Genomic DNA, 57,303 nt, shown 5'->3' with positions numbered 1-57,303 from the left:
GTGGCAAATCCGGCATTGGCCATACCCGCTGGGCTACCCATGGTGCGCCCTCGGTCAAGAATGCGCATCCGCACAAGGCCGGCCCCGTCGCCGTGGTGCACAACGGCATCGTCGAAAACTATCGTGAACTGCGTGCAGAACTGGCCGATCATGGTGTCGGATTCGTCACGGACACCGATACCGAAACAGTTGCCCTGCTGACCGAGCAGTACATGAACGAAGGTCTGTCACCGGTTGAAGCGGCTTTCAAAACCATTGATCAGTTGCAAGGTGCATTCGCACTCGCCTTCCTGTTCGACGGGCAGGACGACCTGATCGTCGCGGCGCGCAAGGGCTCGCCACTCGCAATAGGTCACGGCGACGGCGAGATGTATGTCGGTTCGGACGCGATTGCACTGGCCCCGCTGACCGACCGCATCACCTATCTTGAAGAAGGTGATCGCGCAGTACTGACCCGCACCACACTTGAAATCCGCACCGAGGCCGGTGAGCTTGCCAACCGTGAAATCCGGCAGATTCAACTGGACCGGACCCGCGTCGACAAAGGCAACCACAAGCATTACATGGCCAAGGAAATCGCCGAGCAACCCATCGTGGTTGCCGAGGCGATCCGATCCTATCTTCCAACTGGCGGTGATCAGGTGGTGTTGCCTGGTGACGATCTGGATTTCGCAAAGCTGGATCGATTGACCATGGTCGCCTGCGGCACTGCGTTTTACGCCTGCCTGACGGCCAAATACTGGTTCGAACAGCTTGCCAAGATGCCGGTTGAGGTCGATATCGCCAGCGAGTTCCGCTACCGCGAACCCCCGATCTCGGACCGCACGCTGGCGCTGTTTGTCAGCCAGTCAGGCGAAACCGCTGACACGCTGGCAGCCTTGCGCTATTGCGAAGGCAAGGCGGACAAGATCGTCTCGGTCGTCAATGTACCGGAAAGCTCGATTGCGCGCGAAAGCGATCTGGCGCTGCCAATCCATGCGGGCGTTGAGATCGGCGTTGCGTCGACCAAGGCGTTCACCTGCCAACTTAGCGTTCTGCTGATGCTGGCGCTCAAGGCCGCCGCAGATCGCGGCACGCTGACTGATGAAGAACTGGCCGATCACGCGGCCGCTTTGCGCGGGTTGCCGACAGTTCTGAACGCTGCGCTGGATCAGAATGAGTCTATTCGCCAGTCCGCCCAGCGCCTGTCCGAGGCCCGCGACGTGCTGTTCCTGGGGCGTGGGTTGATGTACCCGCTGGCCATGGAAGGTGCGCTGAAGCTAAAGGAAATCAGCTATATCCACGCCGAAGGATATGCGTCGGGCGAGCTGAAACACGGCCCCATCGCCCTGATCGACAAGCATATGCCGGTTGTCGTGATGGCGCCGCGCGATGCGGTGTTCGACAAGACGGTCTCGAACATGCAGGAAGTGATGGCGCGCAAGGGCAAGGTCATCCTTGTCTCGGATGACGATGGAATCGCCGATGCCGAGGATGGTGTTTGGAGCACGATCCGGATGCCACATGTACATACCAGCCTCGCGCCGATCCTTTACTCGGTGCCTGCGCAATTGCTGGCGTATCACACGGCTGTCGCCAAAGGCACAGATGTCGACCAGCCGCGCAATCTGGCCAAATCCGTAACGGTCGAGTGACCGCCGATGCAGGCCTATCTGGATCAAATCAAGGCTCATGCCGATCCCGAACGCGCAGAACAGGTGGCGGCGTATCACAAGGCAGACCGCCCCTATCTGGGTGTTCCCAACCCGATTCTGAACGATCTGACCAAGGCCTGGCGGCGCGAGCTTGAGGTCGCTGACCGTGTGGCCGTTGCGGATGAGTTATGGCAGACCAATATCCACGAGGCCCGCGTCGCAGCAGCGAAGTTGCTGACACAAGCGCGTATCCGGCCAGATGACGCCGTGTGGGATCTGTTGCAAAGCTGGCTGCCCGATTTCGACGCCTGGGCGATCGCCGATCATGCCTGTATGGCGATGCAAAAACGCCTGACTGCCGATCCTTCACGGCTGGATCAGGTCGAACGCTGGACCGTATCACAGCATATGTGGACCAAACGCGCTGCTCTGGTGGCCACTTTGCCGTGGACCAAACAAAATCATCCAAAACCAGAAGATTTGATGCACCGTGACCGCATTCTCGGATGGGCCGCAGGCTACGTCCCTGATCGGCAATGGTTCATCCAGAAGGCCATCGCATGGTGGCTGCGCGACCTATCAAAGCACGATCCGGAACGCGTGGTGGCGTTTCTTTCGGCTCATGGCGCCGCATTGAAACCCTTCGCCCGAAAAGAAGCCGGAAAATACCTGCGCTCAGTCTGAGTAAACTTCCAATTCGACCAGCTCGTCATACGGCACCAGTAGCGCGCGCATCGCCTCAATCGACAAGCGGCTGCCGCCCCCTTCTGGCCCCGGCGCAGGAACAAGTGCTACATAGGCCTGCGCACCGGTGCGCGGCACCACCACCCGACCATTGATTTCAGTTTCGACCAGCGGTGTCTGCAGCCAACGCCCCGGCGTATTGGGGTCGCCCAACCCGGCAATTGTCGTTTTGGCACCGGCCCATCCGTCAGCGGCGGCGGGTTCGGGGTCTTTGTCAGGGGCTTTGGCCGCAACAGGTACGGCCTCAGGCTCGGCGGATGTACCCCCGAACACACGGTCCGTCGTGGACCGAACAGCATCGCATCCAGCGACCAGAGCAAAGGCCAAAATCAACACGTATTTCATACCACAAACCCTAGTGCCCTGCGCCTTTCTGTACCAGCCCAAAACGCAGTTGGCTCTTGCCGTGAACCGGCCTCCGCTTTACCTATGAGCCATGACAGCTCCGCTTATCGACCCGTTTGCCCGCGCCATCACCTATCTCCGCGTCTCCGTAACGGATCGCTGCGATTTCCGCTGCGTGTATTGCATGTCCGAAAACATGACCTTTCTGCCAAAGAAAGACCTGCTGACACTGGAAGAGCTAGACCGCATGTGCACAACTTTCGTGAACATGGGTGTTGAGAAACTGCGCATCACTGGCGGGGAACCTCTGGTTCGTCGCAATATCATGAGCTTTTTCAACAGCATGACCCGACATCTGAACAGTGGCGCGCTGAAAGAGCTGACGCTGACCACCAACGGATCTCAGCTGCATCGCTTCGCGGATGATCTCTATGCGGCTGGCGTACGCCGCGTGAATATCTCGCTGGATACTCTGGACGACGAAAAATTCGCCAAAGTCACACGTTGGGGCCGCCTGAAACAGGTACTGAACGGCATTGACGCGGCGCAGAAAGCCGGTCTGCGGATCAAGATCAACGCGGTTGCTCTAAAAGGATTCAACGAACCTGAACTGCCAAAGATCACAGAATGGTGCGCCGAGCGTGATATGGACCTGACCTGGATCGAGGTCATGCCCATGGGCGATATCGGCAACGAGGACCGGCTTGATCAGTATTGGTCACTCAAGGACGTGCGGGCGGAATACGAGAACCACTACAGCGTCACCGATCTGGCCGAGCGCACCGGCGGCCCGGCCCGTTACGTACGGCTCGAGGAAACCAGCCAGAAAGTCGGCTTTATCACACCCCTGTCACACAATTTCTGCGAAAGCTGCAATCGCGTGCGTCTGACCTGCACCGGTGAGCTTTACATGTGCCTGGGTCAGGAAGACATGGCCGACTTACGCGGAGCACTTCGTGATCACCCTGACACGGAACAGCCGCTTGAGAACGCGATCCGCACCGCGATCACCCTCAAGCCCAAAGGTCACGATTTCGATTATTCCCGGCAGGCCGTCGACGGCCGGATGAGCCGCCACATGAGCCATACGGGCGGCTGAAATGCCCGTCTCACACGCGCAGCCGACGCTGCTGTACAAACTGTACTGCGGTCTCACCACAATTGCAGGGCCGCTGGTCTGGCATGAAGTGCGCAGCAAGCTGCAAAGCGCAGGTGTGCCCGAAAATCGTCAGCAAGAACGGCTGGGCTATGCCAGTTTGCCGCGCCCCACAGGGCAACTGATCTGGTTTCACGCAGCCAGCGTGGGCGAAAGCCTCTCGGTCCTTAGCCTGATCAGCCGTTTGGGTGAACGCTTGCCGGATACAGAGTTCCTGATCACCTCTGGCACTCCAACTTCGGCGGCACTGATCGCCAAGCGCCTGCCCCAACGTACCCGCCATCAGTACCCACCATTAGATAGCGCGGCTCCGGTACGTCGATTTCTGGATCACTGGAATCCTGATGCCGGGATATTTGTCGAAAGCGAAATCTGGCCGCGCCTTATCGTGGAAACCGCCAAACGCGGTACGCCACTTGCGCTTCTGAATGCGCGCCTATCTGATAAATCGGTCGCCGGTTGGAAAAAACGTCCTGACACCGCACGCTTCGTTCTGGACCATTTCAAGCTGTTTCTGACCCAAAACCAAAAAACCGCACATAATCTGATCGCAATGGGCGCAGATGCTGGGCGGGTCGAACCCGGCACCAATCTCAAGGCAATGTCCGATCCGCTGCCGGTTGATCAATTAACTTTAGCCAAAACTCAATTACAGATAGCCGGTCGACCGGTCTGGGTGGCCAGTTCAACCCATGTCGGAGAAGAAGAAACCGTTCTGTCTGCCCACAAGGCGTTGCTGCACCTTTGGCCTGATCTGCTGCTGCTCCTGATCCCGCGCCACCCTGAACGCGGAAGCGAGGTTGTAAAACTGGTCAGTGACGCAGGCTTGTCTTGCGCGCAGCGCAGCGCAAATCAGCCGATAGCGCCAGCCACACAGGTCTATGTCGCTGACACATTGGGGGAAACCGGAACCTGGTACGCCTTGTGCCCTATCGTTTTTCTGGGTGGATCCCTGAGGGAAATCGGCGGTCACAACCCCTTTGAGCCCGCGCAGGCCGGGGCGGCGGTAATCACCGGGTCGGGATATTTCAACTTCGCCGAAACCTTCGCGCCGCTGATCGAAACCGGAGGCGCTGTCTTGATCAACTCGGCTAACGATCTCTCTGATACAGTCGCACTGTGGTTGTCGAAAGAGGCGGAACTGACCGCCGCGCGAACCGCTGCCCGCGCCTGTGTGAATACGCAGAAATCCGCGTTGCACACGGTGATCGACACGCTATGCACCCGCCTGTCACTCGGCTGAAATAGCGCACCGATCCCCCTTCATCTGGCTAAAAATACCTCGGGGAGCGCGAGGGGCTGGCCCCTCGCTCCACCTCTTCAGGCCGCGGGCATCCGTTGCTCGACAATCTCGGCCCACCAGCTGCATCCGGCCGGAATAGCTTCATCGTTAAAGTTGTATTCCGGGTGATGCACTGCAGCCGTATCGCCATTGCCCACCAGAATATAAGCCCCTGGGCGCTCTTCCAGCATAAAGGCAAAATCTTCCCCCCCCATCACAAGCGGGGCCTCGTCGCAGCTACCGGACACCGATTTCGCCACCTCAGCGGCAAAGTCGGTCTGAACGTCACTGTTCACCATGACCGGGTAACCTCGGATGTAGGTTACATCCACTGTACCACCGAAAGTCGCCGCGACGCCGTTGCAAATCTCATTTATCCGCTGCTCGGCCAGGCCCCGCATCTCTTTGCTCATTGTGCGCACCGTGCCCTTGATCTGCACTGTCTGAGGGATAACGTTAAACGCTTTGGATGAGGTTTCAAACGAGGTCACCGACACCACCACCTGATCAATCGGATCGGCATTGCGCGCGGCGATGGTCTGTAGCGCCAACACAGCCTGCGCCGCCATCACCGTGGTATCCACCGTCTCCTGAGGTTTTGCCGCGTGCCCCCCACGCCCCTCAAACGTGACATCGAACTGATCGGTTGCCGCAAAGAATGAGCCAGGTCGAATAGAAAAACTGCCGACCGGGTGGCCTGGCCAATTGTGCATTCCGTAAACTTCCTGAATGTTCCAGCGTTCCATCATGCCGTCTTCACACATTTCGCGACCACCACTGCCGCCTTCCTCGGCGGGCTGAAATATCACCACAACCGTGCCGTCAAAATTCCGCGTCTCAGACAGGTACTTCGCCGCACCCAACAACATCGCAGTATGTCCGTCATGGCCACAAGCGTGCATTGCACCATCGGTTTTCGACGCATATTCCAACCCCGTTGCCTCATGGATCGGCAGCGCGTCCATGTCGGCACGCAGACCGATGACCTTGCCCTTGGTATCGGACTTGCCCTTGATCACACCGACAACTCCGGTGCGACCGATCCCGGTAACAACCTCGTCACAGCCAAACTCTTTCAGCTTGTCCGCGACCAAGGCGCTGGTGCGGTGGGTTTCAAACAGAATCTCAGGGTTCTCGTGCATATCTCGTCGCCACGCGGTGATCTCATCCTGCAGCTCGGCAAAGCGGTTTTTAACTGGCATCTCTTTTCTCTCCTAACTCAAGCCGCCGGCATCCGGCGCTCGACCATTTCGGCAAACCATGAGCACCCAATGGGGATGATCTCATCGTTGAAATTGTATTCAGGGTGGTGCAATCCGGCGCTGTCGCCATTTCCCAGTATGATGAAAGCCCCTGGGCGCTCTTCCAGCATGAACGAGAAATCCTCGCCTCCCATCACCATCGGCGCTTCGCCACAGCTACCACCGACGGAAACTGCGGCTTCGGCAGCGTACTCTGTCTGTTCCTCGGCATTGATCGTCACCGGCACACCGCGCGTATACGAGACATTGACCGTGCCACCAAAGGTCTCGGCGATCCCCTTGCAGACCTCAGTCAAACGCTGCTCAATCAGATCACGCATGTCGTTCGAATGGGTCCGCACAGTGCCCTTCACCTGCGCTGATTGAGGGATCACATTGAACGCTTTCGAGGACGTCTCAACAGATGTCACCGACACCACCGCCTGCAAAATAGGGTCAGCATTACGCGAGACGATGGTTTGCAACGCCACAATCAGTTGCGACAACATCACTGTGGTATCAATGGTTTCGTGCGGCTTTGCAGCATGACCGCCCCGGCCCTCCAGATGTATGTTAAACTCATCCGCCGCTGCCAGTAGCGGTCCAGAACGAATGGCGAACTGGCCAGTCGGTACGCCCGGCACGTTGTGCATGGCATAGACTTCCTGAATACCAAATTGATCCATCAGGCCGTCTTTGCACATCGCTTCGGCGCCGTTCCCCCCTTCCTCGGCAGGTTGGAAGATAACGATGGCCGTCCCGTCGAAATTGCGCGTCTCCGACAGGTATTTCGCGGCGCCCAGAACCATCGCTGTGTGTCCGTCATGCCCACAGGCGTGCATGGCGTCGTCGGTTTTCGAGGCATAGTCCAGACCGGTCTGCTCCTGCATCGGCAGGGCGTCCATATCGGCCCGCAGACCGATCACGCGGCCCTGCGTGTCCGTCTTGCCTTTGATCACACCAACAACGCCTGTGCGACCAATACCGGTCACGACTTCATCGCAGCCGAACTCCCTAAGCTTTTCGGCCACCAAGGCGCTGGTGCGGAGTGTGTCATACAGGATTTCAGGGTGTTGATGGATGTCTCGCCGCCAACCTGTGATCTCTTCGTGCATTTCGGCAAGTCGGTTCTTGATTGGCATCTGATCCTCCCAAATCAGGTAACGGGCAATCGTCGTTCCACCAGTTCAGCAAACCAGCTGCATCCGGCGGGGATTGCTTCATCGTCAAAGTTGTATTCCGGGTGATGGCACATGGCCGTGTCCCCGTTCCCAACAAAGATGTAGGCTCCGGGCCGTTCTTCAAGCATGTAGGCAAAATCTTCCGACGGCATGATCGGATCGGTGCTGTCATTGACCTTGCCTGCGACTGCCTCTGCGGCGTCGGCGGCATAGGCGGTTTCGGCCTCGGAATTCACGGTCACAGGATAGCCCGGCGTCCATGTCATATCCGCCCGCGCACCAAAGGCCGAGGCTGTGTCTTCCGCAATCCGGCGCACGCGCTCTTCCGCGATCGTGCGATACTCGGGGTCCAGCGTGCGGACCGTACCCTGCAGACGTACGGAGTGGGCGATCACATTTGACGCGGCGCTATCAGTTTCAAACGTTCCAACGGTCAGCACAACGCGTTTGACCGGATCGACTGTCCGCGACACAACCGATTGCAAGGCCACAACAATATGCGAGGCGACCAGAGTTGTATCAACCGCGTCATGAGGTGCGGCCGCGTGGCCACCTTTGCCTGTCACTACGATCTCGAACTCATCGGACGACGCCAGCAAAGCACCGGGCCGGATGGCAAATTCCCCGACCGGCATCCCGGGCATGTTGTGCATGCCATAGACTTCCTGAATGCCCCAGCGGTCCATCAACCCGTCTTGACACATGGCCAGACCACCTGCCCCGCCTTCCTCAGCCGGTTGGAAAATCAGGACCACGGTCCCGTCGAAATTCCGCGTTTCAGCCAGATATTGCGCTGCCCCCAGCAGCATCGAAGTATGCCCGTCATGCCCGCAGGCATGCATTTTTCCCGAAACGGTAGAGGCATAGTCCAGCCCCGTCGCCTCTTCGATCGGCAGAGCATCCATATCAGCACGCAACCCGATGACCCGGCCCGTGGTGTCTTCGCGCCCCTTGATCACGGCGACAACACCTGTCTTGCCGATGCCGGGTGTGATGTCATCGACGCCAAACTCTTTCAGGCGATCAACGACAAAACCTGCCGTTTCTTCGACGTCGTACATCAACTCGGGGTGCATATGCAGATGGCGGCGCCATTTGGTGATCTCGCCATGCATTTCGGCAAGCCGGTTCTTGACGGGCATCTTCAATCTCCCTTCGGGTATTACTCGCAGAGGCGCTGGACCAGACGCTGCATGAACTGGTGGCCAGCGTTGAACTGTGAAACTTCTATGAATTCATTTGGTTGATGCGCTTGCGCAATATCGCCGGGGCCACAGATTACCGCCGAATACCCAGCTTCCTGAAACTGTCCGGCCTCGGTGCCGTAGCTAACGACATGAGAAGCATTGTCCCCTGTCAGGGAACGCACCAGCATCTCAGCCTCACCTTCGGTTTCAGGCACCAAGGCAGGTACTGCGAAATGATCGGACACATCAATGCGCGCTTCTGGATTTACGGCCTGCATCCGCGCCTCTGCCTGTCGGACCAGATCAAGATAAGCATCGCGCCATTGGGCAGCACTTTCGCCCGGAACGACCCGGAAATCCATCATGAACCGGCAATCCTTGGCGGTGATGTTATGCGCCGTACCACCCTCGATCATGCCCACATGGCAGGTGGTCCAAGGGGGATCGAACACGGCGGCCATGTCCGATGGTCGTGCAGCCATGTTTTCGGCGTTTCGCTGACTGGCCCAGTCGATCAAAGGCGCTGCCTCCATGATCGCGTTGACACCTGTGTGCATGATCGAACTATGAACTTCGAACCCCACCACATGCGTGTCATAGCCAAAACCGCCCTTGTGTCCGGTAACGGCCTGCATCATCGACGGTTCACCCACGATCACCGCCGAGCCTTTGGGCAAGACCTTCTGCATCGCTTGGATCATCGGCGGTGCACCGGTGCAGCCGACTTCTTCATCAAAACTCAGCGCCAGTTGCAGGGGGCGTTTGACGCCTGCGTGGTGCGCCTCGATCAAAGCCCAGATCGCCAGCGCGTCAAATCCCTTCATATCACAGGTGCCGCGCCCGAAATACTTGCCATCCTTTTCGGTCACGACAAAAGGATCAGTATCCCAGGGCTGGCCATCGATGGGCACAACATCCGTATGGCCTGACAGGACGATCGCGCCCTCCTGCAGGGGCCCAACATGCGCGAAAATTGCCGCCTTATGCGGCTGATCCGGATCGGGCCAGCAATGGGATTCGATTCCATGGCTTTGCAGATACCCCTCAACCCAATCCACCAGCGGCAGATTCGTGTCACGGCTGACGGTCGGGAACGAGATCAGCTTGGTCATGATCTCCAGCGGAGACAGGCGCTCAGCCATGAGGGTCAATATCCACTGTCAGTGGTCAGAACAAAATGACCCGGCTCAACCTCGTTGTACTGCGAGGGTTCGGGCGCATAACCGATCGGATGAATGGGGGACGGGATCGGTTTGAAATTCAGATCCTTCTCTGATTTTCGCTTGTTCGGATCAGCAATCGGAACCGCTTTCATCAAGGCTTGTGTATAAGCGTGTTGCGGGTTTTCGAACACTCGGGCGCGCGGTCCGAGTTCAACGATACGTCCCAGATACATCACGCCGACATGATGACTGACGCGTTCGACCACGGCCATATCGTGACTGATAAACAGGTAACTGAGGCCAAGCTCGGACTGCAGTTCCATCATCAGATTCAGCACTTGTGCCTGCACCGAAACGTCCAGAGCCGAAACCGCCTCATCCGCGATGATGAGCTTGGGATTCAGCGCCAAGGCACGCGCGATTGCGATCCGTTGACGCTGCCCCCCTGACATCTCATGCGGGAAACGGCGCATGAAGCTGCGCGGCAGTTGTACCTTGTCGAACAGCTGCGCTACGCGATCCTGCAATTCGGAGCCAGACGCAACACCATAGTTGCGCATCGGTTCAGCGACCTGATCGACCAGCTGCATCTGCGGGTTGAGCGAGGCGAACGGGTCCTGAAAAATCATCTGCATGTCCAGCCGGGCCTTGCGCAGGCCTGACGGATCCAGCTTCATGATGTCAACGCCGTCCAGATCGACCTCACCCGCCATAGGCTCGACCAGCCGCAGAATCGAGCGTCCTGCCGAAGACTTACCGCACCCGGATTCGCCCACGAGGCTGAGCGTTTGCCCCCTGTTCAGCGTAAACGAAACATCCTCGACCGCATGAACATTCGAGATGGTCCGGCGCAGCAATCCACCTTTGACCGCAAAGCGCGTGGTCAGGTTCTTTACGGTCAACAGGACTTCGTTCGTGCCGGGGATCGGTGCGATATTCTGGCCTTCCTCACCCAATAACTTCATTGGTTCAGGCGCAGCTTTGCCCTGCATTTCACCCAGTTTCGGAACCGCCGCCAAAAGTGACTTGGTGTAGTCATGCTGCGGGTTCTCGAATATCTCGTTGACCGTTCCTTCCTCAACCTTGTTACCGCGGAACATGACCACCACGCGGTCCGCCATTTGTGCTACCACGGCCATGTCGTGGGTGATGAACATCACCGCCGTCCCGGTTTCGCGTTTGAGACGGTCCATCAGTGCCAAAATCTCTGCCTGAATGGTCACGTCCAGCGCGGTGGTCGGTTCGTCCGCGATCAGCAGGCGCGGCTCACACGCCATGGCCATGGCGATCACCACTCGCTGACGCATACCGCCTGACAGTTCATGCGGATATTGTTTCAGGCGCCGTTCCGGTTCAGGGATTCGCACCTGACGCAGCAGCTCCAGCGCGCGCGCCTCGGCTTGCGCTTTCGTCATGTCCTTGTGGATTCGCAAACCTTCGGTCAGTTGCCGCTCGACCGTGAACACCGGATTCAGAGCTGTCATCGGCTCCTGAAAAATCATTCCGATCTCGTTTCCGCGAATCTGTTTCATCAGATCCTGATCGGCATTTGACAGGTCCATTTCGTCGCCATTGCGGCGATCGAACAGCAATTGCCCCCCGGCAATCTCGCCACCGCCGAACTCGACCAATCGCATCAGCGACAGGGACGAGACCGACTTTCCCGACCCTGATTCTCCAACGATACAGACGGTTTCGCCTGGGTTAACCTCGAATGAGACATCCTCGACCCCGACCACCGGGCCATCCTTAGTTTGAAATTCGACCCGTAGTTTTTTGATCTGGGCAATTGGCTGATCCAGCACGCGCGCTCTCCCCTTGGCGGCTTTTCGGATTAAGTGCCAAACGCTAAGGCCGGGGGGTGGGAAAAGTCAAACCCATTGCAGAATTTCGCAGCGGCAAGGCTTGCAATTTTCAAAAACTCTGTTTCGATACGCCGCGTAACCGTTTTTGGGAGAGGGCGGTATCTACGAAACGTGAATGGCATTTACGTTTTTTTACAGCGCCTTGCACCCAAGCCCGGCAACGCTGAATCCGCGGGCCTCGCGGAGATAATCGAGACACGGAAGTGTCCAACATGGAGTGTATGATGAAAATCAAGACCCTTTTGCTTGGTGCGATTGCGAGCACGGCGATGGCCCCGATGGCCATGGCCGAGCGCGGGTCGGACGGCAATGTCAGCATCATTTACTGGCAAGCCCCTTCGATCTTGAACCCGTTCCTTTCGGGCGGCACCAAGGATGTGGAATCGGCTTCGCTGGTGATTGAACCGCTGGCTCGCTATGACCAAGACGGCAACATGGTTCCTTTCCTCGCGTCCGAAATCCCAACCGTTGAAAATGGCGGCGTCAGCGAAGACCTGACCTCGATCACCTGGAAAATTGCGCCGGGAATCACCTGGTCAGACGGCACACCGTTCACCTCGGCTGACGTGAAATTCACGGCCGATTACTGCATGCACCCCGAAGGCGGATGTGCGCAGGTCACTAAATTTGAAGGTGTGACCGCGGTCGAGGCCGTGGATGACCTGACCGTCAAGGTCACCTTCGACGCGCCAACCCCGTTCCCATACGGACCCTTTGTCGGCGGCGAAAGCCCGATCATTCAAGCCGCTCAGTTTGCCGATTGTGTGGGCGCAAAAGCACCCGAATGCACGGATCAGAACTTTAACCCGATCGGCACCGGCCCGTTTGTCGTCACCGAGTTCAAGCCGAATGACGTGATCACCTTCAAGGCAAACGACAACTACCGTGACCCGGCGAAGCCTGCTTTTGCAACCGTGACCTTTAAGGGCGGCGGTGATGCAACTGCGGCTGGTCGTGCGGTCATGGAAACTGGCGAGTTCGACTATGCCTGGAACCTGCAGCTGGCGCCCGAAGTTATCGCGCAGATGCAGGAAGGCGGTAAAGGTACCCCGGTCGCTGGCTTCGGTCCGCTGGTCGAGCGTATCATGTTGAACCAAACCAACCCATCGCCTGATCTGCCGGAAGGTGAGCGCGCGACCGCTGCGCATCCGCACCCGTTCCTGCAGGACCCTGCCGTTTACAAGGCACTGTCCATGGCTATCGACCGCCCGCTACTGGTTGAGATTGGTTATGGTCAGGCAGGCAAAGTGACCTGTAACTGGGTACCGGCCCCTGCTGCGTTCAACTCGACCTCGATGACCTGCGACACGCAGGATATCGAAGGCGCGAAGAAGCTGCTGGATGATGCTGGCATCGTTGACACTGATGGCGACGGTATCCGTGAAAAAGACGGTGTTCCGCTGAAGATCGTTTACCAGACTTCAACCAACGCCGTCCGCCAGGATTTCCAGGCACTGGTCAAGGAATGGTGGAGCCAGATCGGTGTTGAAACCGAACTGCGTAACATCAACGCGTCGGTCTTCTTCGGCGGTGACCCGGGCTCGCCCGATACCTTCCAGAAGTTCTATGCCGATGTTGAAATGTACGCCAACACCTTCAACGGCACGGACCCGCAGTCCTATCTGGGCAACGGCCTGTGCGACAAGGCACCGCGTCCGGATTCGCAGTGGCAGGGCGAAAACATCAGCCGCTTCTGCAACGAAGAGTTCGACAAGCTGCATGGTCAACTGGCCGAAACCGCCGGTCTGGAGCAGCGCGCCGAGATCGCGAAAAAGCTGAATGATATCATGGTTGAAAACGGCGGTATGATCCCGCTGGTCCACCGTGGTCGTCTGTCGGCGCACGCAAACACCTTGGGTGGTGTAGTCCTGAACGTATGGGACAGCGAGCTGTGGAACGCAGCCGACTGGTACCGTAAAACCGGTTCCTAAACGTTAATCTTGCAAACCCGCGCCCCGACCTTCGGGGCGCGGTCATTTGCACACCATCCCAACAAGAAGACGCATATAAAGGCGCCTCTTAATGCTCAATTTTACCATAAGACGGCTGGTGCTGGCGGTTCCGACGCTTTTGTTCATCAGTCTTGTCATCTTCCTGCTTCTCGAACTCGCACCTGGCGATCCGATGGCGCAGGTCCCGCTCACTGTTCCCCCCGAAGTCAAAGAGAAGATGCGCGAGGCCCTCGGCCTCGGTCAGCCGATGCATATCCGGTTCTGGAAATGGATCGTGCAATTCTTCTGGATCGAACCACAGGTTCTGGTCGACGCAATGTTCGGCACAACCTTCTCCGAAGGTGACCTGCGTGTGATTTCGTGGCAGACCCGCTCGCCCGTCATGGATATCGTCGTTCAGCGTATCCCACAGACCCTGTGGGTTGTTGGCACCGCTTATGTAGTCGCCATCCTGATCGCCCTGCCCATCGGCATCTATTCCGCCTACCGCCAATATTCCTGGTTTGACCAGATGGGAACATTCGTTTCCATGATCGGCTTCTCAGTCCCGCCGTTCTTCTCGGGAGTTCTGGTGATCGTAATCTTCTCGGTGCAGTTGGGTTGGTTCCCGTCGATCTATGACACCACGCTTGTTGTGAACAGTTGGGACAGTTTCATGCTGCAGCTGAAACAGATGATCATGCCGGTTATGGTTCTGGCCCTGCAGATCACTGCACAGCTTAGCCGGTTCATGCGCGCCTCGATGCTGGACAATCTCAATCAGGATTACGTCCGCACCGCCCGCGCCAAGGGCCTGAGTGAATACACAGTCGTTATGGTTCACGTCCTGCGAAACTCGATGATCCCTGTGGTCACCGTGATTGCGCTGGGTATCCCGGCCATCTTCGGCGGCGCGATCATCACTGAACAGGTGTTCAAGGTGAACGGCATCGGCCAGTTGCTGATCGGGGCCATTCAGGCCAATGACCTACCGATGGTGCAGACCCTGACCTTCATCTTTGCCGTGTTGATCGTAGTGTTCAACCTGATCGCAGACGTTTTGTACGGCATTCTGGACCCGAGGATTCGCTATGACTGATCACGATCGTACCGACACTCTGGTCCCCGACGAAGGACTTGCACCCGCCTCGACCGCGCTGCCAACCGCCGACGTCATGGAAGAACTGGCCACCCCACCCCGCAGCCAATGGCGTGATGTGTGGGACCAGTTCAAGACCCACAAAGGCGCAATGATCGGAGCGATCCTGTTCATCATCATCGTAGCTGGCGTCTATCTTGGGCCATATCTCTGGAGCATTGATCCCACGCAGATCGACATCCGTTCCCGCAACCAGGGCCCCAGCTGGGCGCATCCATTCGGGACCGACCAGCTCGGGCGCGATATTTTAGCGCGGATGATGTCGGGTGGGCAGACCTCGGTCTCTGTGGGCATCACTGCGATGCTGCTGGCACTGTTCCTTGGGTCACTTGTCGGGGTCGTTGCAGGGTTCTTCAGACGTCTTGATGGACCATTGATGCGCCTGACGGACCTGTTCCTGGCCCTGCCCCTGCTGCCATTGCTGCTTGTCATGATGCTGCTGTTTCGCGAACCTTTGTCCGCAACCTTCGGACTGGAACGCGGGATCTTTATCCTGATCGTCTGTGCTATCGGGATTACCTCATGGATGCCCACGGCGCGGATTGTGCGTGGCGATGTGCTGGCGATCAAGGAGCGTGAGTTCGTTCTGGCCGCCCGGTCCATCGGCACCAGCAATACACAGATCATCACGCGGCATATCCTGCCGAATGTGCTGTCCCCGATCATGGTATCAGCCACATTGGGTATCGCAACGGCGATCATCACGGAAAGCGCGTTGTCCTTCCTCGGCCTCGGCTTCCCGCCGGACTTCCCGACATGGGGCCGCCTGCTGTTTGATGGTGTCGATTATCTGCAGCAATACCCTGAACGCGTGTTCTGGCCCGGCCTGGCAATCTCGTTGACTGTTCTCAGCGTAAACTATCTGGGTGACGGCCTGCGCGACGCGCTCGACCCCCGCATTCGGGGCCGCTAAGAAATCTCAGCCGGCGCGTTTCAGCGCGCCGGCCAACACGATGATCAGGACAGCCAGCGGCAACAGAACCGCAAAGGCCAGCCTCAAGGTCATCAACTCGGCCAAAAAACCGATCAAGGGCGGCCCGATCAGCAACCCACCGTATCCTAAAGTCGCAACACTTGCGATCGCCTGACCCGGTGGGATATCAGGATCATTCGCGGCACGGCTGAACGCCAGGGGCATGATCACTGCATAGCCGATCCCCATCAAAGCGAACCCGGTCAGAGCCAATCCTGCTTCTCCTGCCGACACCACGGCAAAAATACCCAGTGCAGCACAGAACCCGCCAAAGCGCGCGGTTGCAACAGGTCCAACGCGGGAAATCACAAAACCACCGGCCAAGCGGAATAGCACCATTGTCACCGAAAAAACCGCATACCCCAGCGCGGCAATACTTTCGGTGGCACCGGTCACATCACGCAGGTAAATCGCGCTCCAATCGGCAACGGCACCCTCACCCAAAGCACCGCATAGCGCGGTAAACCCAACCAGCACCAAAGCACCCGAGGGCAATGCAAAGACCGATCCTGTCTTGGCCTCTGACTGGCGAGATGTCCACCGCACCCAGGACAGAGCCAAAGCCAGCCCCACAACGACGCCCCCTGCCAGCAGGAAATGCTGCACCACGCTCAACCCCAGTTGAACCGCTGCATAGCCGCTGAGGGCCCCTAGACCGGCCCCAAGGCTCCACATCGCATGGAACGACGACATGACCGGCTTGTCATAGGCTTGCTCGACCTCGGCCGCCCACGCGTTCATGGCCACGTCCATCGAGCCGTGAAAGGCCCCGAATATGAACAGAAACGCTGCCAGCGCCCAGAACTGATCCGCAAACGCAAGCAAGATCAGCGAACCCGTATAAAGAACTGCGATGACCCGCGTTATCGCCACCGCCCCGAACCGATCGGTCAACCGTCCGGTAATCGGAAAGGAACACACCGCCCCCGCCGCCATGAACAGCAGGCCATATCCTAACGCCTCATGGCTCAGCTCCAGCCGGTCGCGTATCGCCGGTATGCGCGAGGCCCATATGCCAAACAGGGCACCATTCAGGATAAACATGGCGGCGACTGCACGCCATGCGGATAGAATACCGATCACGGATTACCCTCGAGAGAAAGCTGCCAAATCACTCCCGTTCTACAGCTCTTGCGATTTTTGGCAAATGCCGACTATTCCAACCGTTTACGGATTTGCCGGACCGCGAACCAAACGCCAAGCACAACTGGGATCGTAATTGCCGCCGTCAGCATCCCCTTGCTGATCCCGGCGTTCGTCAACGGAAATAGCAAGTAGCTGACCAGCGAGACCGCATAATAGCTGATCGCCACCACAGAGAGCCCTTCGACAGTGTGCTGCAGCCTTAATGCCATATCAGCACGGCGGTCCATACTCTCCAGCAACGCCTGATTCTGCGCGCTGCGTTCAACATCAACCCTGGTCCGCAACAACTCGCCTGCCCGGATAGCCCGATCAGAAAGGGCCTGCAGACGGCGCTCGGTTGATTTCACGGTGCGGATCGCAGGATCATATCGGCGCATCATGAAATCAGCAAAGCTCTGGCGGCCCTGAAATCGCTCTTCACGCAATACCGCGATCCTTTGGTTCACGATCGCTTCGTAAGCTCCGGTCGCCCCGAAACGAAACGAACTACGTGCGGAAATGGTTTCCAGCTCGATCGAGGTCGACAGCAATTGCGGCAACAAATCGTCAGGTGCTGCGGAATCATCTGTCATCTCAACCATCAGATCGGACAATTTCTTATCGAGTTCACCGATGCGCGGCGTAAGATCTTTGACACGGGCGAAACCAAGCATAGACATCGCTTTGTAGGTCTCGATTTCACAAAGACGTTGGATTATTCGTCCGGTTCTGCGCTGCCCGGCGTCTTTCGAAACAAACATTGCGAAGCGCATGTGCCCGGCCGGATCAATGCGGAAATCACTGGCGCAAATGGCCGAGTCATCCAGAACACTCGCCACCGCCAAACTCTCAGGCTCAAACCAATCTGACAGTGCCTGTGTGACTTCGGCATCCTCAGGGCGTTCAACCGCACGCATCATGATCGAGGTGATCCGACGACCGGGGCTGGCCACCAGCCAATCTGACGGAAACACTTCGAAATCCGCAGGATTGAAAACTCGCTCACTGATATTTTGAGCGATGGCTGTATAGGTCACAAACTCTGTGTGCTGTTCCCATTTCAGCCAATATCGCCCGATCTGCCCGGCATAGTGCGTCGCGCCAGGCTGCGGGTGCTGTGCACCGTGGCGATCCAACAAGTCGATCAGATGCGCCATATCCTGATTGCGATCCCGCGCTGCTGCGGCGTCAGTTTTCTTGATCGCTACAAACACGACTGTACAAGGCGCGGACGCCACCGGAAATGGCCGCGCGTGCAATTCGTTAGCCAGCGCATAGCGCAGCGGATGGTCATCAATAGGCGTCATGGATCATTCCCCAAGGCTTTCGGCACTATACGCAGCCTGGGGAATACATCAATTATCTTTTTATTTCATGCAGTTACGAGGATACAATGGTATACAACCCGCTATGTCATTGATTTGGCTCCCAGAGCTCGACGGGGTTCCCTTCGGGGTCATGAATACGGGCGAATTTACCAACTTCGCTATCCCAATCAGGGTGCGTTTCCACCGTGATTCCCGCAGCTTCCAGCTGCGCAATCATGGCAGCCAGATCATCGACACGAAAATTGATCATCCATTGTTGATCAGAACTGCCAAAGTAATCCGTATCCTTCGCAAACGGGGCGAACACCGTATACCCTTCACGCTGCTTCCACGGAACGGGGTTATAGTGGGAGACGCCCAAATGCTTTTCATACCAGGCACTCAATGCTTCGGGGTTTTCAGCCCGAAAAAACACCCCACCAATGCCGTTTACCGTCTGCATTGCACCTCTCTCAACTGCATCCCTGTCATGCCAATATAGCACAATCCACTTGCTTCATCTGGCTCCAAATACCTTGGGGGTTCAGGGGGCAAAGCCCCCTCTACCCATAAAGAAAAGGGCGCCCGCAGGCGCCCTTTGCAATTTGGTTGTTTCCTGTGATCAGTCGATCATCGGCAAGAGTTTGTCGAGGCTTGCTTTTGCATCGCCGTAGAACATGCGCGTGTTCTCTTTGAAGAACAGCGGGTTTTCGATACCCGAGTATCCCGTGCCCTGACCGCGTTTCGACACAAACACCTGTTTGGCTTTCCAGCATTCCAGAACCGGCATCCCGGCAATGGGGCTGTTAGGATCTTCCTGCGCCGCTGGGTTCACAATGTCGTTCGAACCGATCACGATGGCCACATCTGTGTCCGGGAAGTCATCGTTGATCTCATCCATCTCCAGAACGATGTCATACGGCACCTTCGCCTCGGCCAGCAGAACGTTCATGTGGCCCGGCAGGCGACCCGCGACGGGGTGGATGGCAAAGCGCACATTCTTACCCTGCGCGCGCAGCTTGCGGACCAGTTCAGACACCGATTGCTGCGCCTGCGCCACCGCCATCCCGTAACCGGGGATGATGATCACGCTATCGGCGTCGTTCAGGGCTGCGGCAACACCGTCGGCTTCAATCGCAATCTGCTCGCCCTCAACCGCCATCTGCTCGCCCTGCGGGCCGCCAAAGCCGCCCAGGATCACGCTGACAAAGTGACGGTTCATCGCCTTGCACATGATGTAGGACAGGATCGCACCCGACGAGCCCACCAGCGCACCAACCACGATCAGCAGGTCGTTGCCCAGCGAGAAACCAATAGCTGCAGCCGCCCAACCCGAATAGCTGTTCAGCATCGAAACAACCACCGGCATGTCAGCACCACCGATACCCATGATCAGGTGGTAACCGATGAACAGCGCCGCAAGCGTCATCAGGAACAACGGAAGCAGGCTGCCTGACGATGTGTACCAGAACAGGCAGATCAGCGAGAGACCCGCAGCCGCCGCATTCAGCGCGTGCCCACCGGGCAGCTTGGTCGCAACGCTCGTCACCTTACCGGCCAGCTTACCATAGGCGACGACCGAACCGGTAAAGGTGATCGCACCGATGAAGATGCCCAAGTACAGTTCCACATGCAGGATTGCCAGCTCAGCCGCCGTTTTCTTGGCAATCAGCTTGGCAAAGGCGCCCAGATTCGACAGGTCCGCCTCTTTCGCGCTGTCGGCAATCGCCATGACCTGCGCCACGTTACCGATTTCGAAATGCGCATTGAAGCCAACGAACACAGCAGCCAGACCAACCAGCGAATGCATCGCGGCCACCAGTTGCGGCATCTCGGTCATCTGTACGCGCTGCGCCACATATTGACCGATCAGACCGCCGCCTGCGATCAACAGCAGTGACAGCAACCACAGGCCTGAACCCGGGCCAACCAGCGTGGCAAAGACCGCAAGCGCCATACCTACGATACCGTACCATACGGCACGTTTGGCGCTTTCCTGGTTCGACAACCCGCCGAGGGACAGGATGAAAAGGACAGCCGCAACAACATAAGCGGCAGAAGTGAAGCCAATCATATGCCCGACCTCCTTAAGATTTCTGGAACATGGCGAGCATGCGCCGGGTTACGAGGAAGCCGCCAACGATGTTGATACCAGCCATAAAGACCGATAGCGCCGCCAGCAGAATGACGAGGAATGATCCCGATCCGATCTGCATCAGCGCCCCAACGATAATGATCGATGAGATCGCGTTGGTGATTGCCATCAGCGGTGTGTGCAAGCTGTGCGCAACGCCCCAGATCACCTGGAAGCCCACGAATATGGCCAGCACAAACACGATGAAGTGCTGCATGAAGCTGGCCGGAGCGATCAGCCCCACCAGCAGCATAAGCGCACCACCCACACCAAGCAGGGTGAACTGCTGTTTGGTCTGCACCTTGAAGGCTGCAATCTCCTGCGCCCTTTTCTCTTCCGGGGTCAGTTCCTTGACCTCGGTCTTTTTCTGCGCCGCGATCGCCTGAACCTTGGGTGGTGGCGGCGGAAAGGTGATCTCGCCCTCATGCGTCACCGTCGCGCCACGGATCACGTCATCTTCCATATCATGATTGACCTTGCCGTCCTTCTCGGGCGTCAGGTCGGTCATCATGTGACGGATGTTGGTCGCGTACAGAGACGACGATTGCGCCGCCATCCGGCTGGGGAAGTCGGTATAGCCGATGATGGTCACGCCATTGTCGGTCACGATCTTCTCATCCGCCACGGTCAGCTTGCAGTTGCCGCCCTTTTCCGCCGCAAGGTCAACGATGACCGAGCCCGGCTTCATCGCTTCTACCATGTCCTTGGTCCAAAGCTCGGGCGCTTCGCGATTCGGGATCAGTGCCGTGGTAATGACGATATCTATTTCCGGAGCAAGCTCGCGGAACTTGGCCAGTTGCGCCTCGCGAAATTCATCGGACTGGACCGAGGCATAGCCGCCTGTGGACGCGCCATCCTGCTGGTCTTCTTCAAAATCCAGATAGACGAACTCGGCCCCCATGGATTCGACCTGTTCGGCCACTTCCGGGCGCACGTCGAACGCATAGGTAATCGCACCCAGCGAGGTCGAGGTCCCGATCGCCGCCAGACCGGCCACGCCAGCCCCGACAATCAGCACCTTGGCGGGCGGCACCTTACCGGCCGCCGTCACCTGACCGGTAAAGAACCGGCCAAAGTTGTTCCCCGCTTCGATCACCGCACGGTAGCCTGCGATATTGGCCATCGACGACAGAGCGTCCATCTTCTGCGCCCGCGAAATACGCGGGACCATCTCCATCGCGATAACGGTTGCACCCTTGGACTTCGCAGCCTCCATCCCTTCTTCATTCCCTGCGGGATTAAAGAAGGATATCAGGGTCTTATCCTTGGTCAGACGCTTCAGCTCGGTTGCGTCGGGCTGACGAACTTTGGCGATGATATCTGCGGCCTTCCAAAGCGAAGCGGCGGTCTTGGCGACTTCGACGCCTGCTGCCTCATAGGCAGCATCCGAGAACCCCGCAGCCGCGCCAGCGCCCTTCTCGATCAGGCACTCAAATCCCAGTTTCTGCAACTGCACTGCCGAGTCTGGGGTCATCGCGACCCGGTTCTCGCCCTTGTATGTTTCCTTTGGCGTCCCAATTTTCACCAGTCGGTTCCCCCTAATTTTTGCTTCAGTCCAGGTGGGTATTCAGCAAAGAATGACAAGCTGATATCTATCCCGCGCAAGATTGTTTCGCAAGCGCAGCATTTGTGACGCTGTGTCATGATGACAACACACTCAGATCCAACGCCGGGTTTTACGTTCGTACCGGGCGAAGTCGGCGCGGAATGTGCGGCGCAACCGGTCTTCCTCGGGAACGATAAAACGGCGCTCGAGCACCCAGACAAAAACTGGGATCAGCACCAGCGACAACACTGCGTCAAAGCGTAAGATCAGCCCGGTCAGGATCAGAACATCGCCAAGGTAAATTGGATTGCGGCTGCGCTTGTAGATGCCCGATTGCACCATCGCCGAGGGCGTTTCATGTGGCATAACGGTCGTCTGGAAGCGGCGGAATTCGACAATTGCCATGATCATCAGAATGACACCGCCACCGATCAACATACCGCTGAGCAGTCCAGTTAGGACGCCCTCCAACGACAATCCGAATGGCAGCAAACGCGCCTGCCCCCATGCCAACGCAGCGAAAACCACAAGCCAGACAGGTGGAAGGTCGATCCGACGCATGGCCATCCCTTATTCGGCGACATACACCCGCGCATGTCGTTTCTGGGCGACGTGTTATCGCTTTCCGACCTCGAACGCAAAAGCTCAGGTTGTCGCATCAGGAAAAATTGGCACCCTCCGAAGCATAACAGCATCAGGTTTGCGGGAATGGACAGGATTGTTTGGATCAGATAGGCCAGTTTTGACTGAATAATCCGCAGCAATTGAACGAGGAACCATGACCGATTTTGCCGCTACCAAGTCCATGTTCTACCTGCCCGAAGGAGTATTGTATCTGGATGGCAATTCGCTGGGTCCGTTGCCGAAATCAGCCGCAACCCATGTAGGCAACATGATGCAGCACGAGTGGGGTCAGATGCTGATCACCGGATGGAACAAGGCAGGGTGGATGGCTATGCCGACCGGCTTGGGCGATCGGATCGGGCGATTGATCGGGGCCGAACCCGGAAGCGTTGTCGTGGGCGATACTTTGTCGATCAAGGTCTATCAAGCCGTCGCCTCGGCGCTAGAGTTGAACCCGACCCGTAAGGTGGTTTTGTCTGACAACGGTAACTTCCCTTCGGATCTCTATATGGCCGACGGGTTGCTGCGATCGCTGGGGCCGGACTATGAGCTACGCGTGGTCGATCCCAAGGACGTCGCCGCGCATATCACCGAAGAGGTTGCGGTGCTGATGCTGACCGAGGTCGATTACCGCACGGGTCAGATGCACGACATGAATGCTTTGACCGAACTGGCCCATGCCAATGGCGTCGTCACTGTTTGGGATCTGGCACACTCGGCCGGGGCAATCCCAGTGGACCTGTCAGGCTGCAACGCAGATTTCGCCGTTGGCTGTTCATATAAGTATCTCAATGGCGGCCCGGGCGCGCCCGCATTCATCTACGTAGCCCCGCGTCTGAACGACAAAGTGCGCCCGGCGCTCTCGGGCTGGTTGGGGCATGAAACACCGTTTGCCTTCGATCTCGATTATCGCCCCGGTGCAGGGATCGAGCGGATGCGGGTCGGCACCCCTCCGGTCATCCAGATGGCGGCCTTGTCAGCGGCGATGGATATCTGGGACATGGCCGAAATGGCCGATGTGCGCGCCAAATCAATCGAACTCACCGAGTTGTTCATCGCCCGCGTTGAGGCCACCTGCCCCGAGCTGACCTTGGCCAGCCCCCGCGATCCTGCGCAACGCGGCAGTCAGGTCTCGTTCCATTTCGAGGAAGGCTATGCCGCAATGCAGGCACTGATTGCGCGCGGCGTGATCGGAGATTTCCGGGCACCCGATATCATACGCTTTGGCTTCACGCCGCTTTATGTCGATGAAGGGGATGTGGAACAGGCTGCCGAGATCTTGGCTGATATTATTACCAGTAAATTATGGGACAAGCCGGAATACAAAATCCGGCAGCGTGTTACCTGACCTCAAGCGCCGCGCCCAACAGCGTGGCAAGCTGAGAAATGCTCTGCTCAAACTCATCAGCGCTGGAGGCCGTCATTTTGATGCCCTTCAGCGATGCGGTGATCGTCTTAGCCGCCTCATCCGGTCCGACAGGCAGGTGCGCGCGTCCCGCAGCATCCTCGCGGCGCAGCCAATCCGCATAAAGACGGGTCAGTTCGGCCTCTCCCTCCTGAATGATATCCGTCGACATGGACTTTGTGGCATCCAGCATCTCAAGCCCGTGAGGAGACGCCAGAATGTCCGCCATCCCCTGGGATTGCACCTGAATCGCCCGTTCCAGAAGTTGCGGCAGGGTTCCTGAACCAGACAAAGCCTCTGCCACCAAGGTGGTTTTTTCACCGTAGTAGAATTGGGTCAGCTCGCGAACGATGGCCTCTTTGTTCTTGTAATGCAGATACACTGCGGGCCGGGACATCCCCGCCCCTTTTGCGATGTCATCCATCGAGGTCTTTCGAAACCCATAGGTCGCGAATGCCTGAAAAGCCGAATTCAGAATCGCGGCCGTCTTGGAATATTCACTTGCACTCGTCATGAGAGAACCACTGACATTTATTGTCTATTTTGTCAATTGACACACTGACACTTTTCATTAATTATGTCAGGAACCAGCCACAGCCAAGAGAGGTGCGCCATGGCGACGGCCCTTAAGATCAACGGAAAGACCCATCAGGTTGATCTGCCTGATGATGTACCCCTGCTGTGGGTGTTGCGTGATGAGGTCGGCCTGACCGGTACCAAGTTCGGCTGCGGCGTGGCCGCCTGCGGGGCTTGCACCGTGCATATCGACGGTGAAGCCGTTCGATCCTGTCAGGTCGCTCTTTCGGACGTCTGGGGTGACGTGACCACGATCGAAGGTCTGGGAACGCCCGATGCAATGGCCGCAATCCAGAAGGCTTGGGTTGATCATCAGGTGGCACAATGTGGGTACTGCCAGTCTGGCCAGATCATGCAGGCTGCGGCTTTGCTGGCCGAAAACTCAGCGCCCTCCGACGAAGACATTGATGACGCGATGCAGGGTAACCTGTGCCGCTGCGGAACTTACCCCCGCATCCGCGCCGCGATCCATGATGCGGCATCCAAGCTGAAGGAGGCCTGATCCATGGCAAGCATCGGAAAAATTCTGCGCCGAACCTTCCTGATCGGATCAGCCGCCATTGTCGGTGGTGTTGCCTTCGGCGCGTATTACGTCACCCGCCCTGCTGCGAACCCTCTGAAACCGGGCAAAGGCGAAACCGCGCTCAGCCCCTTTGTCCTGATCGACCAGCAAGGTGTGACGCTATTCGCGCCGCGTGCTGAGATGGGTCAGGGCGTGATGACTACTTGGGCCGCGCTGATCGCCGAAGAACTGGACGTCGAGCTGGACGACATTCGCGTTCTGCACGGGCCGGCGGCAGCGGCCTACTACAATCATGCACTCGTTGGGGAAGGCCTGCCGAACAAGGGTTATGACGTCTCGGATTTTCAGCACAATCTGGGCGAGGCATTAGGCGTCCTTGGCAGAACTCTCAGCCTTCAGGTAACCGGCGGCTCAACCTCGATGAAAGACGGGTTTGAGCGGATGCGCATGGCGGGCGCCACCGCGCGCGAGACCTTGAAGCAGGCTGCGGCAGAACGGCTGGGTGTGGATCGCGCACAGCTTACGACAGAAAATGGCGTAGTGATCGCCCCCGATGGGACCCGCATCCCCTATACCGAACTGGCCGAGGCTGCAGGCCAGATCGAGCCGCCCGAGGTCGCCCTGCGCGATCCTTCCGAGTGGCGCTTGCTGGGCAAATCCCTGCCCCGCGTAGATGTTCTGGCCAAGTCCACAGGCACCGCCGAGTTTGGTATCGACGTGCGTCCCCAAGGTCTGAAATTCGCTTCGGTCCGCATGAACCCCAAGCTGGGCGGTGTGATGAACAGCTTTGACGCCAGCGCTGCCGAAACCATGCCCGGCGTCGAAAAGATCGTTGATCTGGGCACCGGTGTTGCGGTGATTGCCAACAACACATGGCTTGCCATTCAGGCGGTTGAGGCGATCGATGTGGATTGGGGCGATGCCCCCTACCCGCCCGACACCGACGCGCTGTCCGAACATATCTCCAAGGCGTTTGACGACGCTCCGAATTCGACCATGCGCGATGATGGCGATGTAGATGTCATGCCCGAAGGGGCAACCGAAATCACAGCGGACTACACCGTACCCTATCTAGCCCACGCCACAATGGAACCGATGAACGCCACGGCGTTATACACCGGCGACAAGCTGGACCTGTGGTGTGGCAATCAGGCTCCGACCTTGATCCAAATGCGGGTGGCCAATACCGCTGGTCTTGAGACCGAGGCGGTCGACATCCACACCACCTATCTGGGCGGCGGTTTCGGTCGTCGGGGTGAACTGGATTTCGGTGAGATCGCCACAAAGGTTGCCATGGCCATGCCCGGCACTCCGGTTCAGACAACCTGGAGCCGTGAAGAGGATATGCGCCACGACTATTACCGCCCCGGCGCGATGGCCCGGATGCGGGGTGCGATCAAGGATGGCAAAGCTATATTGATCGATGGCAAGGTCGCGTCGCAATCCCCGACCCAGCAGGCCGTAAAGCGCTATACCGGCCTATCCGGAGGCGGCCCCGACAAAGTCCTTGTCGAAGGATTCTTCAACCAACCCTATGCCGTGCCGAACTACCGAATGAGCGGCCATATCGCCGATCTGGCCGTGCCGGTGGGCTTCTGGCGCTCGGTCGGCAACAGCCACAACGGATTCTTCCACGAGACCTTCTTGGATGAAATGGCCCATGCTGCCGGGCGTGATCCCCTGGAATTCCGACTGGAACTAGCCAAGCCTGAATTTGCTCCGGCTGCGGGCTGTCTGGAAGCCGTCAAGGAGATGTCCGGCTGGACCGGCGAAACCCCCAATGCTGTCGGACGCGGCGTGGCGATGACCTACAGCTTTGGAACACCCGTCGCGCAAGTGATCGAGGTGGTAGACGAAGACGGCACCATCCGCATCAACAAGGCATGGATCGCCTGTGATGTCGGTCTTGCGCTGGATCCGTCGACGGTTGAGGCCCAGATGATCGGCGGCATGATCTATGGCCTGTCTGCCGCAACTACGGGCGAAATCACCTTCTCGGACGGCGAAGTCGAACAGTACAACTTCCCGGACTATGACGCGTTAAGGATGCACAATACGCCGATCACCGAGGTGCGCGTGCTGGAAACCAACAAGCATCTGGGCGGGGTCGGTGAACCCGGAACACCTCCGTCGATGCCCGCTTTGGGGAACGCGTTGTTTGATCTGACCGGCGAACGCGCGCGCAGCTTGCCGCTGAACAAACAGTTCAATCTGTTGGTTTGATTTGCCACTGGTCCGGCGCGGTGCCGGGCCAGACCTCAGGCCATGCGCTGCAAACGGGCCGCCTCATTCCTTTCGGCCCAAGCGTATACAGCTCGTCCAAATGCCTGAAACAGCGGGCGCGAGACCGGATCGTTTGCCGCATCCCATTCAGGATGCCACTGGACCGAAAGCGTAAAGCCGGGCGCATCCTTGACATAGATCGCCTCGGGCGTGCCATCGGGTGCGTGACCGTCGATCACGACATTCTCGCCCAGCGTTTTGATCCCTTGTCCGTGCAAAGTGTTGGTCATCACCTCAGCTGCGCCCAACACGCGATGGAATACACCGCCTTCAGTCAGCGTCACAACATGGCGCAGGGCGAACTTCTCTTCCAATGAGCCGTCTGGGGGCATCCGGTGGTTCTGACGCCCCGGCAGATCGCGAATTTCGGGATATAGCGTACCGCCCAAGGCGACGTTTACTTCCTGAAACCCCCGGCATATGCCAAAGAACGGCTGCCCCCGATCGGCACAAGCCCGAACCAGCGGCAGCGTAATCGCATCGCGCGCACGGTCAAACTCTCCATGCGCCTCGGTTGCGGGTTCGCCGTATTCCTCAGGGTGGACGTTGGGCCGGCCACCGGTCAGAAGGAACCCGTCGCAGACCTCAAGCAGCTCCTCGACTGCAACATAGCGCGGGTCGGCGGGGATCAGCAGCGGCAGACAATCAGAGACGTTGGATACCGCGTCTGAATTCATCGTCCCACCTGCATGGGTTGGGTACTGATCATTCATCAAGTAAGAGTTGCCGATAATTCCAACGACGGGGCGCGCCATTCCAAGTCCTTTGTTTCGCTCGTATTCCGCAAAACCTATCGACAGCCTGCGCCGCGCGCAACGGCACAGACCCTGCATGGCAGCGCAAGCGCGTGTTCAGCCGCGCACACCACCCGCGAATTTCAACCAGAGAGTTAGATCTCGCCTATCAGCCCGGCGGTCTCGATACCTTTCAGCGCGGCCTGGGCGTCATTGTCGGAAGTATCGCCGGTGACACCCACGGCACCGATCACCGCACCCTTGCGATCACGCAGTAACACACCTCCCGGGACCGGAATGACCTGACCGCCGTAAACTCCGTTCACCGCCGCCATGAAATAGGCCTGCCCTTCCGCCCGCTGCATCTGGGCAGTACCCGCCATCCCCAACATCACCGACCCGTAAGCTTTGCCATGTGCAATTGCAAACCGCCCCGGCGCAGCCCCATCTTCGCGCTCAAAAGCGATCACATGGCCGCCTGCATCCAGAACCACGACCGAAAGAGGCTTCAACTCCATCTCACGCCCTTTTTCCAGCGTTTTACGAATAATGGTACGCGCCTTGCGCAATGAAATTGCCATGCCGGATTCCTTTCATCTGGCCAAAAATACCTTCGGGGGAGCGCGAGGGGGCAGACAGCCCCCTCGTTCCCGTCGTTGCCGCTAGCTCAGGCTCGCCTTCATTTCCAAACGGCGGGCGTGCAGCACCGGTTCAGTATAACCCGAAGGCTGCATACGTCCCCGGAACACCAGATCGCAAGCCGCTTGAAAAGCAAAACCGTCAAAACCCGGAGCCATCGGCTGATAGGCCGGGTCACCTTCGTTTTGACGATCCACCACCGCAGCCATTTTCTGAAGCGCCGCCATCACCTGCTCCTGACTGATCAGGTCATGATGCAGCCAGTTGGCCAGCGCCTGTGACGAAATCCGACACGTCGCGCGGTCCTCCATCAGGCCAATATCATTGATATCCAGCACTTTCGAACAGCCAACCCCCTGATCAATCCAGCGCACCACATAGCCCAGAATGCCTTGGGCGTTGTTGTCAATTTCACGAGCGATCTCTTCGGCGCTAAGGTTACGCCCCGCCAACAACGGCGGGGTCAACAGATCATCCAGCGTACCCCGAGCACCGCCTGCGGCCAATTCGGCCTGTCGCGCCAGCACGTCGACCTTGTGATAATGCGTCGCGTGCAGTGTTGCGGCGGTGGGCGACGGCACCCAGGCGCAGGTCGCACCTGATTGCGGGTGGCCGATCTTGATCGCCAGCATATCCTGCATCCGATCCGGCATCGCCCACATCCCTTTACCGATCTGCGCCTTACCTTTAAGGCCACAGGCCAGACCGATATCGACATTCCTGTCCTCATAGGAGGCAATCCATGGCGTGTCCTTGATATCGCCCTTGGGCAGCATCGGCCCCGCCTCCATTGAGGTATGGATCTCATCCCCTGTCCGGTCCAGAAAGCCAGTATTGATGAAAGCCACGCGCGATTTCGCAGCGCGGATACATTCCTTGAGGTTGGCCGATGTGCGCCTCTCTTCGTCCATGATCCCCAGCTTCACGGTGTTGCGCGGCAGGCCCAGAATATCCTCGACCATATCAAAAATCTCGACCGCGAATGCAACCTCTTCGGGCCCGTGCATCTTGGGTTTGACCACATAGACAGATCCTTTGATCGAGTTCCCGCCCTCGCACTGCAGATCATGTATGGCGATCAGTGTAGTGCAGAGCGCATCCATCAGCCCCTCACCAATCTCACGCCCCTCGGAATCCAACACGGCCGGGTTGGTCATCAGGTGACCCACATTGCGCACCAGCATCAGCGACCGGCCCTTGATCGTCGCCTGTGCGCCATCGGGTGCTGTATAAGCCAGATCCGGTGCAAGCTTTCGGGTGAATGTGGTGCCGCCCTTCGTAACCTCTTCGGTCAGGTCACCAGCCATCAGACCCAGCCAGTTTCCATAGGCCAACACCTTGTCAGAAGCATCGACACAGGCGACAGAATCTTCACAATCCATGATGGTCGAGAGGGCGGATTCCAGACGTACATCGGCGATGCCCGCAGGATCAGTCGCGCCAATCACGCTATGCTCATCAACCCTGATCTGGATGTGTAAACCATTGTTGCGCAGCATCACGAATTCCGGCTTCTCAGGCGCACCGCCATACCCTGCGAATTGAGACGCATCAGCCAAGGTCGGCATCAGCGCGCCGTCCTGAACGCCCAACCCGGACACATCCGCCCACGACCCGAAGGCCAGCGGTACGGCCTGATCCAGAAAGGCCTTGGCCCATGCAACAACCCGAGCGCCGCGTTCCGTGTCATAGGCTTTGCCCGTCGGCAAATCGCCCAGCGCATCCGTTCCATAAAGCGCATCATACATACTGCCCCAACGTGCATTCGCCGCGTTCAGCGCAAAGCGTGCGTTGGTGATCGGCACAACAAGCTGCGGGCCTGGGGTTTGTGCGATTTCAGGGTCAACATTTGTGGTCTCGATTTCGAAATCACTGCCAGCATCCACCAAATAACCGATCTCGCGCAGGAACGATTGGTATTCACCTGCATCAATGGCAAGGCCCCGCCGCGCCGCGTGCCAGCCATCGATTCGGCCCTGAATATCAGCACGTTTTTCCAGCAGTGCGCGGTTCTTCGGCCCCAGCTCGTTCACCAAACGCTCCAGACCCGACCAGAACAGGTTTGCCGTAATCTCTGTGCCCGGCAGTGCCTTCCGTTCGATGAAGTCCACCAGAACCGGGTCGATTTGCAGCCCGCTTCGGGTCTCTCTGCTGCTCATATTCCGAATCCCCTACGATTGTGTGCCATTGTATGCGCCCATCAATTAGGGCGTTCGTTTCCGATAGGCAACTTATGTCCCTGCGTTCGGAGTTTTCGAACCAACGCGAAACTGTTTCGAATCGGGGAAGTCGACGGCGCGTCGGTTGCGGCGCCAGCGCGAAGCCCCTAACGTCGCGCCAGATTCCCAGATAATGAGGCCCCCGATGCGCGACGCCGCCCCCACCACGATCTATCTGAAAGACTACACCCCGTTCGGCTACTTGGTGGACAGCGTGCATCTGACCTTTGATCTGGCCCCGAATGCCACACGCGTGACCTCTCGTATCAAATTCCGTCCGAACCCCGACGCCACGGATCGCACATTCTTTTTGCACGGCGAACAGCTGAACCTGATCCGCGCGGCGATTGATGGCGTCGTGATCACGCCCGACGTCACCGCCGAAGGACTCACTGCTGCCGCTCCTGACGCTCCCTTCGTTTGGGAGGCCGTGGTCGAGATTGATCCCGGCAACAACACCGCGCTTGAAGGGCTTTATATGTCGAACGGCATGTACTGCACCCAATGCGAGGCCGAAGGCTTTCGCAAGATCACTTACTACCCCGACCGCCCCGATGTGATGTCGACGTTCACCGTGCGTATCAACGGTGACCTTCCAGTGCTTCTATCCAACGGCAACCCATCGGGTCAGGGCGATGGCTGGGCCGAATGGATCGATCCCTGGCCCAAACCCGCCTATCTGTTCGCACTGGTCGCCGGAGAGCTGATCGCCCATCCCGGCCAGTTCACCACCAAATCCGGCCGTGACGTCGAACTGAACCTCTGGGTCCGTCCGGGTGATGAGGGCAAGTGCGCTTTCGGCATGGAGGCGTTGAAGAAATCAATGAAATGGGACGAGGACGTTTATGGCCGCGAATACGATCTGGACGTGTTCAACATCGTGGCCGTTGACGATTTCAACATGGGCGCGATGGAGAACAAGGGGCTGAACATTTTCAACTCTTCTGCTGTTCTCGCCAGCCCCGAAACCTCGACCGATATGAACTTCGAACGGATCGAGGCGATCATCGCGCACGAATATTTCCACAACTGGACCGGCAACCGGATCACCTGCCGCGACTGGTTCCAGCTGTGTCTGAAAGAGGGCCTGACCGTGTTCCGCGATGCGCAGTTCACCTCGGACATGCGCTCGGCCCCGGTGAAGCGTATCCACGATGCCATCGACCTGCGCGCGCGGCAGTTCCCCGAGGACAATGGACCCTTGTCGCACCCGGTACGGCCCGAGAGTTTTCAGGAAATCAACAACTTCTACACCTCAACCGTCTATGAGAAAGGCGCTGAGGTGATCGGGATGCTGAAACGGCTGGTCGGGGATGAGGCCTATGCGAAAGCACTGGACCTCTATTTCGAACGCCATGATGGGCAGGCCTGCACGATTGAAGACTGGCTCAAGGTGTTCGAAGACACCACGGGCCGCGATCTGAGCCAGTTCAAACGCTGGTACAGCCAGTCGGGCACTCCGCGCGTCTCGGTTGCCGAAAAGTGGAACGATGGCACGTATACCCTGACGCTCAGCCAACGCACCGAGCCGACGCCGGGACAGGAGGACAAGCGATCTCAGGTCATTCCTGTCGCAGTGGGCCTGCTTGGCCCAAACGGCGATGAGGTACGCGCCACCGAGGTGTTCGAACTGACCGAAGCCGAGCAGAGCTTTACCTTCACTGGCCTTGCGGCCAAACCCGTGCCCTCGATCCTGCGGGATTTTTCGGCCCCCGTGATCCTTGAACACGAACCCACAAATGCCGAGCGCGCCTTCCTGTTGGCCCATGACACCGATGCGTTCAATCGCTGGCAAGCGGGGCGCTCACTGGCCGAAGATACCCTGCTACGTATGATTACCGATGAGGCAACGCCGGACGCCGACTATCTTGACGGCTTGCAGGCGGTGTTGCGGGACAAGGCTTTGGATCCAGCCTATCGCGCGCTGATGCTGGGCCTGCCGACGCAATCGGAACTGGCGACTGCGCTGCATGACAAAGGCATCACCCCCGACCCGATGGCGATATGGAGGGCGGTTGAAACCCTGCGGCAAGCTACGGCCCAGCATGTTCAAGACCTGCTGCCCCGGCTCCACAGTGAAACGCTGGTGGATGCACCTTACCAACCGGACGCCGAGCAATCGGGCAAACGGGCCTTGGGTGGCGCGGCACTGGCCCTGACCTCGCGGCTGGACGGCGGTCTCATGGCGGCCGAAGGCTATACACGCGCTGATAATATGACCCTGCAACTGACTGCCCTGTCTTGCCTGCTGCGCGCTGGCAAAGGTGAAGCAGAATTAGCGGGCTTCTACGATCAATGGCAGCATGACCGTTTGGTCATGGACAAATGGTTCGCCCTTCAGGTCTCGATGACCGGACCTGACAAAACGGTTGAGACCGCACACAGATTGACCGAGCACACTGATTTCAATTGGAAAAACCCCAATCGCTTCCGTGCGTTGATGGGGTCCCTGGTCGGCAGCCATGCGGGCTTCCATCAGGCGGACGGAGCGGGCTATGCGCTGCTGGCCGATTGGCTGATCCGGCTGGATCCGGTGAATCCGCAAACCACCGCCCGGATGTGCAGCGCGTTCCAGACCTGGAAGCGGTATGACTCCGACCGGCAAGAGCTGATACGCGTGCAACTGACCCGTATTTCCAATACACCCGACCTGTCGCGGGACACGACCGAAATGGTCTCGCGCATCCTCGGCGCATGACACCGTTCCGTTTCGTTCGCCAAAATCGCAACCAGCGCACAATTTTGATCCTGATCGGCATCTACGCGGCGCTGATCGGAATGATCATCCTGCTGGATGCGGTCTGGTGGCTGATGGCTGTGCTGGCCCTGACCACTGTGCCCGCGCTATGGGATTTCTTCAAAGACACGAGCGCGGGCATGGAACTGACCGATGACACCCTGCGTTGGCACAGTGGCCAGCGTCAGGGTGAACTCAAACTATCCGAGGTTGATCGATTCCGGTTCGACACCCGATGGGATTTTTCGGTACGCGTTTCGGCGATACTGAAATCTGACAAGCGCCTGCGGTTGCCAGATGAGTCGCTGCCGCCGCACAGGCAGTTCGAAGAGGTCCTGAATCAGGCAGGATTCGCAGTCGAACGTCATCATTTTACGGTTTTTTGAAACGATTCATGGATTCAGCACCTTATTGGCATCGGATTCTCGGGCCTAGGGTGATGCGCACTTGATTTGAGTGCAGTTTTTGGCAAACTGAGCGGGTTACATGTTTTTTCCAGTTCGAGTTTTGCCATGTTTTGGTCCTTAGAGGCTTTTGCCGCCCGTTTTTTCGGTTTTTCTGATCCCGCCCGTACGCCTCTGCCTGCGTCCGTTGCTGATGCCACGGCGTGGCTTGTTGCATCGGGGCAATTGAACATCCCTGTCGCCGAAACAGATGCGAATGATGTGATCGGGCATCGTGTGATCGAGCGTGGCCGCCATCTGGCGCGGCAGGATATGTGGGCCCAGCTTTCCCACGAGATGCGCGAGGCGGACGAGGCGCGCAAAACCACGCCCTGCGGACAGCCTCTTACAGACTTGCTGGCATTTGGCGCACGTTCAGATGTCGTATTGGCGGCGGAACATGCGCTATCAGACTACAAAGCGGTTTGTGACTATGATCTTTTGGGTGGGATTTCCGAGCTGGAAGGTGAAATCCAAAACCACCGCAACGATCCCATGATCGCGTTGGTGGTGGCACTGGCCCATATCGATCTGGCCTGGGCCTGGCGTGGAACGGCGCATCCCGAAGCCCTGCCGCCGCTTCATCAATCCCGTTGTACAGCACATTTCGACCGCGCTGCTGCCTTGCTGCCCGGATGCCGTGCGGCGATGCCGGATAGCCCCGCAATTGCTGCGGCTGATTGCGCCTTGCTGGCGGGTCACATCACCCCGCGAACCCGCGTCTCTGACAAGTATGAGGCGCTGATCACGCTGGAGCCTCAGAACCATCGCCATATGCGTGCGATGGGCAGCCACCTGCTGCCGCGCTGGTTCGGCAGTTATGAAGAGCTAGAAGTTCAGGCCCTGCGCAACGCCGCGCGGACCCAGAAAACCTGGGGCGCGGGCGGTTACACCTGGGTTCAGTTCGACGCCATCGCCCTGGATGACGAGGCCTGCGCGCGTGTCGATGTCGAATATTTTCTGGAAGGTCTGCGCGACATTGTTACGCGTCGACCCGATCAGCAGACAATCAATCTGCTGGCGGCGTACTGCTCTGTCACACTGCAGAACCGAATGGGTCAAAACCCGAGCGCCGATACCGCACGCGAACAGATTTGCGCAGCAGCGGACTGGCTGATCCGCGACCACCTGACTGAGCTGCACCCCCTGATCTGGGCCCATGCGGCGAACGGGTTCAACAACAGTCTGCGCGTCAACTCGGCCGAGCGTTTCGCCGCCCGTGGCCGCCGCGACGCGCTGCGCGCCATTGCCAACTTGCTGCGTGAAGAACTGCACAGCGGTCAGAGCGTGACCTTCACCCCGACCGGGTTGCAGTTCTCGGGGAACTAACCCCTTGCTCCTTTGGCGCGCCGGGCCTAATACGCAGGCTTAGACTTCTGCGGATATGAGGCGCGCCATGCTCGACCTGACATACGAAATGCCCAAACCCAAAACCATTGCCGGGGCCAAGCACGATTGGGAACTGGTAATCGGGATGGAGGTGCACGCTCAGGTCTCATCCAATGCCAAGCTGTTCTCGGGCGCATCGACCCAATTCGGGGCCGAGCCAAACTCGAACGTGGCCTTCGTTGACGCGGCAATGCCGGGGATGCTGCCGGTGATCAACGAATATTGCATTGAACAGGCGGTGCGCACCGGGTTGGGCTTGAAGGCAGAAATCAACCTGAAATCGGCCTTTGATCGCAAGAACTATTTCTACCCTGACTTGCCGCAAGGTTACCAGATTTCTCAGCTTTATCAGCCTATTGTAGGCGAAGGCGAAGTACTGGTCGAAATGGGCGACGGCACCGCACGCATGGTGCGGATCGAACGCATCCATATGGAGCAGGACGCAGGCAAATCGATCCACGACATGGACCCGCATATGTCTTTCGTGGACCTGAACCGGACAGGTGTTTGCCTGATGGAGATCGTTTCGCGCCCCGATATTCGCGGTCCCGAAGAGGCCGCCGCCTATATCGTCAAGCTGCGTCAGATCCTGCGGTATCTGGGCACCTGCGACGGCAACATGCAGAACGGTAACCTGCGGGCGGACGTGAACGTCTCGATCTGTTTGCCGGGCACATACGAGAAGTATCAGGAAACACAGGACTTTTCACATCTGGGTACGCGCTGCGAGATCAAGAACATGAACTCGATGCGGTTCATCCAGCAAGCGATTGAGGTCGAAGCGCGCCGTCAGATCGCCATCGTCGAAGCGGGTGGCAAGGTCGATCAGGAAACCCGCCTGTATGACCCGGACAAGGGCGAAACACGCTCGATGCGGTCCAAGGAAGAAGCGCATGATTACCGCTATTTCCCCGACCCCGATTTGCTGCCGCTGGAAATCGAACAGGCATGGGTGGACGATATTGCCGCCAAGCTGCCAGAGCTGCCGGACGCCAAAAAATCTCGCTTTATCAGCGAGTTTGGTTTGACCGACTATGATGCCTCAGTCCTGACTGCCGAGGTCGAGTCGGCCGCTTATTTCGAAGAAGTTGCCAAAGGTCGTGGCGGCAAACTGGCCGCGAACTGGGTGATCAACGAGCTGTTTGGCCGCCTGAAAAAAGAAGACCATGACATCACCGAGTCGCCGGTTTCACCTGCGCAATTAGGTGGAATCATCGACCTGATCGCCTCGGATGCGATCTCGGGCAAGATCGCCAAAGACCTGTTCGAAATCGTTTACACCGAAGGTGGTAATCCGGCGCAGATCGTCGAAGAACGCGGCATGAAACAGGTGACCGATACCGGTGCGATCGAGGCCGCTTTGGACGAGATCATCGCGGCCAACCCGGCGCAGGTTGAGAAGGCCAAGGTAAACCCGAAACTGGCCGGCTGGTTCGTTGGTCAGGTGATGAAGGCCACCGGTGGCAAGGCCAATCCGAAGGCCGTTAACGAATTGATCAGCAAGAAGCTGAGTTCGTAAATCTTCCGAGTTGTACAAACCCCAGACAGGGGTTTGTCTGACTTGTACATAATGAAAGATTAACATTCGGTACGATATTGGGGCAGGCCTTCAGCTTGACTCTGCGCCCGAATGCGCATTCTCATCCCCGCAAGTCAGAGAGGTGAGCATCCATGAAAAATCGGTTTGATCAGGAACTGGAAACCCGGCTGGTGCGCTATGCCGCCATCGACAGTCAGAGCGATGAGACCTCGCCATCAACCCCCAGCAGTGTGATCCAGATGGACATGCTGAACCTGCTGCAGCAGGAGCTGACAGAGATCGGCGCTAGGGACGTGAAGATGACCGGCGACAGTGTTGTGATGGCGACGATTCCCGGCACGACAGAGGGTCCGACCATCGGGTTTCTGGCACATGTGGACACGGCACCTCAGTTCAACGCGACTGGCGTCAAGCCGCGGGTGATCAATGGATATAATGGCGGTGCGATTACCTTTCCCGATGACCCCGAGCTGGTATTGTCGCCCGAAGACCACCCCTATCTGGCTGAAAAGATCGGGCATGATCTGATCACCGCCTCGGGCACTACCTTGTTGGGGGCAGATGACAAGGCGGGCGTATCGATCTTGATGACGCTGGCGCGGTATCTTCTGGAAAACAAGGACGTGCCCCACGGCCCAATTCGCATCGCCTTTACACCGGATGAAGAAATCGGGCGCGGCGTTACCGAGCAACTGCCCAAGGACATGGGCGCGGATTTCGCCTATACGCTGGACGGGGGCGAAGTCGGTGAGATCGAATATGAGAGCTTCTCGGCCGATCGTGCCGTTATCAAGATCACCGGCGTGTCGATCCACCCCGGTCTGGCCAAGGGCAAGATGGTGAATGCCGCGCATCTGGCAGCAAAGATCGTGCAAACGCTTCCTCAGGCCACCATGACGCCCGAAGTGACCGACGAGCGCGAAGGCTTCATCCACGTCACCGATATGAACGGCGGCTCGTCCGAGATGGAGGTCAAGCTGATCCTGCGCGATTTTGAAATGGACGCGCTGGAGGCACAGGGCGATCTGGTGAGTCAGGTCTGCGCTGCCGTGCAGGCCACCGAGCCACGCGCGCAGATTACCTGCGAGATTTCACACCAGTACCGCAACATGCGCTATTGGCTGGAAAAGGACATGACCCCGGTCGATCTGGCGCGCGAGGCCTGTCGAGATCAGGGGATCGAGCCCCTATCCGTCCCGATCCGGGGCGGCACCGATGGCTCTCGCCTGACAGAATTCGGCACTCCCTGCCCCAATATCTTTACCGGTATGCAGTGCATCCACGGCCCGCTAGAGTGGATTTCGGTGCAGGACATGGCGGTGGCAACCGAGCTGTGCCTGTCGCTGGTCGGCAAGGCCGCGCGGGGATAAAGCAACAGTTCGGGCCGAATTTCGCGCACAAATTTCACCCAGGCGTGATCTTGGCTTTCACCCGCCTGTTAAAATGTTAGTTTGCTCAGGTCAGGCTAACAGGACCAGTCGATGCAGCGTTACGAATACAAAGTTGTCCCCGCTCCGCAAAAGGGCACCAAGGCAAAAGGCGTGAAAACACCCGAGGGCCGGTTTGCCACCTCGATCGAGCAATTGCTGAACCAGATGGGTCAGGATGGCTGGGAGTATCAGCGCGCCGAACTGCTGCCCAGCGAAGAGCGTTCGGGCTTGACCGGATCGACCACGAACTGGCGCAATGTGCTGGTGTTCCGTCGTGCGCTGGCAGCCGGAGAAGCGCCACAACCGACGCCACCCGAAGAAGACAGCGCCCCCACGCCACGCCCTGTGCCCGGCCCACAAGACGTTCTGTCAGCCCCCCCCGCAGCCCCTGCCCCGATCTCGGAACAACCGCAGGACCCGCCGCTGTCGCTGAAACCCTCTGATGAGGTGGCAGACGAACCCTCGCGCTGATCAGTTCTGACAGGTCAGAGGATGCAGGCCTTCTAGGCGAGAGCGCAGAGCCATCAAGACCCGGCTCCGCGTCGCTGCATGTCGGTATTTTCAGTTCCAGCCCGCGAAACGAAGCCCCCTGACACCGTTTGCGACAAACGAAGCAGTGTGGGTATTGCTGCTCAGCCAGCTCACTTTGAACTTGGCGTAGAGGCGCAGTATTGCGCTACCGGTCTAAAATAAGGCCGCACCACCGGACTGCAGGCCCATGGTGCTATTTCTTCTTCTCATTTAAAAACTGAGGTTTTTCGTGCGTGTCCAACAAGCCAAACCGCCGTAGTGCGGGCTTAATCATGTCTTTGAAACCTTGGGGCAACACTTTCTTTGCCGCCTTGAAGACAAAAGACCGTCTTTTTTGCGCAGGATGGATCTCTTCGGGATCACGCCACGTTGGTTGCAATGCCTGAGCCGCATTCGTTGCTTCTGACGATTTAACATTGACGGGATTTCAGCAATGGGCAACGTAGGCTCAGGACTCATAACCAGAATATGGCTGTTGCGGCGAGAGCTATTGCAGATAAGAAGACCTTGGGGCAGCGGTCATAGCGGGTTGCGACACGCCGCCAGTCTTTCAGTCGACCAAACATGATCTCTGTGCGGTTGCGCCTTGAGATAGGTCGCGTCAATGGAGATTGTTTTGTTGTCGGGCGCTTCAGCCGCCAGTCCGACCATGATCCGAGCAAATATGCCCATGCCGCTCCACCGTTTTCAGCGGTTGTAGAGTGTCTTCGGCGAGCCATACACCGAAGGGGGGATTACCGGTGCATCACACCAGCGTAACCCATTGCGGTTTATAAATATAATACCACTCAATACACGTTTATCATCAACGCGAGGTTTGCCCCGGCTCTTCGGAAAATACGGCGCAAGCCGCAGCATCTGATCGTCGCTCAATCAAAACAGATTACTCATCATGCCCCCAATCGTTTGGGTTCGTGAATCACACAGATCAGTCAAGCTCAATGCCGTTTATGGGTCCTGAGCCTAGTTTTTGAAGCACCAACGCTTTCGCCAAGTCCTGAATACCGAGACCTCAGACGATCTCTTTCATACCCGGAGTCGGTTGATACTCAGACGGCACAGCGACTCTTAGGGCGTAACCTTCACCCCGCATAAAGAGGCCTTTGAGTCACCGTACATCCATAACAAAAGGCTCCACTTCCAGCTTTATCAACCGGGATAACTCTTTGAAAATATTGAAAAGTGGTGCCCCCACACTGCATTGAAGACTTGAACACGCATAACTCTGGACGTTTCAGGTTGCCTCAAAGTATCAACAAAACTATTTAAAAACATGTAAATATGGTTTCCATCCGCTTCAGAATGGTTCACTGTGCCTCACAGTACAAGGTGGACCATAGGGTGGACCAACGCCAGCACTCAACAAGCTATCATCATTGCAGGTGAAGAACGCCCAACCCGGCAAATACTCCGATGGCGGGGGCCTCTGGTTACACAAAAAAGACGGTGATGGTGGCAAATGGTTCCTTCGGGTTCATGTGCACGGACGTCGCAGAGAAATGGGTTTGGGCGCTCTGTCAGCGGTTTCTTTGAAAGAAGCCCGCGAAGAGGCCGAGAAATGGCGGGCCGTCGCCCGTCAGGGAAAAGACCCGATCAAAGAACGGGAACGGATACGCCGGGAAGCTGCCAAAGCCGACCACACATTGACCGTGGTAGCAAAGGAAGCATTTGCGGCGCGTCAGGCGGAGTTAAAAGACGATGGCAAGGCTGGGCGTTGGTTCTCGCCGCTGGAACTGCATGTTCTTCCCAAACTTGGCAATGTGCCGATTGAAGAGATAGACCAACAGGACATCAAAAACACTCTCGCCCCGATCTGGCACTCCAAGGGCGAGACCGCAAAAAAAGCCATGAACCGGCTGGGCATCGTCTTCCGGCATGGGGCGGCAATGGGGCTTGATGTAGACCTTCAAGCCACGATGAAAGCCAAAGCGCTACTTGGCAAATCCCGTCAGGTTCGCAAAAACATCCCGGCAATGCCATGGGGCGAGGTTCCTACATTCTATGAAAGCCTAGACGATGGATCGGTCACGCATCTCGCATTTCGGCTGCTGATCCTGACCGCTGTGCGGTCCAGACCGTTACGTTTCATCCATCTGGACGAACTGCACGGCGACACATGGGTTATTCCGGCAGACAAGATGAAGACTGGCAAAGAGTTTCATGTACCCCTGTCCAGTGAGGCCCAGCGCATTATTGAACAAGCCGCAGCGTTCGAAAGGGACGGCTACCTGTTTCCCAATGTCCGCAAGGGTGTCATCTCCGATGCCAATATGTCCCGCCTGATGGAGCGTCAGGAATTAGAGGCGCGACCCCACGGGTTCCGGTCCAGTTTCCGTACATGGTGCGCAGAGGCTACCGATACACCTCGCGAAGTCGCCGAGATGGCTCTGGCCCACGAGACCGGTAGCAAGGTGGAACGTACTTACCGCAGAACGGACTTCCTTGAGCAACGTCGTGTTCTTATGGAGCGCTGGGCGCAGCATGTGACCGGACAGAGCGCGGAAGTTGTGAAATTGGTGGCAAAATGACCCAGCAGCTAGACACGCCAATTGAGTTTGCCAAAGAGTTCATTAAGCCAAGGGTAATGTGGTCGAAACACGATTGGTTCGGACCTGTTGCTTACGTGCTCACTAACGAGTTAGGCATTTCTATCGACAAGCTTCAGTGGGACTACGACCGATCAGACATTGAACAAGTTCACCATGGCAAGCAGTGGTCGATCCCAGCGGACAACTTGCCTGTACTTCTTCGAGTTGCACCATGGCATCGTGAGGCATTTAAGCTAGCTTGCGAGTTAAGCTCAGACTACCTTGAGGGTGAAAGTAAACTACCGAGTGAAATGCGGGAATTTATCTCCGGCGTTTTGAGGCGTGATATTCGATTCCCTGACAAAGTCGGCTACGACAAGCATGACCTAAAGCGCCCAGAGACATTCCTGCGAGACCGAGCAATCTACGACACTGCCGAAGCAGTAAGTGACCAATTCGGTTTACCTCCTACTGGCAGTTCCAGTGCAACCGAAGTGGCGGTACAAGCCCTGAATGCTGTTCGGCAGGAACTGGAAAAAGCGGGGTTAGTAGTCATGATTTCCACGAACATTTCCGCTGGGGCTGCTGTAGCACAAAGATATAAGATGCCGACTTACGCAGAGTTGAACGAAAGAGTAACCGCGATGCTCAAACTTCGCATGAATGGCCTTAAATAACTGTTTTAAAGCAATATCTTTTTTAGGGGAAACGCCAGTTTTTTCCTAAAAGTGATTTACTCAGATGTATGTCATCCTGACCCCACACACACTAAAGGGACACAGGATGCACCATGCTAGCTCACAAAAAATATCTCAGCAAAAAGTACCTCAGCGGCACTCAGACACTTGAAGTCTGCCCGATTAGCAAAAGCACTCGTGACCGGCTGATAAAAGATGGCCGGTGGCCGAAACCGATCAAGATCGGCTCTCGATCTTTCTGGCTCGCCGATGAAGTGGACACCGCAATGCAGGCATTCGCGGATGCCCGTGAAGACTAATCCACCAATAAAAAATAAGGAAAATCAAACATGCCCTCTTTAAAAAATGAACCCGGGTTCAACCACAACTCGATGAAAGCTCGGTTGGGCTTGGCAAATCGCACAAGTGACACCCCGGAAAGGCCCAAACCAGAAACAACCGAGATTACCGCCCAACGAAACGCGGCAGCGGCGTTCGGTGTCGGCCATGGCGGCGCTGGGCGGGACAAACAGAACGTCAAAAAGGATGAACGTTCAGCCCGCCGAGACGACATCGAAAGCCGTCTAGGCATCTCACTGGGCGATAAGCCCGCGCCGCAAAACAGTTCCAGCAATATCGCCCGCGCATTCGGCGGCACGCGAAGCCGCTGAGGGGAGCACCAACGATGAATTCCAAATATAGCGCCATGCTTGTAAGCGGGCGGAAATACAGCCTGCGCACTCCGAATGGCCCACGGGACGACTTTATCGTGTTCAAACACGGTGTTGCTGTGCCCGTCTCCGCAGAAATAAAACGCTACCTCGAAAAATATGCTGTTGATCCGGTTCAAACCAAGTTCAGCACAGGCGAGGTGGAAGAGACTTACGAGTGCAAATTCACGTTCGAAGAATTGGACGGTGATCCCGCAGTTTGAACCCGGGTGCAAAACAATCCCTACCTGTCAGATCAACCCAACTAGAATGGAAAACCCATGCCTAAAAACATGCCTTATGATCCTGCTGAAACCGAACAGAAAAACTACGCGCTCCAAGCGCTAATAGCGGAATACCTTGTTCGTCTCGACGGCCTGCGCGAAACGATGCAAAGCGACTTTGATAACCCGGAGGATGCATTCCCCGCAAAGATGCATATTGAGTTTGGAGAAAAACTGGTCCTTGCACACTCTGCCGGGAATGTCTTTCTGCACCATCTGAGACAGGTTTCAGCGGCGGGCCAAATCGCCCGCTGATAACCATACTCATTTCCCCATCGAAGCAAAATTGAACCCGGGTGCAAAAACCATGTCTGATCCTTGTGAAGTTCCCAATGCCCAGCGCATGGCGATAATGAACTTGGGTTCAAAATTCCATATGGACCGCAAATGGTCCCGAGAAATTGGCTGGGCATATGAGGTCTATCACCAGAGGGCTGAAGCCATCCATTCCGCCACCATGTCCGGGAAACGCCCTCAGCCTGTTACCCGTGATTTCCTGCGATCACCCCATGCTAAACTCGTCTCAGCATATAAGGCGCTGGGCGGCAGCGCGGACCCGGATCAGGTTAGAGCACTGAGCAGACAGGTGGACGCTTGGGCGACCGACTATCCGCCGATCAGATGGTATCCGAAGACCAAACCTGACAGGTCTTCGCGTCCTATCTGCGTGCTGCCACCTGCCCTGAAGGCCGCGCAGTATCTGATCCGGGAAGTGATTAACCAACAGACCGCGCCTAACGGCTCACTGTTCGGTATCCCCGGGGCAAGCCGCGATGACCTCGCCAGACAACTCAAACAGCTTCAGAACTCCGGGTACGTCTACCTAGCCAAGACCGACGTGGTTGACTGCTATCAGAGCATCAACCCGGATGCGCTGTATTCTCTACCATTGCCACAGGAGGTGACCCGCCGAGCACTTGATACTAGAAGCTTACACTTTTCAGTGACCCACCATCCCAACAATGCTTCGCAGGCTAAACAGGATTTTGGTTCTTCTGGGAGTATATATGGAACTGACCACAATGTAAGCGGGCCAAAGGGCCTTATGCAAGGCTCCCCGGCCTCCGGTGTTGTTCTCGCGCATCTGCTTGTCGGATTGTCGGATAGCGCGAACGCAAGGGTTATGATCTGCTTTGACAACATCGTCATTGCGGCGCGTACACCTGCCGGAACTCGGGCGATGGCAGATACCTTGGCCGTTTATCTTGAACGGTGCCCTGCTGGTCCGCTTGCGATGTGTGAACCCGAATTTTCCGACGATACGCCTATGGATTTCCTTGGCTATCGGTTCGATCCCAGCCGGGATGACATTGGCATTGCCGAAGACGCGCTGTCGCGGTTGGAAGAACGCCTTGGCATAGCAGAGCAGGTGGATATGGAGCGGCTACACGCGCTCCTAGAGACCTATGAACAATCTGCTGCTGACCCAACCCAAATAACACCCGCCAACCCGCTTCTGGATGCGCCTCCGGTGAGCGCATGGCGTGTCCTACGTGACTGGCGCGCGGGCTTCCCGGCTGCGCGCTCAGATGGGCCAGAACTTTCCCATTATTTGCGAACCTCTGCCGACGCGACCATTGACCACCCAAGGATTAGCCACCTTCACGAAAACCTCTTTGCGGACCCCGGCACTTGGGAGAACGACGCTATCCGCGCCATCCTCAAAAGACATTGTGATGAACGCGGCTAAATCCAGATCAACACTAGAAAGCAAAACCATGAGCACTGCCACGTTAGTATTCGCCGTCGTCACCCTCCTCTATCTGATGGTTGGCCGGATGGCCTATTGCAAGATAATAGTCCCGACGCGCTACCGCGATGCGCTGGGCGGTGACGTGGATGCGATGGTCTCTATCATCCACGAACAGGAAAAATCGCTGGTCCACTACCTCACATATGCAGGCTGGCTGATATTCTACCCGGTCATCATTGTCTTGGGCTGGATCATCGCCCGTTTGGACATCGATTTTTGAACCCGGGTACAATTCTTATCGGCAATGCCGGTTAATGCCGCAAAACACCCCCCATAAACCAAAAGGTGTCAAAATGACCGACCAGCCCTGCCCAGCGCCCGACCAAGCCCAACCCAATACCGAAAATGGATATTCACCTGCCGCAATGGTCCGGCAATCAGGCCGCCTGCGCTCAGAGCAACAATGGGAAATAGTTAGGCAACTGCTTCATCCGATGTTGATGCAGAACTACTCAGGCAAAGCTATTGCGGACGCATTCGGCATTTCAGTCGATACTGCCTACAGGTGGAAGCAGAGACTGCTGGAAGACCTGCGCAAAGAAGCCGTATCCATGCAGCCGCGTGACTTCGTGATGGAAAGCGTGTCTTCTCTCCGGCAAGTGCGCGCCGAAGCGTGGGCTGGCTACCATTCCGCCACAGACCGAAAGGAAAAACGAGCATATCTGAACGCGGTGACCCAAGCCGAGTCGCAGTTTGCCAGAATGGGTGAACGCATCGGACTATATGGGCGTCCCGGCCAAAATCCGCTGGATGCGAACGCCTACGGTGAGGTGCGCGACGGCGAACAAAGCGACATGATGTTGGTCCGCGAACTCCAAATCCGGCTAGTTGAATTGCTGTCGGTTTCTGACAACGAGGTAGAGGTCACTGAAGACGCTGAACCGGAACCCTATGATGACTTACTGTTGGAGATAGGGGCGGGTACTGCCGCAAACCAAACAGAATTCCCGTGTCGAATAGCCTTACCGGGTAGAAAGAGGCGACGAGAGTTGCCTTCACCTTCCTGACGCACACTTTGAAGTAAAACCAAAATGAAAGTCTCCTGCTGGCAGTTTCTCCTGAAGACATTTCCAAAATTCGTTTTCGGCGCATACTTCGTCAGGGATATAGTCTTGACCAAAACGTCGTTCGTCTCGGGAACTGATCGATGACCAAATAAGACGTGGCCTACTCAGGCAGCACCACATGGCCGTTGACCTGCATATCGACGGAAGACCTTGAAGGCTCTGCAAATCTGATGCCTACTCTAGCGCGCTACTGAATCTAAGCTGAGTGGGGGTATAAAATGAAAGATGTAGTGTACGTCAAAGAGCTACTCAGATCAGAGTATGCCACCGAACGCGACCATGAAATACCCTACCCACCTCTGGATGCCGTCGTTCGAGAGCAAGAGTTCAGTTTCAAAGACGGCGTGGTGGAAGGCGAAGAGCCGTTCGGTTCTGAGAACCGCGACGGTAAACAGTATCTGCATTTCAAGAGCGGCAATAAGTCAATATATACGCACCGTTTTATTGTGTCGTACGCACTTGGTCGGTGGATGCCAAGAGAGTGCGTAGTTGATCATATCAATCACGACCCGACTGATAATCGACCCAGCAATCTGCGAATTGTAACCCCTCGCGACAACGCACAAAACCGGCGCGAAGCCTTGCTATCTGAATTGGTCGATTTGGATGGTGTGAAGGAAAAAGAACGCAAGCCTGTGCCGGTAAAAGCCATCCCGCCAGAGCCAGAGCCAGAGCCGATCGAGGTCGTCACTCCCCATCGAGAACCAGAAAAGGCACCAACCGAAACACGCATACATAGTTTCGATACCTCAAAAGTACCGATGTCGACAGGTCCTATTTCTGGGGTTCGTTACACCGGCGAAACAATGCCCGCCAAATATGCCGGACCTTATGGCGGCGCATGGTACAAGACGAATTTGGATAGCTGGCATTTGCTTTTTGAACCACCCGCCGAGCTCAAAGACTAGAGCGTTTCAGGCCATCTAGCCGCCATTCGCTGCGCGTGCAGCACCGACCATCACAAATGGTCGAAAAGCGCAGTAAGTGGAATTTGCGAATTCCCTAGTACGGGCCTTGGCGGATATCGAAAAACTCTCTGTCATGCTGCAGTGCTGCCCGCAAGTCCGGTCTTGAACGCAACCGAACACCTTCCCTGTGGCAGAAAAGGATTACGACTAAAGGCGAGCCACCTCCACCCGTTGTAACTTCCTTGCCTGAGTTCTAATGTATTTTGAGGTTTGGCAAGAAAAGCTCAAGAGGCAGCACGACAGGTGGTTCTCTATTCAGCAGGTAAAGTGGATTATCATTCACAACTATCAGCTCTTGCAGTTTTTGAGACGATCGCCGCCAGCATTTTTGGTCTGATTCTGGTTTGGTGGGGAGTGTATTGGGTCCTTTGGACATCGATCTTCTTGACTTTCTTAGTGCATCTACGCAGCGAAGACTCAATAGAAGATGGTGTTGCAATATTTAATCGGTCTTGGGAAAGACTTAGTAAAACCAACGCTTCACAACGTTTCTTCCGAGTAACTGTTGTATTCGCCGTTGCGATCGGAGTGTCGTGGACTTTTTGGTTCGCGCCGATACTACTTGATCGATTTGGCTGGACCCTTGGTTATCAACGCTTGGTTCTGCTTGGCTTTTTGTCGCTGAACATCACCATTGCTACCGTCGTATTTGTGACAATATTGGCCATCGTCATTTTGACTGAGAGGCGACCAGTGGCTTCTACCAACGATGGCCCGTCCGAACCATCCTCCAAACGCACCATTTTTTACGTTTTGATCGGTTTAACAATTTTGCTTCCGGGAGCAGTAGTGAGTGTAACCGGATGCTTCATCATCATTCGAGCGTTTGCTACCCTCAAGCATCTTAGAAAGGGCATATCTCGCTTTTTGCAGAATTGGACCACCCTTATGTTGAAGACTGACATAACAACTGAGCCTGAACTTCTGCCTGGCCTCCCCAGCGATCATACGTTTAGCTTTCAAACATTTTTTTTCCAATTTAGAGCTGACGATCAAAGCGTTAGTGAAAAGTATGGGAATCTTCTTGCTTTAACTATTTTTATCCCTCCGATGTTTTACAGACTTATACTTAAATCAACCTTCTGGTTTTATGCTCCGTTGATGTGGGCCGCTGCGCCTCCACGTGGTCTAGAACAAGATCAATCAGGTAGGCTAAAGTGGAACCCAACCCTAGCTCGGACGCCTGTAGACATTGCCGCTGCATTGATAGCACTGATTGGAGCATTTTTATTCTTCTTCAGGCTGTGGGACTACAGCGCCTACCAAGACGCCGCAGCATGGGCCAAAGACAATGATTTTCCAGCATATTGGCCTCTGCTTGCCGCAGGACTCAATCCTGCAGGGCTCAACATTTGGTACCTGTTACCGGGTGTTAGCGCATTGCTATCGCTTGTCGTATTTGTGTGGGCGATGCAAATTTCATCTCGCGTCAGATTGCTGCAACGCTTCCCTGACCAGCTAACTCTTTGGTGCTTGTATAAACTTAATGCAGCAAAAAACTTTCTAAGCATATCGACTGTATTGGTCGGATTCTGTTTTTTACTGGTTTATTACAGCTCAAGTTGCTTGCTGCCGTCCGCTTTGCAGAGCGCAGTATCGGCCCTAAATATCACAGAGTGTGGACCCTAATAGCAAAATTTCGAGCCACAACGTAGGGAGGTCTCATCGGGATTAATGGTACGGCAATCTGGTCGCCTGCGCTCTGAGCAACATTGGGATATAGTTAGGCAACTTCTTCACCCGATGTTAATGCAGAACTATTCCGGCCAAGCTATCGCGGACGCGTTCGGAATTTCCGTAGATACCGCTTATAGATGGAAGCGGAGACTGCTGGATGACCTGCGCAAGGAAGCTGTATCCATGCAACCACGCGACTTCGTGATGGAAAGCGTGTCTTCTCTCCGACAAGTGCGTGCCGAAGCATAGGCTGGTTATCAAGCAGCAAGCGACGCCAAAGAAAAACGCGCCTTCTTGAACACTGTGACCAACGCCGAAGCGCAGTTCGCCAGAATGGGAGAACGCATCGGATTGTATGGTCGTCCCGGCCAAAACCCGATGGATGCCAACACTTACGGTGAAGTGCGCGACGGCGAGCAAAGCGACATGATGCTGGTCCGTGAACTCCAAATCCGGTTGGTCGAACTGCTTTCGGTGTCTGACAGTCAGGCAGAGCTTGCCGAAGATGCTGAACCGGAACGCTACGACAAATTGCTGTCAGAACTGAGCACAGTGCTGACTGATCCACCTGCCTAGCCTTTTCGAGGAGCAGAGTTACCGCCACGTAAGAGAAGAAAGCCAAAATCAGAATGAACTGCGCACAAATCGCGAAACTGTATTTGCAACTTATTCCTGCTGTTTGGTTGGTCTAACTGATTTCGCCGACGAGGCTTCGGAAATCACTTTCACCAATAATTTTTATGTCTTGGCCTTGTTCAATGAGCTCTTCTGCGCGACGATGCTTACTGCTTTTTTCCTGCCCGTTCAGCAGTTCAAGGTCTTGATCCCCAACAATCAATAGCGTGATTTTTTTCGAAACACTTGCTTTGACAGATATGCCAGCACCAGCGGCGACTGTGCTTGCTTCTGACCTCGACATCGACAGCTTTCCAGTAAAGCAGGCTACGTGCCCGTAGAGAGGGCCATTTTGGTTGCCTTCGACGGAACGAGACCGCTCGCTAGCTACTGGCCCGCGGCTTTGCTTGCTGGTTAAATCTTCGAAACCCTTGCCAGTCGCTTCCTCGGCAAGCAAAACGACATGCGCTGCGGCTTTCGCATCCTCAATGGCGTCATGGTGCTCGAATTCCAGACCGAGAACTTCTTTTAAATTTGCTAGCCCGTGCCCTCCATTTCCCTTCAGTTCTGGCCACGCCCTTCGAGCCATGACCACACTGTCATGCCAATTCGAACGCAAGTGAGGAATGTCATAGCGGTCACACGCAGCGTTGACCGCACGTTTGTCGAAGCTGCTGTGTTGCACAAGTGGATGGCGCTCAAGAAAAACACGGAAAGTTTGCAATACCTCAGGAAAAACAGGCGCGGCATACACTGCATCTTCATCGATGCCGTGAATACCGATGTTGAAAGGGTCAAAATGGGTTTCCGGATCGACTAACGTACCGAAGGTCAAAATCGTACCCTGTCCATCCGACACGGCGAACCCGATCTGGCAAATACTACTCGCATCGCTATTCGCTGTTTCCACGTCGAGAGCAACGAACCGGTAAGTTCCTCTCAATACGTCTTCCAAAGAGGGATCAGCAGGTTCTGGCCTTGCGCTATTTTTGTTGAAGCGCTTATGGACTTCGTTGGGCTTCGCCTTTGCAGTCCCAAAAAGACGATTGAAAAATTTCATCGAAAATGGCCTTTGATTCGGTTGTTTCAAATGCCCGGCATTCTGCGGAAGATAATTTGAACTCTCAATGATCTATCTGGATCATAGGTATAAAATTGGCTCAGGACCCAAAAGCACAAGACTTTGGTCGCGGTGATACAGATTTCCGAGACAGAGCGACTGCTCAGCGGCGATTTGCTGTCATCTGAGAAAAACAGCGAACCGTGTTGAGCCCAGTGTTATAGTTACTGCATGTTCAAGGAATGTCAGCTTTGCCGCAATGTCGCAAAGTGTTATCCGCGCGCTCAATCTGTCCTCGCTTTTTCAATTTATCCCGTCGACATCTCGTTGATGTCCGAGCAGCTATTGAAAACTCAATACTCAAACAAAAATGGTTCAAACGTGTCCTTAGTCAAAAACATTAGCTCTTCGCACAACTTAGTGTGATCAGCGGCCAACAGGTTTTCCAAGGCGAACATTTCCCCATGTGCAACTAGATGCCGCCACGCAACCAATTCCTTATCGATTTTTAAGCGGTATTTTTGAAATGGCTGAATTTCAGCCCCTATTATCTCGTGGATAAACCTTAACCGATCAAAGTTTAGATTGGAGCGTGGCAGGATTACTCTCCTGTCGTACCGCTCAATGTGACCGGTGTAGGCTTGTTGCTGCAATTTCAACAGCTTTCTTCGTGAAACCAAATTGTCCGCGGTATCCCTATAGCTGTCTAGCGCATGTGACACTGCACCAAGCATCATATCTGGTGGAAGCAAGCTATATGGAACCTTCTTAGCCTCCAAATAGTCGATGAAGGTGCCAGCGCAACTAGCACAATATCCCTCCCAGTGTGCGTAACTTAAGACAACGATTGCCCGGGATGTCGCGGCCTTTTCTCGGCCACTGGCTGCCTTCCTGTGCATAATACGCAGGTCAGATAATTCCCGCACGCGCCAAAGTCGATCATCGCTCAATTTTTTCAAGAATTCGGTCAGCATCTGCTGGACGCCTACGACTATGGTGTAAACCACAGACTACCAAATGGAATTGTCCTTTGTAGTCGTTGCGTTCCCCGCAATCCTGACGCTGACATGCCGTCGACTTGAGGCTGCTTCCAAAAATCCAGCACCCTAGTTTTTACAAACGCAACCGGATCACCCAATGCTTGAATTTCTGTCGCGTTGCGCAGGATACCAACAAAAACAGCTTCAAGAGAACGAAGAGAGAATCTTATTCCGGGGCTGTTCACAGTACCAGCATCAGGGAAAAGAGCCTTGGTGCCAAACAGACCGTGCAAAGTATCGACGGTAAATTTGAAGTTCTTCTCGAACTCATCGACATTTTCGGTCGAAAGGATTTCGATGATCTTGGCGTCCAAAAACTCCTCAACGTCACTGACATTGTCATAGTCACGGTACGTGTGAACCAGTGACCGGACAACATATTCTAGGTCTTTCTGCCGCTGGATCGCATTGTCGTTGATAGACGTCATCTCTGCAAACTTCTCGTTCGCAGCAAGGACCTTAAGACGTTTAACAAATTCAGGTGCGACCATGACCATCGCACATGTTCGAACCTCTTGTTCGTTGGCATAAGCACCACCTCGGTTCAATCGTTGAAATAGGTGGAATTTTGTTTCTGCATCACTCGGTTGTTTTAAAACTTGAACATCTAGTCGGGCTCGCCTGATGGCCAGTTGCTGCGGCTTTTCCAGCGGCTTTTGATCGTCGAACGTAACATGTTCAATATCATTCGATTTTTCCCACACTGCATTCTCTAGAGAAGGCAAGTAGGTTGTTTGCTGCAAAGCTGACGGCGGAAGTAACTCGTCGGTTTCCAGCTTTTTTAAGACACCAAAGAACTCAAAAATAGTCGAAATTCGTTGCAGCCCGTCGATAAGCTCCCAAGTTCCGTCTTCATTCTCGTAGGTAAAAATCGACGGGATCGGGATGTCGATCAATATCGACTCAATCAAGTTAGCTTTTTTCTCTTCTGACCACCTAAACAAACGCTGAAACTCGGGCTGTATGTTGAGTTCTCCGTTTTGGTACATTGAGATGACCTCGCCCACGGATAACTGCAACCTATCAGTTTTGACGGATTGTCTGGCTTCTTCGATTTCGGATTTCAAAGACATTCGGCTCAACCAATTCTAAATGCGTGTATCTGCGCAACCTATACTTGTTAGAAAACCCTTGTGAACCAAAATCACCTTACGGGTAATAATTTGCCTGAAGGCCAAGCTAAAAGGTGGTCTGTAGGGTGGTCTGAATGCACAAGTGAACCAGTAAATACTTGTATTATTTATATTTATTCCGATTCAATGGTGCCCCCACACGGACTCGAACCGCGGACCTACTGATTACAAATCAGTTGCTCTACCAGCTGAGCTATAGGGGCACTGGGTGTCGATTAATGTTTCGGAGCACGGACTGCAAGTCCGAATTTTCGCATCATCTTAACTTTGTGCTGGTTTGCCTAAGGGTAATAAGAAGATCAGGTATTATCCGAATTTGACTGCGCCGGGAACAGGTTGTAACCCAAGCGGAAATCCCATCAGAGGTAAGGACAAGTCCGACATGCAGATGGTCATCCAAGCCGGAGCACATTTTACCGATGAAGCTCAGCTTTTTAGTCTGCTGCAGGCGAATACGCAGATCATGGCCGATAATCACACTGCATTCTGGGGGCTTCGCCCGTTCAGAAAGATTTTCAGGCCTGCGCTGAAGCCGTCGGCTGATCGCCCCTCACACCAGGATACGCTGGCGCAATTTCAAAATCTGTTCCCCAAAGGACAGCAGATCGATCGGGCGATCCTGTCCAGTGCGCTGTATCTCGGCGAGCGGTCTTCGATCATCATGGACGGGCAGTTTTATGCGCGCGCCGGGCAAAGGATGGCCTACCTGGATCAATTGTTCGGCGAATCAACAGTCGAGCTGTTCATAGGCCTGCGAAATCCCGGCAGCTTCATCCCCAACGTGCTGATGTTGTTATCGGCACATGAACGTGAACATATCTTGGCCACAACCGATCTGAGCTGCCTGAGCTGGCTCGCCATGATCGAGGATATTCGCGATCTTGCACCAGATGTCAAAATCACCTTGTGGAGCAACGAGGATTTCCCGCTGATCTGCGGAGACATTCTGCGCACCCTTGCCGGAATGCCAGATGACACGCCGATTGAAGAAGAGTTCACGCTTCTGTCGTCGCTGGTATCAGATGTGGGCAAACGCGAGTTGGCGGACGTGATCGAACAGCAAAGCGTCCCCAATGATCCCATACTCAGAGGCAAACTAGGGCAGATCTTTCAGCAACATGCGCTGACAGATGCAATCGAGGAAGAGCTGGAACTGCCCGGCTGGAACGAAGATATCGTTGCGGCCTTTACCGAGCTTTATGAGCAGGATCTGGCACGGCTTCAAACCATGCCAGATATCCGGTTTCTGAAACCGTGAATGGCCTGAGCTACATACCCAGCGCTTCTTTGTACATTTCCAGCACCGCCTCTTCTTCGGCGATATCGTCCTTGTCACGCTTGCGCAGGGCCACAACCTTACGCATCACCTTGGTGTCGTAGCCGCGGGCTTTGGCCTCGGCCATGACTTCTTTCTGCTGGTCAGCGATGTCCTTCTTTTCGGCCTCAAGACGCTCGAGCCGTTCGACAAACTGGCGCAGCTCGCCTGCGGTCACTCTGTAGTTGGCCGCGGCCTGATCTTCGGTGATGTCTTCCATCTGCATCTCTCCAAGGGGCTGAAAACTGAAGTGCCGGGTTATCGGGCAATTTGCCGGATACATCGGCACCGGCCCGACCGCAAGCGGGCATTCGGCGCGGCGGGCTTGTCTGCCCCGCGCTGATCCGTTAAGCGCGGTCCCGGGTTCAATGGATGGGCGTAGACAACCATGTTCGACATTATCGTCTGGGGCGGGGCCGCCCTGTCTGTGGCCGGGCTTGTCGGCCTTGTCTGGTGCATTCTACAGGTGATGAAAGCGCGCCGGGCCAACCTGTCCGATGACGAGCTTCGCGCAGCAGTTCAGGGCGTTTTGCCCTGGAACCTTGCCTCGCTTTTCTTGTCGGTGCTGGGGCTGATGATGGTCATCCTGGGGATTTCGTTCGGATAACCAGAGCGATCAGACCGGCATATTGTCGAAACGCGCTTCCAACACGTCTTCGCACAGTGCGGCATCCAGCCGCCGCAATCGCGAGGGTATCTGAACACGCTCCGCGCGCATCTTGTCCAGCACGAGACTGACACTTGGCTGAAGCGCCAGACGGGTCTCGAGACATGCGCCATGCAGCTTCTCTTCAAGCTGTTCCGCTTCGGTATAAAGATCCTGAGCAGTCATTTTCTTCCTCCCATATGGTGCCAGTGTGCCTGATACAGGTAACGAGATTAAGACCAACACGAGACCTGAATTAAATCATCGCGGAATCTTGCCTGCGCGGGCGAAAAACCGACAATATGCAACAGGTCGATCAAAGCATACACTCGAATTGTGCCGTTTGCTTTGACAGACATCAACTTGCAATTTGGGACTTTAATCACATTCCGTTATTGCTATATGTAGAAAGACTGAACGGAGGACCCCATGACGCCCATTGTGAAAGCGTTTTTCGACCCGCAGACATTTACCGTTTCATATGTCGTGCAAGAGCCCGAAGGACAGGCCTGCGCGATCATCGACAGCGTGCTGGATTTTGATCACGCCTCGGGGCGAACGGATACCAGTTCGGCGGATCAGATCGTGACCCATGTGACGGCGAAAGGGCTTAAGGTAGAATGGATTCTGGAAAGCCATGTCCATGCTGACCATCTGTCGGCGGCCCCCTACCTGCAGGAGAAGCTGGGTGGGAAAATCGGGATCGGCGAGAACATCGTCATGGTACAGGACACGTTTGGCAAGGTCTTCAACGAGGGCACCGAATTTCAACGTGATGGCAGCCAGTTTGATGCTCTGTTCACTGAGGCCAGCAGTTTTCACATCGGCCAGATGCGCGGGGACGTCCTGCATACGCCGGGCCACACACCTGCCTGTATGACCTACGTGATCGGCGATGCGGCCTTTGTGGGTGATACATTGTTCATGCCGGATTTTGGGACCGCGCGTTGTGATTTCCCGGGTGGGTCCTCGGAAGACCTTTATGCCTCGATCCAGAAGATACTGTCTCTGCCTGATGAGACACGGATTTTTGTGGGCCATGATTACAAAGCGCCCGGCCGCGATGAATATGCGTGGGAAACTACGGTGGGCGAACAAAAGGCGCTGAATGTCCACATCGGCCAAGGCCGCAGCATCGAGGAGTTCGTCGAAATGCGCGATGCGCGCGACGCGACCTTGGCAATGCCGCGTCTGATTTTGCCGTCGCTGCAGGTCAACATGCGAGCCGGTCAGATGCCACCAGCGGATGAACAGGGCGATGTCTTCATGAAAATCCCCGTCAACAAACTGTAAAACAGAGTCGGACGAGAAAATGAATATCGAGTGGATTTCAGGGCTGGCTGGTGGCCTGTTGATCGGACTGGGTGCTGCCGCATACCTGCTGTGCAATGGGCGGATCATGGGCGCCAGTGGCATTCTGGGCGGACTGGTCGCGCGCAGTGATCGCGCCACCACGACCGAGCGTTTGGCCTTTGTTGGAGGGCTGATCGGAATGCCCTTTTTACTGCGCCCATTGATCGCGCCACAGGCTGAAACTCATCTGACCCCGGATCTGGCGATCGTGATCATTGCAGGTTTGCTTGTCGGGGTTGGCACACGCATTGCAAATGGCTGCACTTCGGGTCACGGGGTCTGCGGGATTTCCCGGTTTTCACTGCGCGGGATCGTTGCAACCGTGTTCTATATCCTTGCGGGTGGGCTGACCGTTGCCCTGTTTCGCCACGCTTTGGGAGTGATCTGATGCGCGCTGTGTTTGCCTTTTTCGCCGGATCACTGTTCGGCATCGGGCTTTTGATCTCGGGCATGACTGACACCACCAAAGTGCAGGGCTGGCTTGATGTGTTCGGCAACTGGGACCCGACGCTTGCCTTCGTCATGGGCGGAGCGATCCTGCCGATGCTGGTGGCTTGGCAACTGACCCGGAACCGCGCGCCGCTGGTGGGCGGGCAATTCCCTGCCCCGCCACGGGTCGAGCTGGACCGGCGCCTGATCGTCGGTTCGGTTCTGTTCGGGGTCGGTTGGGGGTTGGCCGGTTTGTGCCCGGGTCCGGCGATGGCGTCGCTTGGCTATGGTGGTGTTGGCGGGGTTATCTTCCTGATTGCCATGATTGCGGGCATGTTTGCGGCACCAAAGCTGGGTGCGCAACTGGACAGAATGGCCAACGCGGCCTAATCAATTGCCATGGAGATTCGACCGATTACCCCCCGCTATGCCGTCTCGCCCCAGATCTTGGTTGAGGACGTGCCAACCATCGCCCAGGCAGGTTTCGTCAAGGTGATCTGTAACCGTCCAAATGTTGAGGTGCCGCCGGATCAGCAATCCGACGCTATCGGACAGGCAGTACGCGATGCCGGGATGGAGTACGAGGTTCTGGAGCTGACCCACCAGACCATGACCCCGGAAAATATTGCCCTGCAACGCGATCTGGCCGAAAGCTGCAGCGGGCCGGTTTTGGCCTATTGCGCGTCCGGCACCAGATGCTCGGTTGTTTGGGCGCTTGGGCAATGCAACCGGCTGAGCACGGACGAAATCCTCGACGCGACCGGCAAAGCGGGCTATGCGCTCGACAATCTGCGCCCGGCGCTGGAGCAGTTGCGCGAAGACGGCTAATCCCTGCCCTCGCGCTCGGGCGCAGGCAGGCCGGCGAGGTGCGAAATTTCTGCAACCCGCTGATCTGAACTGGCCGATAGCAGATCATCTGGATCCAGCAGTATATCGTCCATCACCGGATCACCGGTTATGATCTCTTCATCCGGTGCAGAAGAAAGCGCATCTTCCCCGCGG

The 57,303-nt window shown here is 56.3% G+C and carries 57 protein-coding genes, 1 tRNA gene and 1 pseudogene (2 of these 59 cut by a window edge); 35 read left to right on the top strand and 24 right to left on the bottom strand.

Going from position 1 to position 57,303, the window contains the following annotated elements:
* Both glmS and BLU89_RS00865 read left to right on the top strand, forming a co-directional pair.
* A protein-coding gene (gene glmS / locus BLU89_RS00870) for a glutamine--fructose-6-phosphate transaminase (isomerizing) (RefSeq protein ID WP_074733691.1) crosses the window boundary here: on the top strand, positions 1-1,634 show its 3' portion. It extends 190 nt beyond the left edge of the window; only the last 1,634 of its 1,824 coding nucleotides appear in the window; the start codon falls outside the window, past its left edge; it ends in the stop codon at positions 1,632-1,634.
* A 6-nt stretch (positions 1,635-1,640) separates the two neighbouring features.
* A complete protein-coding gene (locus BLU89_RS00865) occupies positions 1,641-2,318 on the top strand; it encodes a DNA alkylation repair protein (RefSeq protein WP_074733690.1) in 678 nt (225 codons plus the stop codon).
* Here the strand turns inward: BLU89_RS00865 and BLU89_RS00860 are convergent.
* Complete coding sequence (locus BLU89_RS00860; RefSeq protein WP_074733688.1) at positions 2,310-2,723, bottom strand: hypothetical protein; 414 nt, start codon at positions 2,721-2,723, stop codon at positions 2,310-2,312. The two genes, BLU89_RS00865 and BLU89_RS00860, sit on opposite strands and share 9 nt — an antisense overlap.
* A 91-nt stretch (positions 2,724-2,814) precedes the next feature.
* Between BLU89_RS00860 and moaA the strand changes: the two genes are divergently transcribed.
* Both moaA and BLU89_RS00850 read left to right on the top strand, forming a co-directional pair.
* A complete protein-coding gene (gene moaA, locus BLU89_RS00855) occupies positions 2,815-3,822 on the top strand; it encodes a GTP 3',8-cyclase MoaA (RefSeq protein ID WP_074733687.1) in 1,008 nt (335 codons plus the stop codon).
* Between the two features lies 1 nt (position 3,823).
* The gene (locus BLU89_RS00850) at positions 3,824-5,122 is read left to right on the top strand and encodes a 3-deoxy-D-manno-octulosonic acid transferase (protein WP_074733685.1); all 1,299 of its coding nucleotides are present in this window, start codon (positions 3,824-3,826) and stop codon (positions 5,120-5,122) included.
* A 77-nt stretch (positions 5,123-5,199) separates the two neighbouring features.
* Here BLU89_RS00850 and BLU89_RS00845 read toward each other — a convergent pair whose 3' ends face one another.
* From BLU89_RS00845 to BLU89_RS00825, 5 genes are read right to left on the bottom strand one after another with little or no spacing between them, the layout of a single operon-like run.
* Positions 5,200-6,363, bottom strand: a complete 1,164-nt coding sequence (locus BLU89_RS00845; protein WP_074733684.1) for a M20 aminoacylase family protein — start codon at positions 6,361-6,363, stop codon at positions 5,200-5,202.
* Between the two features lie 17 nt (positions 6,364-6,380).
* Entirely contained in the window at positions 6,381-7,544 is a 1,164-nt protein-coding gene (locus BLU89_RS00840; RefSeq protein ID WP_074733682.1) for a M20 aminoacylase family protein, read from the bottom strand.
* 14 nt (positions 7,545-7,558) lie between these two features.
* Positions 7,559-8,725 carry a M20 aminoacylase family protein gene (locus tag BLU89_RS00835; RefSeq protein ID WP_074733681.1) on the bottom strand — a complete coding sequence of 389 codons (1,167 nt, stop codon included), beginning with the start codon at positions 8,723-8,725 and terminating at the stop codon, positions 7,559-7,561.
* Positions 8,726-8,745: 20 nt separating this feature from the next.
* The gene (gene argE / locus BLU89_RS00830; RefSeq protein ID WP_074733679.1) at positions 8,746-9,912 is read right to left on the bottom strand and encodes an acetylornithine deacetylase; all 1,167 of its coding nucleotides are present in this window, start codon (positions 9,910-9,912) and stop codon (positions 8,746-8,748) included.
* A gap of 5 nt (positions 9,913-9,917) precedes the next feature.
* Positions 9,918-11,738, bottom strand: coding sequence for an ABC transporter ATP-binding protein (locus tag BLU89_RS00825; RefSeq protein WP_074733678.1), 1,821 nt, complete (start codon positions 11,736-11,738; stop codon positions 9,918-9,920).
* Positions 11,739-12,022: 284 nt separating this feature from the next.
* On the opposite strand from BLU89_RS00825, the gene BLU89_RS00820 reads away from it, so the two are divergent.
* From BLU89_RS00820 to BLU89_RS00810, 3 genes are all read left to right on the top strand, one after another.
* Positions 12,023-13,729, top strand: a complete 1,707-nt coding sequence (locus BLU89_RS00820; protein WP_074736260.1) for a peptide ABC transporter substrate-binding protein — start codon at positions 12,023-12,025, stop codon at positions 13,727-13,729.
* A gap of 91 nt (positions 13,730-13,820) precedes the next feature.
* Complete coding sequence (locus BLU89_RS00815; protein ID WP_074733676.1) at positions 13,821-14,828, top strand: ABC transporter permease; 1,008 nt, start codon at positions 13,821-13,823, stop codon at positions 14,826-14,828.
* Entirely contained in the window at positions 14,821-15,801 is a 981-nt protein-coding gene (locus BLU89_RS00810; protein ID WP_074733674.1) for an ABC transporter permease, read from the top strand. The genes BLU89_RS00815 and BLU89_RS00810 overlap by 8 nt, the downstream gene beginning before the upstream one ends.
* A gap of 6 nt (positions 15,802-15,807) precedes the next feature.
* On the opposite strand, the gene BLU89_RS00805 is transcribed toward BLU89_RS00810, so the two are convergent.
* The 6 genes from BLU89_RS00805 to BLU89_RS00780 all read right to left on the bottom strand — a co-directional run bounded on the left by BLU89_RS00805 (position 15,808) and on the right by BLU89_RS00780 (position 22,534).
* A complete protein-coding gene (locus BLU89_RS00805; protein WP_083347660.1) occupies positions 15,808-16,944 on the bottom strand; it encodes an MFS transporter in 1,137 nt (378 codons plus the stop codon).
* Between the two features lie 71 nt (positions 16,945-17,015).
* Positions 17,016-18,293 carry a DUF3422 family protein gene (locus BLU89_RS00800; RefSeq protein WP_074733671.1) on the bottom strand — a complete coding sequence of 426 codons (1,278 nt, stop codon included), beginning with the start codon at positions 18,291-18,293 and terminating at the stop codon, positions 17,016-17,018.
* Between the two features lie 106 nt (positions 18,294-18,399).
* Positions 18,400-18,756 carry a VOC family protein gene (locus tag BLU89_RS00795; RefSeq protein WP_074733669.1) on the bottom strand — a complete coding sequence of 119 codons (357 nt, stop codon included), beginning with the start codon at positions 18,754-18,756 and terminating at the stop codon, positions 18,400-18,402.
* Positions 18,757-18,915: 159 nt separating this feature from the next.
* Positions 18,916-20,367, bottom strand: coding sequence for an NAD(P)(+) transhydrogenase (Re/Si-specific) subunit beta (locus BLU89_RS00790; protein ID WP_074733668.1), 1,452 nt, complete (start codon positions 20,365-20,367; stop codon positions 18,916-18,918).
* 13 nt (positions 20,368-20,380) lie between these two features.
* A complete protein-coding gene (locus BLU89_RS00785) occupies positions 20,381-21,952 on the bottom strand; it encodes a Re/Si-specific NAD(P)(+) transhydrogenase subunit alpha (protein ID WP_074733666.1) in 1,572 nt (523 codons plus the stop codon).
* A 132-nt stretch (positions 21,953-22,084) separates the two neighbouring features.
* Positions 22,085-22,534 carry a methyltransferase family protein gene (locus tag BLU89_RS00780; RefSeq protein WP_074736258.1) on the bottom strand — a complete coding sequence of 150 codons (450 nt, stop codon included), beginning with the start codon at positions 22,532-22,534 and terminating at the stop codon, positions 22,085-22,087.
* A gap of 217 nt (positions 22,535-22,751) precedes the next feature.
* On the opposite strand from BLU89_RS00780, the gene kynU reads away from it, so the two are divergent.
* On the top strand, positions 22,752-23,945 hold the full coding sequence (gene kynU, locus BLU89_RS00775) for a kynureninase (protein ID WP_074733665.1): 1,194 nt from the start codon (positions 22,752-22,754) through the stop codon (positions 23,943-23,945).
* Here the strand turns inward: kynU and BLU89_RS00770 are convergent.
* Positions 23,938-24,516, bottom strand: coding sequence for a TetR/AcrR family transcriptional regulator (locus tag BLU89_RS00770; RefSeq protein ID WP_074733663.1), 579 nt, complete (start codon positions 24,514-24,516; stop codon positions 23,938-23,940). The genes kynU and BLU89_RS00770 overlap by 8 nt on opposite strands.
* A gap of 99 nt (positions 24,517-24,615) precedes the next feature.
* On the opposite strand from BLU89_RS00770, the gene BLU89_RS00765 reads away from it, so the two are divergent.
* On the top strand, positions 24,616-25,080 hold the full coding sequence (locus BLU89_RS00765) for a (2Fe-2S)-binding protein (RefSeq protein ID WP_074733662.1): 465 nt from the start codon (positions 24,616-24,618) through the stop codon (positions 25,078-25,080).
* Positions 25,081-25,083: 3 nt separating this feature from the next.
* Positions 25,084-27,324, top strand: coding sequence for a xanthine dehydrogenase family protein molybdopterin-binding subunit (locus BLU89_RS00760; RefSeq protein ID WP_074733660.1), 2,241 nt, complete (start codon positions 25,084-25,086; stop codon positions 27,322-27,324).
* 35 nt (positions 27,325-27,359) lie between these two features.
* On the opposite strand, the gene BLU89_RS00755 is transcribed toward BLU89_RS00760, so the two are convergent.
* From BLU89_RS00755 to BLU89_RS00745, 3 genes are all read right to left on the bottom strand, one after another.
* Entirely contained in the window at positions 27,360-28,139 is a 780-nt protein-coding gene (locus BLU89_RS00755; RefSeq protein ID WP_074736256.1) for a gamma-glutamyl-gamma-aminobutyrate hydrolase family protein, read from the bottom strand.
* 134 nt (positions 28,140-28,273) lie between these two features.
* Positions 28,274-28,699: a GlcG/HbpS family heme-binding protein gene (locus tag BLU89_RS00750; RefSeq protein ID WP_074733658.1), complete on the bottom strand. Its 426-nt coding sequence runs from the start codon at positions 28,697-28,699 to the stop codon at positions 28,274-28,276.
* Between the two features lie 81 nt (positions 28,700-28,780).
* Positions 28,781-30,916 (bottom strand): malate synthase G, encoded by a 2,136-nt coding sequence (locus tag BLU89_RS00745; protein WP_074733656.1) that lies wholly within the window; start codon positions 30,914-30,916, stop codon positions 28,781-28,783.
* A gap of 205 nt (positions 30,917-31,121) precedes the next feature.
* On the opposite strand from BLU89_RS00745, the gene pepN reads away from it, so the two are divergent.
* From pepN to BLU89_RS00715, 6 genes are all read left to right on the top strand, one after another.
* On the top strand, positions 31,122-33,674 hold the full coding sequence (gene pepN / locus BLU89_RS00740; RefSeq protein WP_074733654.1) for an aminopeptidase N: 2,553 nt from the start codon (positions 31,122-31,124) through the stop codon (positions 33,672-33,674).
* On the top strand, positions 33,671-34,099 hold the full coding sequence (locus BLU89_RS00735) for a hypothetical protein (protein WP_074733653.1): 429 nt from the start codon (positions 33,671-33,673) through the stop codon (positions 34,097-34,099). The genes pepN and BLU89_RS00735 overlap by 4 nt, the downstream gene beginning before the upstream one ends.
* 126 nt (positions 34,100-34,225) lie before the next feature.
* Positions 34,226-35,485 carry a hypothetical protein gene (locus tag BLU89_RS00730; protein ID WP_074733651.1) on the top strand — a complete coding sequence of 420 codons (1,260 nt, stop codon included), beginning with the start codon at positions 34,226-34,228 and terminating at the stop codon, positions 35,483-35,485.
* A gap of 67 nt (positions 35,486-35,552) precedes the next feature.
* Positions 35,553-37,064, top strand: a complete 1,512-nt coding sequence (gatB, locus tag BLU89_RS00725) for an Asp-tRNA(Asn)/Glu-tRNA(Gln) amidotransferase subunit GatB (RefSeq protein WP_074733649.1) — start codon at positions 35,553-35,555, stop codon at positions 37,062-37,064.
* A 152-nt stretch (positions 37,065-37,216) separates the two neighbouring features.
* A complete protein-coding gene (gene pepT, locus BLU89_RS00720) occupies positions 37,217-38,455 on the top strand; it encodes a peptidase T (protein ID WP_074733647.1) in 1,239 nt (412 codons plus the stop codon).
* A 111-nt stretch (positions 38,456-38,566) separates the two neighbouring features.
* Positions 38,567-38,986, top strand: a complete 420-nt coding sequence (locus BLU89_RS00715; RefSeq protein WP_074733645.1) for a DUF4177 domain-containing protein — start codon at positions 38,567-38,569, stop codon at positions 38,984-38,986.
* A 515-nt stretch (positions 38,987-39,501) separates the two neighbouring features.
* Here the strand turns inward: BLU89_RS00715 and BLU89_RS00700 are convergent.
* A pseudogene (locus BLU89_RS00700) lies at positions 39,502-39,904 on the bottom strand (transposase).
* Between the two features lie 518 nt (positions 39,905-40,422).
* Here BLU89_RS00700 and BLU89_RS00695 point away from each other — a divergent pair.
* From BLU89_RS00695 to BLU89_RS00635, 13 genes are all read left to right on the top strand, one after another.
* Positions 40,423-41,574, top strand: coding sequence for a tyrosine-type recombinase/integrase (locus BLU89_RS00695; protein WP_342721917.1), 1,152 nt, complete (start codon positions 40,423-40,425; stop codon positions 41,572-41,574).
* On the top strand, positions 41,571-42,251 hold the full coding sequence (locus BLU89_RS00690; protein WP_074733641.1) for a hypothetical protein: 681 nt from the start codon (positions 41,571-41,573) through the stop codon (positions 42,249-42,251). Before BLU89_RS00695 ends, BLU89_RS00690 begins: the two co-directional genes overlap by 4 nt.
* A 113-nt stretch (positions 42,252-42,364) precedes the next feature.
* A complete protein-coding gene (locus BLU89_RS00685) occupies positions 42,365-42,571 on the top strand; it encodes a helix-turn-helix transcriptional regulator (protein ID WP_074733639.1) in 207 nt (68 codons plus the stop codon).
* A gap of 30 nt (positions 42,572-42,601) precedes the next feature.
* Positions 42,602-42,922: a hypothetical protein gene (locus tag BLU89_RS00680; protein ID WP_074733637.1), complete on the top strand. Its 321-nt coding sequence runs from the start codon at positions 42,602-42,604 to the stop codon at positions 42,920-42,922.
* Between the two features lie 14 nt (positions 42,923-42,936).
* On the top strand, positions 42,937-43,185 hold the full coding sequence (locus BLU89_RS00675; protein WP_074733635.1) for a hypothetical protein: 249 nt from the start codon (positions 42,937-42,939) through the stop codon (positions 43,183-43,185).
* A 57-nt stretch (positions 43,186-43,242) separates the two neighbouring features.
* Positions 43,243-43,500, top strand: a complete 258-nt coding sequence (locus BLU89_RS00670; RefSeq protein ID WP_143030502.1) for a hypothetical protein — start codon at positions 43,243-43,245, stop codon at positions 43,498-43,500.
* A gap of 52 nt (positions 43,501-43,552) precedes the next feature.
* Positions 43,553-44,935: an RNA-dependent RNA polymerase family protein gene (locus tag BLU89_RS00665; RefSeq protein ID WP_074733631.1), complete on the top strand. Its 1,383-nt coding sequence runs from the start codon at positions 43,553-43,555 to the stop codon at positions 44,933-44,935.
* A 28-nt stretch (positions 44,936-44,963) separates the two neighbouring features.
* Positions 44,964-45,218 (top strand): hypothetical protein, encoded by a 255-nt coding sequence (locus tag BLU89_RS00660; RefSeq protein ID WP_074733629.1) that lies wholly within the window; start codon positions 44,964-44,966, stop codon positions 45,216-45,218.
* Positions 45,219-45,291: 73 nt separating this feature from the next.
* Positions 45,292-46,005 (top strand): helix-turn-helix domain-containing protein, encoded by a 714-nt coding sequence (locus BLU89_RS00655; protein ID WP_074733628.1) that lies wholly within the window; start codon positions 45,292-45,294, stop codon positions 46,003-46,005.
* A gap of 278 nt (positions 46,006-46,283) precedes the next feature.
* The gene (locus BLU89_RS00650) at positions 46,284-46,973 is read left to right on the top strand and encodes an HNH endonuclease signature motif containing protein (protein WP_083347659.1); all 690 of its coding nucleotides are present in this window, start codon (positions 46,284-46,286) and stop codon (positions 46,971-46,973) included.
* Positions 46,974-47,276: 303 nt separating this feature from the next.
* Positions 47,277-48,662, top strand: a complete 1,386-nt coding sequence (locus tag BLU89_RS00645) for a hypothetical protein (protein WP_074733624.1) — start codon at positions 47,277-47,279, stop codon at positions 48,660-48,662.
* Between the two features lie 45 nt (positions 48,663-48,707).
* Entirely contained in the window at positions 48,708-48,959 is a 252-nt protein-coding gene (locus tag BLU89_RS21935) for a helix-turn-helix domain-containing protein (RefSeq protein ID WP_074733623.1), read from the top strand.
* 45 nt (positions 48,960-49,004) lie between these two features.
* Positions 49,005-49,286 (top strand): hypothetical protein, encoded by a 282-nt coding sequence (locus tag BLU89_RS00635; RefSeq protein WP_143030500.1) that lies wholly within the window; start codon positions 49,005-49,007, stop codon positions 49,284-49,286.
* A gap of 112 nt (positions 49,287-49,398) precedes the next feature.
* Here the strand turns inward: BLU89_RS00635 and BLU89_RS00630 are convergent, their stop codons facing one another.
* From BLU89_RS00630 to BLU89_RS00615, 4 genes are all read right to left on the bottom strand, one after another.
* Positions 49,399-50,385 carry an exonuclease domain-containing protein gene (locus BLU89_RS00630; protein ID WP_083347658.1) on the bottom strand — a complete coding sequence of 329 codons (987 nt, stop codon included), beginning with the start codon at positions 50,383-50,385 and terminating at the stop codon, positions 49,399-49,401.
* Positions 50,386-50,738: 353 nt separating this feature from the next.
* Positions 50,739-51,359 carry an MAE_28990/MAE_18760 family HEPN-like nuclease gene (locus BLU89_RS00625; protein WP_143030499.1) on the bottom strand — a complete coding sequence of 207 codons (621 nt, stop codon included), beginning with the start codon at positions 51,357-51,359 and terminating at the stop codon, positions 50,739-50,741.
* Positions 51,360-51,376: 17 nt separating this feature from the next.
* Positions 51,377-52,498: a DUF262 domain-containing protein gene (locus BLU89_RS00620; RefSeq protein WP_074733618.1), complete on the bottom strand. Its 1,122-nt coding sequence runs from the start codon at positions 52,496-52,498 to the stop codon at positions 51,377-51,379.
* A 187-nt stretch (positions 52,499-52,685) separates the two neighbouring features.
* Positions 52,686-52,761 (bottom strand) — tRNA-Thr (locus tag BLU89_RS00615).
* A gap of 179 nt (positions 52,762-52,940) precedes the next feature.
* Here BLU89_RS00615 and BLU89_RS00610 point away from each other — a divergent pair.
* Positions 52,941-53,816 (top strand): hypothetical protein, encoded by an 876-nt coding sequence (locus tag BLU89_RS00610; protein WP_074733616.1) that lies wholly within the window; start codon positions 52,941-52,943, stop codon positions 53,814-53,816.
* A 10-nt stretch (positions 53,817-53,826) separates the two neighbouring features.
* On the opposite strand, the gene BLU89_RS00605 is transcribed toward BLU89_RS00610, so the two are convergent.
* Complete coding sequence (locus tag BLU89_RS00605) at positions 53,827-54,093, bottom strand: DUF2312 domain-containing protein (RefSeq protein WP_074733615.1); 267 nt, start codon at positions 54,091-54,093, stop codon at positions 53,827-53,829.
* A gap of 168 nt (positions 54,094-54,261) precedes the next feature.
* Here BLU89_RS00605 and BLU89_RS00600 point away from each other — a divergent pair, with 168 nt between their 5' ends.
* Positions 54,262-54,480 (top strand): hypothetical protein, encoded by a 219-nt coding sequence (locus tag BLU89_RS00600; protein WP_074733613.1) that lies wholly within the window; start codon positions 54,262-54,264, stop codon positions 54,478-54,480.
* A gap of 9 nt (positions 54,481-54,489) precedes the next feature.
* Here BLU89_RS00600 and BLU89_RS00595 read toward each other — a convergent pair whose 3' ends face one another.
* Positions 54,490-54,705, bottom strand: coding sequence for a hypothetical protein (locus tag BLU89_RS00595; RefSeq protein ID WP_074733612.1), 216 nt, complete (start codon positions 54,703-54,705; stop codon positions 54,490-54,492).
* Positions 54,706-54,948: 243 nt separating this feature from the next.
* On the opposite strand from BLU89_RS00595, the gene BLU89_RS00590 reads away from it, so the two are divergent.
* Genes BLU89_RS00590 through BLU89_RS00575 form a run of 4 tightly spaced genes read left to right on the top strand, consistent with a single transcriptional unit; the run spans position 54,949 to position 57,129 of the window.
* On the top strand, positions 54,949-55,812 hold the full coding sequence (locus BLU89_RS00590; RefSeq protein WP_074733610.1) for an MBL fold metallo-hydrolase: 864 nt from the start codon (positions 54,949-54,951) through the stop codon (positions 55,810-55,812).
* Positions 55,813-55,831: 19 nt separating this feature from the next.
* Entirely contained in the window at positions 55,832-56,260 is a 429-nt protein-coding gene (locus BLU89_RS00585) for a YeeE/YedE family protein (protein ID WP_074733609.1), read from the top strand.
* Complete coding sequence (locus tag BLU89_RS00580; RefSeq protein WP_074733607.1) at positions 56,260-56,691, top strand: DUF6691 family protein; 432 nt, start codon at positions 56,260-56,262, stop codon at positions 56,689-56,691. The genes BLU89_RS00585 and BLU89_RS00580 overlap by 1 nt, the downstream gene beginning before the upstream one ends.
* Positions 56,692-56,700: 9 nt before the next feature.
* Positions 56,701-57,129 (top strand): protein tyrosine phosphatase family protein, encoded by a 429-nt coding sequence (locus BLU89_RS00575; RefSeq protein ID WP_074733605.1) that lies wholly within the window; start codon positions 56,701-56,703, stop codon positions 57,127-57,129.
* Here BLU89_RS00575 and BLU89_RS00570 read toward each other — a convergent pair.
* Positions 57,126-57,303 carry the 3' end of a FliM/FliN family flagellar motor C-terminal domain-containing protein gene (locus BLU89_RS00570; protein WP_074733604.1) on the bottom strand. 908 nt of this gene lie beyond the right edge of the window, so the window shows 178 of its 1,086 coding nt (coding positions 909-1,086); the start codon falls outside the window, past its right edge; it ends in the stop codon at positions 57,126-57,128. The genes BLU89_RS00575 and BLU89_RS00570 overlap by 4 nt on opposite strands.

Source organism: Ruegeria halocynthiae, from assembly GCF_900106805.1.
In the GTDB taxonomy this organism is placed as follows: domain Bacteria; phylum Pseudomonadota; class Alphaproteobacteria; order Rhodobacterales; family Rhodobacteraceae; genus Ruegeria; species Ruegeria halocynthiae.
The sequence above is the reverse complement of the archived record's forward strand: the minus strand, read 5'-3'. Positions and strand labels throughout refer to the sequence as shown.

Bases quoted from the DNA above. Each gene is read 5' to 3' on its own strand.
- BLU89_RS00865 (WP_074733690.1), top strand. From the start codon at position 1,641: ATGCAGGCCTATCTGGATCAAATCAAGGCTCATGCCGATCCCGAACGC.
- BLU89_RS00860 (WP_074733688.1), bottom strand. From the start codon at position 2,723: ATGAAATACGTGTTGATTTTGGCCTTTGCTCTGGTCGCTGGATGCGAT.
- moaA (WP_074733687.1), top strand. From the start codon at position 2,815: ATGACAGCTCCGCTTATCGACCCGTTTGCCCGCGCCATCACCTATCTC.
- BLU89_RS00850 (WP_074733685.1), top strand. From the start codon at position 3,824: ATGCCCGTCTCACACGCGCAGCCGACGCTGCTGTACAAACTGTACTGC.
- BLU89_RS00845 (WP_074733684.1), bottom strand. From the start codon at position 6,363: ATGCCAGTTAAAAACCGCTTTGCCGAGCTGCAGGATGAGATCACCGCG.
- BLU89_RS00840 (WP_074733682.1), bottom strand. From the start codon at position 7,544: ATGCCAATCAAGAACCGACTTGCCGAAATGCACGAAGAGATCACAGGT.
- BLU89_RS00835 (WP_074733681.1), bottom strand. From the start codon at position 8,725: ATGCCCGTCAAGAACCGGCTTGCCGAAATGCATGGCGAGATCACCAAA.
- argE (WP_074733679.1), bottom strand. From the start codon at position 9,912: ATGGCTGAGCGCCTGTCTCCGCTGGAGATCATGACCAAGCTGATCTCG.
- BLU89_RS00820 (WP_074736260.1), top strand. From the start codon at position 12,023: ATGAAAATCAAGACCCTTTTGCTTGGTGCGATTGCGAGCACGGCGATG.
- BLU89_RS00815 (WP_074733676.1), top strand. From the start codon at position 13,821: ATGCTCAATTTTACCATAAGACGGCTGGTGCTGGCGGTTCCGACGCTT.
- BLU89_RS00810 (WP_074733674.1), top strand. From the start codon at position 14,821: ATGACTGATCACGATCGTACCGACACTCTGGTCCCCGACGAAGGACTT.
- BLU89_RS00800 (WP_074733671.1), bottom strand. From the start codon at position 18,293: ATGACGCCTATTGATGACCATCCGCTGCGCTATGCGCTGGCTAACGAA.
- BLU89_RS00795 (WP_074733669.1), bottom strand. From the start codon at position 18,756: ATGCAGACGGTAAACGGCATTGGTGGGGTGTTTTTTCGGGCTGAAAAC.
- BLU89_RS00790 (WP_074733668.1), bottom strand. From the start codon at position 20,367: ATGATTGGCTTCACTTCTGCCGCTTATGTTGTTGCGGCTGTCCTTTTC.
- BLU89_RS00780 (WP_074736258.1), bottom strand. From the start codon at position 22,534: ATGCGTCGGATCGACCTTCCACCTGTCTGGCTTGTGGTTTTCGCTGCG.
- kynU (WP_074733665.1), top strand. From the start codon at position 22,752: ATGACCGATTTTGCCGCTACCAAGTCCATGTTCTACCTGCCCGAAGGA.
- BLU89_RS00770 (WP_074733663.1), bottom strand. From the start codon at position 24,516: ATGACGAGTGCAAGTGAATATTCCAAGACGGCCGCGATTCTGAATTCG.
- BLU89_RS00765 (WP_074733662.1), top strand. From the start codon at position 24,616: ATGGCGACGGCCCTTAAGATCAACGGAAAGACCCATCAGGTTGATCTG.
- BLU89_RS00760 (WP_074733660.1), top strand. From the start codon at position 25,084: ATGGCAAGCATCGGAAAAATTCTGCGCCGAACCTTCCTGATCGGATCA.
- BLU89_RS00755 (WP_074736256.1), bottom strand. From the start codon at position 28,139: ATGGCGCGCCCCGTCGTTGGAATTATCGGCAACTCTTACTTGATGAAT.
- BLU89_RS00750 (WP_074733658.1), bottom strand. From the start codon at position 28,699: ATGGCAATTTCATTGCGCAAGGCGCGTACCATTATTCGTAAAACGCTG.
- BLU89_RS00745 (WP_074733656.1), bottom strand. From the start codon at position 30,916: ATGAGCAGCAGAGAGACCCGAAGCGGGCTGCAAATCGACCCGGTTCTG.
- pepN (WP_074733654.1), top strand. From the start codon at position 31,122: ATGCGCGACGCCGCCCCCACCACGATCTATCTGAAAGACTACACCCCG.
- BLU89_RS00735 (WP_074733653.1), top strand. From the start codon at position 33,671: ATGACACCGTTCCGTTTCGTTCGCCAAAATCGCAACCAGCGCACAATT.
- BLU89_RS00730 (WP_074733651.1), top strand. From the start codon at position 34,226: ATGTTTTGGTCCTTAGAGGCTTTTGCCGCCCGTTTTTTCGGTTTTTCT.
- gatB (WP_074733649.1), top strand. From the start codon at position 35,553: ATGCTCGACCTGACATACGAAATGCCCAAACCCAAAACCATTGCCGGG.
- pepT (WP_074733647.1), top strand. From the start codon at position 37,217: ATGAAAAATCGGTTTGATCAGGAACTGGAAACCCGGCTGGTGCGCTAT.
- BLU89_RS00715 (WP_074733645.1), top strand. From the start codon at position 38,567: ATGCAGCGTTACGAATACAAAGTTGTCCCCGCTCCGCAAAAGGGCACC.
- BLU89_RS00690 (WP_074733641.1), top strand. From the start codon at position 41,571: ATGACCCAGCAGCTAGACACGCCAATTGAGTTTGCCAAAGAGTTCATT.
- BLU89_RS00685 (WP_074733639.1), top strand. From the start codon at position 42,365: ATGCTAGCTCACAAAAAATATCTCAGCAAAAAGTACCTCAGCGGCACT.
- BLU89_RS00680 (WP_074733637.1), top strand. From the start codon at position 42,602: ATGCCCTCTTTAAAAAATGAACCCGGGTTCAACCACAACTCGATGAAA.
- BLU89_RS00675 (WP_074733635.1), top strand. From the start codon at position 42,937: ATGAATTCCAAATATAGCGCCATGCTTGTAAGCGGGCGGAAATACAGC.
- BLU89_RS00670 (WP_143030502.1), top strand. From the start codon at position 43,243: ATGCCTAAAAACATGCCTTATGATCCTGCTGAAACCGAACAGAAAAAC.
- BLU89_RS00665 (WP_074733631.1), top strand. From the start codon at position 43,553: ATGTCTGATCCTTGTGAAGTTCCCAATGCCCAGCGCATGGCGATAATG.
- BLU89_RS00660 (WP_074733629.1), top strand. From the start codon at position 44,964: ATGAGCACTGCCACGTTAGTATTCGCCGTCGTCACCCTCCTCTATCTG.
- BLU89_RS00655 (WP_074733628.1), top strand. From the start codon at position 45,292: ATGACCGACCAGCCCTGCCCAGCGCCCGACCAAGCCCAACCCAATACC.
- BLU89_RS00650 (WP_083347659.1), top strand. From the start codon at position 46,284: ATGAAAGATGTAGTGTACGTCAAAGAGCTACTCAGATCAGAGTATGCC.
- BLU89_RS21935 (WP_074733623.1), top strand. From the start codon at position 48,708: ATGGTACGGCAATCTGGTCGCCTGCGCTCTGAGCAACATTGGGATATA.
- BLU89_RS00630 (WP_083347658.1), bottom strand. From the start codon at position 50,385: ATGAAATTTTTCAATCGTCTTTTTGGGACTGCAAAGGCGAAGCCCAAC.
- BLU89_RS00625 (WP_143030499.1), bottom strand. From the start codon at position 51,359: ATGCTGACCGAATTCTTGAAAAAATTGAGCGATGATCGACTTTGGCGC.
- BLU89_RS00620 (WP_074733618.1), bottom strand. From the start codon at position 52,498: ATGTCTTTGAAATCCGAAATCGAAGAAGCCAGACAATCCGTCAAAACT.
- BLU89_RS00610 (WP_074733616.1), top strand. From the start codon at position 52,941: ATGCAGATGGTCATCCAAGCCGGAGCACATTTTACCGATGAAGCTCAG.
- BLU89_RS00605 (WP_074733615.1), bottom strand. From the start codon at position 54,093: ATGGAAGACATCACCGAAGATCAGGCCGCGGCCAACTACAGAGTGACC.
- BLU89_RS00600 (WP_074733613.1), top strand. From the start codon at position 54,262: ATGTTCGACATTATCGTCTGGGGCGGGGCCGCCCTGTCTGTGGCCGGG.
- BLU89_RS00595 (WP_074733612.1), bottom strand. From the start codon at position 54,705: ATGACTGCTCAGGATCTTTATACCGAAGCGGAACAGCTTGAAGAGAAG.
- BLU89_RS00590 (WP_074733610.1), top strand. From the start codon at position 54,949: ATGACGCCCATTGTGAAAGCGTTTTTCGACCCGCAGACATTTACCGTT.
- BLU89_RS00585 (WP_074733609.1), top strand. From the start codon at position 55,832: ATGAATATCGAGTGGATTTCAGGGCTGGCTGGTGGCCTGTTGATCGGA.
- BLU89_RS00580 (WP_074733607.1), top strand. From the start codon at position 56,260: ATGCGCGCTGTGTTTGCCTTTTTCGCCGGATCACTGTTCGGCATCGGG.
- BLU89_RS00575 (WP_074733605.1), top strand. From the start codon at position 56,701: ATGGAGATTCGACCGATTACCCCCCGCTATGCCGTCTCGCCCCAGATC.